General features: G+C 67.8%; 46 protein-coding genes and 2 tRNA genes (1 of these 48 only partly in view). 24 read left to right on the top strand and 24 right to left on the bottom strand.

The features are described 5' to 3' along the window. Positions 1-823: the 3' portion of a M24 family metallopeptidase gene (locus tag V7Z82_RS10875; protein ID WP_334151341.1), read on the top strand. Its footprint begins 293 nt before the window's first position; 823 of the gene's 1,116 nt are visible here — the last part of the coding sequence; its start codon lies beyond the left edge, outside the window; the stop codon is at positions 821-823. Between the two features lie 186 nt (positions 824-1,009). On the opposite strand, the gene V7Z82_RS10870 is transcribed toward V7Z82_RS10875, so the two are convergent. Then, positions 1,010-7,036 carry a GH92 family glycosyl hydrolase gene (locus tag V7Z82_RS10870; protein WP_334151338.1) on the bottom strand — a complete coding sequence of 2,009 codons (6,027 nt, stop codon included), beginning with the start codon at positions 7,034-7,036 and terminating at the stop codon, positions 1,010-1,012. Between the two features lie 192 nt (positions 7,037-7,228). On the opposite strand from V7Z82_RS10870, the gene V7Z82_RS10865 reads away from it, so the two are divergent. Next, positions 7,229-8,239 (top strand): LacI family DNA-binding transcriptional regulator, encoded by a 1,011-nt coding sequence (locus V7Z82_RS10865; protein WP_334151335.1) that lies wholly within the window; start codon positions 7,229-7,231, stop codon positions 8,237-8,239. 24 nt (positions 8,240-8,263) lie between these two features. Here V7Z82_RS10865 and V7Z82_RS10860 read toward each other — a convergent pair whose 3' ends face one another. Then, positions 8,264-9,133, bottom strand: coding sequence for a hypothetical protein (locus tag V7Z82_RS10860; RefSeq protein ID WP_334151331.1), 870 nt, complete (start codon positions 9,131-9,133; stop codon positions 8,264-8,266). Positions 9,134-9,313: 180 nt separating this feature from the next. Here V7Z82_RS10860 and V7Z82_RS10855 point away from each other — a divergent pair, with 180 nt between their 5' ends. Continuing rightward, complete coding sequence (locus V7Z82_RS10855) at positions 9,314-9,883, top strand: helix-turn-helix domain-containing protein (RefSeq protein WP_334151329.1); 570 nt, start codon at positions 9,314-9,316, stop codon at positions 9,881-9,883. A gap of 137 nt (positions 9,884-10,020) precedes the next feature. On the opposite strand, the gene ilvD is transcribed toward V7Z82_RS10855, so the two are convergent. Next, positions 10,021-11,925, bottom strand: coding sequence for a dihydroxy-acid dehydratase (gene ilvD / locus V7Z82_RS10850; RefSeq protein ID WP_334151326.1), 1,905 nt, complete (start codon positions 11,923-11,925; stop codon positions 10,021-10,023). Between the two features lie 77 nt (positions 11,926-12,002). Between ilvD and V7Z82_RS10845 the strand changes: the two genes are divergently transcribed. After that, entirely contained in the window at positions 12,003-12,830 is an 828-nt protein-coding gene (locus tag V7Z82_RS10845) for a helix-turn-helix transcriptional regulator (protein WP_334151323.1), read from the top strand. Positions 12,831-12,840: 10 nt separating this feature from the next. On the opposite strand, the gene V7Z82_RS10840 is transcribed toward V7Z82_RS10845, so the two are convergent. Beyond that, positions 12,841-13,464, bottom strand: a complete 624-nt coding sequence (locus V7Z82_RS10840) for a hypothetical protein (protein ID WP_334151320.1) — start codon at positions 13,462-13,464, stop codon at positions 12,841-12,843. A 90-nt stretch (positions 13,465-13,554) separates the two neighbouring features. Here V7Z82_RS10840 and V7Z82_RS10835 point away from each other — a divergent pair, with 90 nt between their 5' ends. Continuing rightward, complete coding sequence (locus V7Z82_RS10835) at positions 13,555-13,950, top strand: VOC family protein (RefSeq protein WP_334151317.1); 396 nt, start codon at positions 13,555-13,557, stop codon at positions 13,948-13,950. Positions 13,951-14,089: 139 nt separating this feature from the next. Then, positions 14,090-14,869 (top strand): alpha/beta fold hydrolase, encoded by a 780-nt coding sequence (locus V7Z82_RS10830; RefSeq protein WP_334151314.1) that lies wholly within the window; start codon positions 14,090-14,092, stop codon positions 14,867-14,869. A gap of 104 nt (positions 14,870-14,973) precedes the next feature. On the opposite strand, the gene V7Z82_RS10825 is transcribed toward V7Z82_RS10830, so the two are convergent. The 12 genes from V7Z82_RS10825 to dnaA all read right to left on the bottom strand — a co-directional run bounded on the left by V7Z82_RS10825 (position 14,974) and on the right by dnaA (position 28,308). Beyond that, positions 14,974-15,046 (bottom strand) — tRNA-Ala (locus V7Z82_RS10825). Between the two features lie 26 nt (positions 15,047-15,072). Further along, positions 15,073-15,146: transfer RNA gene (locus V7Z82_RS10820), tRNA-Ile, on the bottom strand. A gap of 85 nt (positions 15,147-15,231) precedes the next feature. Continuing rightward, positions 15,232-16,149 carry a DUF4097 family beta strand repeat-containing protein gene (locus V7Z82_RS10815; protein WP_334151312.1) on the bottom strand — a complete coding sequence of 306 codons (918 nt, stop codon included), beginning with the start codon at positions 16,147-16,149 and terminating at the stop codon, positions 15,232-15,234. Continuing rightward, a complete protein-coding gene (locus V7Z82_RS10810) occupies positions 16,146-16,835 on the bottom strand; it encodes a response regulator transcription factor (RefSeq protein WP_334151309.1) in 690 nt (229 codons plus the stop codon). The genes V7Z82_RS10815 and V7Z82_RS10810 overlap by 4 nt, the downstream gene beginning before the upstream one ends. After that, positions 16,823-18,112 carry a sensor histidine kinase gene (locus V7Z82_RS10805; RefSeq protein ID WP_334151307.1) on the bottom strand — a complete coding sequence of 430 codons (1,290 nt, stop codon included), beginning with the start codon at positions 18,110-18,112 and terminating at the stop codon, positions 16,823-16,825. The genes V7Z82_RS10810 and V7Z82_RS10805 overlap by 13 nt, the downstream gene beginning before the upstream one ends. A 167-nt stretch (positions 18,113-18,279) precedes the next feature. After that, positions 18,280-18,684, bottom strand: a complete 405-nt coding sequence (locus V7Z82_RS10800) for a DUF3566 domain-containing protein (RefSeq protein WP_334151304.1) — start codon at positions 18,682-18,684, stop codon at positions 18,280-18,282. Next, on the bottom strand, positions 18,681-21,245 hold the full coding sequence (gyrA, locus tag V7Z82_RS10795) for a DNA gyrase subunit A (RefSeq protein ID WP_334151302.1): 2,565 nt from the start codon (positions 21,243-21,245) through the stop codon (positions 18,681-18,683). The genes V7Z82_RS10800 and gyrA overlap by 4 nt, the downstream gene beginning before the upstream one ends. A 59-nt stretch (positions 21,246-21,304) precedes the next feature. Then, entirely contained in the window at positions 21,305-23,416 is a 2,112-nt protein-coding gene (gene gyrB / locus V7Z82_RS10790; RefSeq protein ID WP_334151298.1) for a DNA topoisomerase (ATP-hydrolyzing) subunit B, read from the bottom strand. 118 nt (positions 23,417-23,534) lie between these two features. Then, the gene (locus V7Z82_RS10785; protein ID WP_334151294.1) at positions 23,535-24,047 is read right to left on the bottom strand and encodes a DUF721 domain-containing protein; all 513 of its coding nucleotides are present in this window, start codon (positions 24,045-24,047) and stop codon (positions 23,535-23,537) included. Beyond that, positions 24,040-25,317, bottom strand: a complete 1,278-nt coding sequence (gene recF / locus V7Z82_RS10780; protein ID WP_334151292.1) for a DNA replication/repair protein RecF — start codon at positions 25,315-25,317, stop codon at positions 24,040-24,042. Before recF ends, V7Z82_RS10785 begins: the two co-directional genes overlap by 8 nt. Positions 25,318-25,375: 58 nt before the next feature. Further along, complete coding sequence (dnaN, locus tag V7Z82_RS10775; protein ID WP_334151289.1) at positions 25,376-26,518, bottom strand: DNA polymerase III subunit beta; 1,143 nt, start codon at positions 26,516-26,518, stop codon at positions 25,376-25,378. Positions 26,519-27,012: 494 nt separating this feature from the next. Then, positions 27,013-28,308 (bottom strand): chromosomal replication initiator protein DnaA, encoded by a 1,296-nt coding sequence (dnaA, locus tag V7Z82_RS10770; RefSeq protein WP_442927613.1) that lies wholly within the window; start codon positions 28,306-28,308, stop codon positions 27,013-27,015. A gap of 441 nt (positions 28,309-28,749) precedes the next feature. On the opposite strand from dnaA, the gene rpmH reads away from it, so the two are divergent. From rpmH to V7Z82_RS10715, 11 genes are all read left to right on the top strand, one after another. Beyond that, the gene (gene rpmH / locus V7Z82_RS10765) at positions 28,750-28,887 is read left to right on the top strand and encodes a 50S ribosomal protein L34 (RefSeq protein WP_045278552.1); all 138 of its coding nucleotides are present in this window, start codon (positions 28,750-28,752) and stop codon (positions 28,885-28,887) included. A gap of 6 nt (positions 28,888-28,893) precedes the next feature. After that, entirely contained in the window at positions 28,894-29,250 is a 357-nt protein-coding gene (gene rnpA / locus V7Z82_RS10760) for a ribonuclease P protein component (RefSeq protein WP_334151281.1), read from the top strand. Next, complete coding sequence (gene yidD / locus V7Z82_RS10755; protein ID WP_334151278.1) at positions 29,247-29,597, top strand: membrane protein insertion efficiency factor YidD; 351 nt, start codon at positions 29,247-29,249, stop codon at positions 29,595-29,597. The genes rnpA and yidD overlap by 4 nt, the downstream gene beginning before the upstream one ends. Before the next feature lie 3 nt (positions 29,598-29,600). Further along, a complete protein-coding gene (gene yidC / locus V7Z82_RS10750) occupies positions 29,601-30,671 on the top strand; it encodes a membrane protein insertase YidC (protein WP_334151276.1) in 1,071 nt (356 codons plus the stop codon). Next, positions 30,668-31,162, top strand: a complete 495-nt coding sequence (locus tag V7Z82_RS10745; RefSeq protein ID WP_334151273.1) for a Jag family protein — start codon at positions 30,668-30,670, stop codon at positions 31,160-31,162. The genes yidC and V7Z82_RS10745 overlap by 4 nt, the downstream gene beginning before the upstream one ends. Positions 31,163-31,195: 33 nt before the next feature. Then, entirely contained in the window at positions 31,196-31,819 is a 624-nt protein-coding gene (rsmG, locus tag V7Z82_RS10740) for a 16S rRNA (guanine(527)-N(7))-methyltransferase RsmG (protein ID WP_334151270.1), read from the top strand. 2,885 nt (positions 31,820-34,704) lie between these two features. Further along, positions 34,705-35,580 (top strand): ParA family protein, encoded by an 876-nt coding sequence (locus tag V7Z82_RS10735; RefSeq protein ID WP_334151267.1) that lies wholly within the window; start codon positions 34,705-34,707, stop codon positions 35,578-35,580. After that, entirely contained in the window at positions 35,580-36,542 is a 963-nt protein-coding gene (locus V7Z82_RS10730) for a ParB/RepB/Spo0J family partition protein (RefSeq protein ID WP_334151264.1), read from the top strand. The genes V7Z82_RS10735 and V7Z82_RS10730 overlap by 1 nt, the downstream gene beginning before the upstream one ends. Positions 36,543-36,624: 82 nt before the next feature. Continuing rightward, positions 36,625-38,073, top strand: coding sequence for a sugar porter family MFS transporter (locus V7Z82_RS10725; RefSeq protein WP_334151262.1), 1,449 nt, complete (start codon positions 36,625-36,627; stop codon positions 38,071-38,073). A gap of 9 nt (positions 38,074-38,082) precedes the next feature. Then, complete coding sequence (locus V7Z82_RS10720; protein WP_334151259.1) at positions 38,083-38,418, top strand: tryptophan synthase subunit alpha; 336 nt, start codon at positions 38,083-38,085, stop codon at positions 38,416-38,418. A 16-nt stretch (positions 38,419-38,434) separates the two neighbouring features. Further along, the gene (locus tag V7Z82_RS10715) at positions 38,435-38,962 is read left to right on the top strand and encodes a GrpB family protein (RefSeq protein ID WP_334151257.1); all 528 of its coding nucleotides are present in this window, start codon (positions 38,435-38,437) and stop codon (positions 38,960-38,962) included. 166 nt (positions 38,963-39,128) lie between these two features. Here V7Z82_RS10715 and trxA read toward each other — a convergent pair whose 3' ends face one another. From trxA to V7Z82_RS10695, 4 genes are all read right to left on the bottom strand, one after another. Continuing rightward, the gene (gene trxA, locus V7Z82_RS10710; RefSeq protein ID WP_045278541.1) at positions 39,129-39,452 is read right to left on the bottom strand and encodes a thioredoxin; all 324 of its coding nucleotides are present in this window, start codon (positions 39,450-39,452) and stop codon (positions 39,129-39,131) included. Between the two features lie 68 nt (positions 39,453-39,520). Further along, positions 39,521-40,495, bottom strand: coding sequence for a thioredoxin-disulfide reductase (gene trxB / locus V7Z82_RS10705; protein WP_334151254.1), 975 nt, complete (start codon positions 40,493-40,495; stop codon positions 39,521-39,523). A 107-nt stretch (positions 40,496-40,602) separates the two neighbouring features. After that, on the bottom strand, positions 40,603-42,219 hold the full coding sequence (gene murJ / locus V7Z82_RS10700) for a murein biosynthesis integral membrane protein MurJ (RefSeq protein ID WP_334151252.1): 1,617 nt from the start codon (positions 42,217-42,219) through the stop codon (positions 40,603-40,605). Further along, positions 42,212-44,383, bottom strand: coding sequence for a DUF6049 family protein (locus tag V7Z82_RS10695; RefSeq protein ID WP_334151250.1), 2,172 nt, complete (start codon positions 44,381-44,383; stop codon positions 42,212-42,214). Before V7Z82_RS10695 ends, murJ begins: the two co-directional genes overlap by 8 nt. A gap of 98 nt (positions 44,384-44,481) precedes the next feature. Here V7Z82_RS10695 and V7Z82_RS10690 point away from each other — a divergent pair, with 98 nt between their 5' ends. The 5 genes from V7Z82_RS10690 (at position 44,482) to V7Z82_RS10670 (ending at position 49,942) form a co-directional block, all read left to right on the top strand. Then, complete coding sequence (locus tag V7Z82_RS10690; protein ID WP_442927611.1) at positions 44,482-45,990, top strand: class I SAM-dependent methyltransferase; 1,509 nt, start codon at positions 44,482-44,484, stop codon at positions 45,988-45,990. A gap of 29 nt (positions 45,991-46,019) precedes the next feature. Then, the gene (locus V7Z82_RS10685; RefSeq protein ID WP_334151245.1) at positions 46,020-47,078 is read left to right on the top strand and encodes an LLM class flavin-dependent oxidoreductase; all 1,059 of its coding nucleotides are present in this window, start codon (positions 46,020-46,022) and stop codon (positions 47,076-47,078) included. Between the two features lie 29 nt (positions 47,079-47,107). After that, the gene (locus V7Z82_RS10680; RefSeq protein WP_334151241.1) at positions 47,108-47,398 is read left to right on the top strand and encodes a hypothetical protein; all 291 of its coding nucleotides are present in this window, start codon (positions 47,108-47,110) and stop codon (positions 47,396-47,398) included. A 27-nt stretch (positions 47,399-47,425) separates the two neighbouring features. Next, positions 47,426-47,911 carry a GNAT family N-acetyltransferase gene (locus tag V7Z82_RS10675; protein WP_334151238.1) on the top strand — a complete coding sequence of 162 codons (486 nt, stop codon included), beginning with the start codon at positions 47,426-47,428 and terminating at the stop codon, positions 47,909-47,911. A gap of 81 nt (positions 47,912-47,992) precedes the next feature. Further along, positions 47,993-49,942, top strand: coding sequence for an MSCRAMM family protein (locus V7Z82_RS10670; protein ID WP_334151236.1), 1,950 nt, complete (start codon positions 47,993-47,995; stop codon positions 49,940-49,942). A gap of 16 nt (positions 49,943-49,958) precedes the next feature. Here the strand turns inward: V7Z82_RS10670 and V7Z82_RS10665 are convergent, their stop codons facing one another. The 3 genes from V7Z82_RS10665 to V7Z82_RS10655 all read right to left on the bottom strand — a co-directional run bounded on the left by V7Z82_RS10665 (position 49,959) and on the right by V7Z82_RS10655 (position 54,835). Next, a complete protein-coding gene (locus V7Z82_RS10665) occupies positions 49,959-50,420 on the bottom strand; it encodes an ASCH domain-containing protein (protein ID WP_334151234.1) in 462 nt (153 codons plus the stop codon). Between the two features lie 22 nt (positions 50,421-50,442). After that, complete coding sequence (locus V7Z82_RS10660; protein ID WP_334151231.1) at positions 50,443-52,200, bottom strand: alkaline phosphatase family protein; 1,758 nt, start codon at positions 52,198-52,200, stop codon at positions 50,443-50,445. Positions 52,201-52,285: 85 nt separating this feature from the next. Next, positions 52,286-54,835, bottom strand: a complete 2,550-nt coding sequence (locus V7Z82_RS10655; RefSeq protein ID WP_334151229.1) for a metallophosphoesterase family protein — start codon at positions 54,833-54,835, stop codon at positions 52,286-52,288. A 147-nt stretch (positions 54,836-54,982) separates the two neighbouring features. Here V7Z82_RS10655 and V7Z82_RS10650 point away from each other — a divergent pair, with 147 nt between their 5' ends. Then, complete coding sequence (locus V7Z82_RS10650; RefSeq protein WP_334151226.1) at positions 54,983-55,273, top strand: hypothetical protein; 291 nt, start codon at positions 54,983-54,985, stop codon at positions 55,271-55,273. 19 nt (positions 55,274-55,292) lie between these two features. On the opposite strand, the gene V7Z82_RS10645 is transcribed toward V7Z82_RS10650, so the two are convergent. Then, entirely contained in the window at positions 55,293-55,898 is a 606-nt protein-coding gene (locus V7Z82_RS10645) for a cyanamide hydratase (protein WP_334151224.1), read from the bottom strand. Between the two features lie 48 nt (positions 55,899-55,946). Here V7Z82_RS10645 and V7Z82_RS10640 point away from each other — a divergent pair, with 48 nt between their 5' ends. Next, entirely contained in the window at positions 55,947-57,374 is a 1,428-nt protein-coding gene (locus V7Z82_RS10640; protein WP_334151222.1) for a CCA tRNA nucleotidyltransferase, read from the top strand. Positions 57,375-57,671: the final 297 nt, after the last annotated feature.

Below are 57,671 nucleotides of genomic sequence, written 5' to 3'. Positions count from 1 at the left end.
CCTGGTCGCCGCTGCCGTCGGCGAGGTCGCTCGCGTCGGCGTCTCCGATGCGCTGCCCGCACTGCACGTGGTGCCGCTCGGCGAGCGCCTCGGCGTGCGGCTCGAGCTCGCCACCCCGGTGCTGCGTGAGAGCCGCATGATCAAGGATGCCGAGGAGATCGTCGAGCTCCGTCGTGCCGGCTCGGCCATCGACGCGGTGCACCGCCGAGTGGCGGAGTGGCTGCGCGCCGGACGGACCGAGCGCGAGGTCGCCGCGGACATCGCCGAGGCCATCGTGGCCGAGGGGCACCGCACTGTCGAGTTCGTGATCGTCGGCTCAGGGCCAAACGGCGCCGATCCGCATCACGAGGTCTCCGACCGGGTGATCGAGCAGGGCGACATCGTCGTGGTCGACATCGGGGGAGCGGTGCCGAGCGGGTACAACTCCGACAGCACCCGCACCTACGTCGTCGGCGAACCCGCACCGGAGGCAGCCGAGCGCATCGCGGTGCTCGTGCGCGCGCAGCAGGCGGCGGTCGATGCCGCTCGGCCAGGCGTCACGGCATCCGAGGTGGATGCCGCGGCTCGCGAGGTCCTGACCGAGGCCGGTCTGGGGGAGGCGTTCCTGCACCGCACCGGACACGGCATCGGCGTCTCGGTGCACGAGGAGCCCTACATCGCGCCGGGCAACGACCTGGTGCTGCGCGAGGGCATGGCCTTCAGTATCGAGCCGGGCATCTACTTCCCCGGCTCCTGGGGTGCACGCATCGAGGACATCGTGGTGCTGACGGCCGATGGCTGCGAGCGTCTGAACCTCGCCCCGCACGCGCTGACCTCCGTCTGACTCGACGCTCCCTGCGGGGACGCTTCGACAAGCTCAGCGACCCAGTCGTGAGTTCCTGCTGCCCCGTTCTGGGTCCCTGCTGCCGATCTGGGTCCCTGAGCCTGTCGAAGGGCCAGAAGGACCGCTGACACGAACCACCCCTCCCGAGCGAGCGGGAGGGGCGGTTCGTGCGGAGGCCTGCGGGGGTCAGGACTCCACGCGGCGCCGGCGGATGACGAGCACACCACCGGCTGCGAGCAGCGCCAGGAACAGCGCGATGAGGGTGAGGGGGATCGCCCCGCCCGTTCCGGCGAGGCCGTCGCCACCGGTACCGGCCGCGGCGGTCACCTGGAGGGCACCCGAGGCACTCAGGCCCGAGTCGGCACCTTCCGCGATCAGCGTGTGCGCGCCGACCGGAGCGGATGCCGGCACCGTCACCGTCGCCTTGAAGGCGCCGGTTCCGTCTGCCGTGATCTCCGCGAGCCGGATGGGGTCGGAGTGGAGCGTGATCGTGACGACCTCGCCTGCCCCGAAACCACGACCCGTGACCTCGAGCGAACCGCCCTGCACCACACTCTTCGCACCGAGCACGAGCTCGGCCTCGAGCACGGGGGTCGCCCGCACGTCGAGCGTGAGCGGTGCCGACTCGGAGCCGCTGTACGCCTCCGGGTCGGATGGCACGAACCGGGCGACGTAGGTGTGCTCGCCCGACGTCGCGATCAGCACCTCGGCCGATGCGCTGCCGGCGGTCACGGTGGCCGAGCCGACCACCGTCTCGCCTTCCACGAACTCGACCGAGCCCGCGGCATCCGCCGGCGTGACCGTCGCGTTCAGTGCGATCGTCTCGCCGGCGACCGGGTCATCCGACCCTGCCGTCAGCGTGACCGAAGTGCTCTTCGGTGCGGTGGTCTCGGGACTGACCCTGAGCGACGCCCTCGCTTCGACGTTCGAGACGTCGCCGAGTGCCACCACGGGGTGATCGCCGTCGACTGCGTCGTCCGGCACGACGATGTCGCCGCGGATCCCGCCGTCGTCGCCGGCCTTCACGACCCTCGGCTCCTCGTCGTCGATGCGGATCGAGACGTTCTCGCCCGGCGCGAAGCCGGTGCCGGTGATCTCGACCGTGTCACCGGGGCGAGCCTGCTCCGGTGCCGCGATCTGCGGGTCGTAGGCGGGCACCGGTGCCTCGACGGTGATCTCGAGCGCGGCATCCGCCGACTGCACACCGTCGTCGGCTGTGATCGTGACCGTGTAGGTGCCGGCCTTCGCGTAGGTGTGGCCCGCGGAGACGGCACCCTCCTTCACGTCGACCATGGCGACAGGGGATCCGTCCCCCCAGTTCACGACCGCAGTCGCGTCTCCAGCGCCGCCGGTGACCGTGGCGAGGGTGGCGTCGAACGCCTGTCCCGCGATCTGGTCGTCGACCGTGCCGGCCTCGACACCCAGGGGCGCAGCCGCCGCGCGGTCGCCGTCGGAGGCGATCGCGAAGATGTGCACGCGTCCGTCGTTCAGCGAACCGGCCTCCTTCGGCATCGTCAACGATTCCAGCACCTTCGGGGCGCCGGTGTCGTCGACATCCAGCGTGATCGGAACCGTGGCGTAGATCGCCGTGTTCTTCACGCTCGACTCGGCACCGGTTCCGGAGAGTCGTCCTTCGGAGATCGTCAGCACGGTGTTGCCCTTGTAGGGGCTGCCGGACGCTCCGACCCAGTCGCCGAGGCTGATCGTCACGGTCTGCGTCGAGCCGTCGGTGAAGTGCAGCACGGCCTGCGAGTCGCGGTTGCTCTCGGTCGCGGTTCCGATGAACGAGAGCTGCGTCGCACCGTCGCCGAGCGAGAACCGCACGGTCTGGCCCTCGCCGGTGATGTTGTCGGGCTGACCAGCCGGGATCGCCGGGAGGTCGTACGTCAGCTCGGATCCGGGGATCGTCAGGGTCTCACCCTGCACGAAGCCGTCGGCGTTGATCTTGTCACGGAAGTAGCCGTGGCCCTGCGAGTCGCAGTTGGCCGCGGTCACCCCGAGGTCGCCGATGCAGACGTTGTTGAATGCGCCGACCAAGGTCTCGTCGCGGAAGACCGTCACGGTTGCCGTGGCCTGGGCCACCGCTCCGCTCGAGTCGCGCACCGTGACGACTGCCGAGTACGTGCCCGGTGCCGCGAAGGTGTGCGGAGCGCTCACCTTCCAGCCGCCCAGATCGTCGCGGCTCAGCTTCACGTCGGTCGCGGGAACTCCGTCGCCGTAGTCGACCGTGACGGTGTAGCCGGCGGCATCCGTCTCGGTCCCGACGATGGTGGCCAGCTGGCCTGCGAACTCGGTGTCGACCTGCACCCGCTGCGGGGCCCCGGCCGAGATCGCGAGTCCGTCGGCGGCGGATGCCGAGGCGAACAGCTCGAGCTCCGACAGCGACAGCGCATCGCTCGACGACGTCAGCGTCAGCTTCACGCTGGTGTACCCGTCGGCTGTGTCGGTCGAGAACGGCCGCGTCTGGGTGTCCCAGGCGAACGACTCGCCGTCGCGGCTGTCGATCTCGGTCCAGGTGGTGCCGTCGATCGAGCCCTCCAGCTTCCAGCTCGACGGGGCATCGCCCTTGGTCGCGCTCGTCAGCGTGTACTGCCCGATCGAGACGGGTCCGGACTGCGAGGTCCACACCAGCTCGGCGGACTTGCCCGCGAACGTCACCTTCGAGTTCATGTTGTCGTCGACCAGCGAGCCGACCGGCGTGCCGTCGGTCGCCGTGAGCGTGCCGCGGCCCGCCTTCGTCGCATCCACCAGTGTGGTCGGCACGTCGAGCTGCTCGCCGAGGTCCTTGGCGCCCCACGTGGAGGCAGTGTCGCTCATCGTGAAGTCGAGCGTTCCACCCGTGCGCACCAGGTCGCCGTCGAAGGTGGTCTCCGAGATCGGCTGGCCGTTGATGCTGACGCCGGCGACGTAGTCCTTGCCCGCGGAAGCACCAGGTGCGTTGATCACGAGATCCTTGCCGCCCATCGAGAGCGTCGCGCTGTCGAACAGCGGCGTGCCGATCGTGTAGTTCCCCGAACCGACCTCGAGCGGGTAGAACCCGAGTGCCGAGAAGACGTACCAGGCCGAGAACTCGCCGTTGTCCTCGTCGCCCGGGTAGCCCTGGCCGATGTCGGAGCCCACGAAGAGGCGGTCCTGGATGTCGCGGATCAGCTCCTGCGCCCCAGAGGGGTCGCCTGCCTCGGCGAGCACATAGGGGATGTGATGCGCGATCTGGTTCGACATGCCGAGCATGCCGAGTCGCACGTCACGCGCCTCCCGAGCCTCGTGGATGCCGGAGTAGTCGGCCTTCTCGCGGACGGTGAGGAACTCGTGCAGCTCGTCGACCAGGCCCTGGCGACCGCCGTACAGCGCGGCGAGTCCATCGACGTCGTGCGGGGCGTGGAACGCGAAGGTCCAGGCGCTCGCCTCGGTGAAGGCACCGCCCCAGGCCTTCTTGTCGAAGTCGGCACCGGCGGTCCAGCTGCCGTCCGCGTTGCGCGAGGTGAACGTGCCGGCTTCGGGGTTGTACATCTCGACGTAGTGCTCGGCACGTGCCTCGAAGTAGGTCGCCTCCTCCTTGAGCTGTGCGACGCGCTCCGCCGGGGTGTTCGGGTCCTCGGACAGCGCCTTCGCCATCTCGGCGATGCCGAAGTCGTTGATGTAGCCCTCGAGACCCCACGATGCGCTCTCGTGCGTCGTCGCCTCGGTGTACCCGAGGAAGATCGACTGCCCGAGGCCCTTGCGGCCGACGGCGTTGGATGCCGGGAGCACGGTGGCGTTCTTGACCGCCGCGTCATAGGCCTCGAGTGCGGTGTCGGTGCTGAGGGATCCTGCGAGGTACGCCTCGGCGAACGCGACGTCGGAGCTGGTGCCGGTCATCAGGTCGGCATAGCCGGGCGACGACCACCGGGCGATCCAGCCGCCGTCTCGCGCCTGCTGCACGAAGCCGTCGACGAGCTCTTCCGTCACCTCGGGGTACAGCATCGAGTACAGCGGCCAGGCCGTGCGATACGTATCCCAGAAGCCGTTGTTCACGTAGATCTTGCCGTCGACGATCTTGGCGTTGGTCTGGGTATCGCTCGCCGATCCGCTCGTGGCCGAGACGGGGCTGGCGTATTTGTAGTCAGGGTCGTCGGTGCTGCCCGTGTTCTCGAACTGCGAGTTCGGGTAGAGGTTCAGGCGGTACAGGCTCGAGTACAGCGTCACCAGCTGCGTGTCGCTCGCGCCCTTGACGTCGTGCACGACGCCGAGTCGGTCATTCCACGCGTCACGGACGGCGGCGTGCGCCTGGTCGAACGAGACGCCCTCGAGCTCGAAGGAGTGATTCTTCTTCGCCTGGTCCTGCGAGATGAACGAGGACGACAGCCGCAGCTCGACCGTGCGGTCGCCGGTGGTGTCGAACGCCGCATAGCGAGCGGTGCTGTTGCGGTCGCCCCGGGTGGTCGCGCCGGATGCGGTCGGCTGACGGTCGAACGTGCCGTACACGAACATGCGGGTGCGGCCGGGCCATCCGGATCCGCCGTCGACCCAGCCGGAGACGGTGTCGCCGGAGATCGTCAGCTTCGAGGAGTTCACGAGCTGGTCGATGAGCACGGAGCTCGCGTCACCGGTGAACTCGAAGCGGTAGATCGCGCCGTGGTCGGTCGCGGTGACCTCGGTGTTGATGCCGTTGTCGAACTCGACGCCGTAGATGTCGGGGCGCGCGGTCTCGTTCTCATGGTGGAACGTGAGCTTGCGGTCGTTCAGCGACGACGTGGGGTTGGCGTTCGCTGCCGGCAGCACCGCGATCTGGTTGCGGTCACCCATCCAGATGCTCGGCTGGTGCGAGAAGCCGATGCCGTTCAGCGCCGGCAGGTTCTGCGCCGTGTTCGCGCGCTGGTACTGGTAGATCGTGCCCACGTTGTCGGCGTTCGTCATCGGGGTGATGAAGTTGAAGCCGTTCGGCCACGCGGTCGCCGGCAGGTTGTTGCCGCGCGAGAAGCCGCCGGTGGAGTTCGTGCCACGACGGGTGTCGACGTACGAGACGAGTCCGTCAGAGGTGTCGAGCGCTTCGGCCGCGCCGATCTCGACATCGTCGAGCCACCCGCTGAAGGCCGTGGCGCCGGTGGGCACCTCGACGCCCTGCACATCGGTGCCCGGGTGGTCGTAGGTGAAGAGGATGTCGTCGACCGTGCGTCCGGCGAACTGGCCGAGGTCGACCGTCACCTTGTTCCACTGGTTGGGCCACAGCACGTTCGCCTGACCCTGCTGGCGCGCGTTGGCGCCGTATCCGTAGGAGTCGACGGCGCCGCTCGCTGCGAGGGTCGTGCCGTCGTCGAAGGTCAGGTCGACCGCGACGAAGGTGGCGGCGTAGGTCTGCTCGCCGTCGAGCACGGGGAAGACGAGGTAGGAGAGCTGGCTGTCGCCCTCGACCGCGATGTCGACGCCGTCGTAGAGCACGCTCGTCGAGGAGGCGGGTCCGGCATCGAGGTGACGGCCGGTGTACTGCAGGGCCTTCGTGCCGGTGAAGCCGACGCCGGTCTTGGCGGTGTCGGAGCTGGTGGGTCCGTTGCCGATCTGCAGCTTCAGGTCGGCGGGCTCCGGCGTCGCACCATCGACGGCGATCGGCTCCCAGCCGGCGAGCTGCACGATGTTCTTGCTCGGGGTCCTGGTGGCGAGCACGTCGAGGCGGTAGGAGGTGTACTCGGCGCTCGGTGTCGCGAGGGTGAAGCTGCGGGTCTCGCCGCGGCCCGAGAAGAGCTCGCCGCTGCGCTCATCGACGGTCACCCAGTCGGTGCCGTTGTTCGAGCCCTGCACCCGGAAGTCCTTGGGGTCGCGATCGGGCTCATCGTTGCCTGACGTCAGCGTGTAGCGCACCATTGGCTGCGGCTGCGCGAGCTGGTACTGCACCCACGCCGTGTTCGTGAAGGCGAGCCACTTCGACGAAGCGTTGCCGTCGGCGACGAAGGCAGCGGCCTCGTTCGGGGTGTTCTCGGCGGATGCCGTCACACCGGTCACACCGGAGAGCACGCTGCCCGGGGCGAACTGGCTGCCGGTGACGTTGACGGCATCACCGGTTCCGGCGAGCACCGGGGCGGTGTCTGCTGCCTCGAACGACGACCCGAAGGTCGTGGTCCCGGGGGCGGCAGTCGCCGACATGGGTGTCAGCATGGCCAGGCTCACGGTCACGGCGACGCCGGCGGCTGCCCACGATCGTCGGGCAGGTCGTGCGTTCCTCGGGCTGGGGACCCTCATGATTGCTCCTCAAACTCCACTGCAGTGTGTCGTTCGTCTGTCGCGGGCATCCTCCGGCACCGCGAGACGATATGACATCGCTGTCATATGCTGAGGACGCTATCACAGAGCGGCGGCGCGGTGGAAGGTGCATCGCGCAGAGCCGGAGCCGACATAATGAGCTATCCATTCCGACGGGGACCGAGGGGACGCATGAATCGACCGGATGACGCCGCGGCACCGCGCCCGACGCTCGCACAGGTCGCCGCGCGTGCCGGCGTGAGCCTGAAGACCGCATCCCGCGCCCTCGGCGGAGAGTCCTACGTGAGCGAGAAGACGCTCGCGAGCGTGCTGGCCGCCGCAGCCGAGCTCGACTATCAGCGCAACGCCGCGGCCAGTCTGCTCGCGAGCGGACGCCTCGCCGACTCCATCGGACTCATCACCGGTGACGTCACGAACCCGTTCTACTCGGCGCTCGCCCAGGCGATCGAAGACGAGATCCGTCCACGCGGCATGCACCTCTCGGTGGCCAACTCCCGCGAGTCCGCCGAGCAGGAACAGCGGATCGCCCGTGACCTCGCCGACCGGCAGACGACCGCGGTGATCACGGTCTCCGCGATGACGGACCACAGCGACTACACGCAGCTGCAGTCCCGCGGCATCCCTGTCGTCTTCGTCGACCGCCCGGCCGTGCATCTCGACGCCGACTCCGTGGTGTTCGACAACCGTGAAGGCGGCCGCCTCGCCGCCACACACCTGATCGAGGCCGGGCACCGCCGCATCGCGTTCATCGGCGACTACGCCTGGTTGCCCACCTATCGAGAGCGCCTCGCCGGAATGGGCGATGTGCTCGACGGGCAGGTCGCCGATTGGCGGGACCTGCTCCGGACCGATGCCCACGATGTCGCATCGTCACGCGCGTGCATGCGCGAGCTGCTGACGCTCGACGATCCGCCGACCGCGATCGTCGCCGGGAACAACCGCATCCTGCTCGGCGTGATGGAAGAGATCGCCGACGGCCCACGGCAGACACCCGCCGTGATCGGCTTCGATGAGCCGGAGTGGGCGCAGGTGCTGGGCGTGAGCGTCGTGACCGGTGACGTCGAGGTGCTCGGACGCCAGGCCGCTCGCCTCGCCGTCGCCCGACTCGGGGACCGGACCCGCCCCACCGAGAGCGTCGTGATCCCGATGCGCCTCATCGCACGGCGGTCGACGGCCGGCTGACCGCTCGTCCCGTGCCGTGCGGGGTCACTTCTGCATCTCTCCGGCCGGTGTGCGATGCGTTTCTGACCCCGCGCCGCCGATCGCCGCGCGCGCGTCGTCGAGCGACACCAGGTCGGCCATCGTCACCACACCGGTGGCGCGGATGGCGCGGACCGCGGCCAGCGCGGTGAGGCGCCCCGTCGCCTCGGACTGACCACGCCCCGATGCGTGTTCACGCTCGCCCGTTCGGCGGTTCTGCGCGACCACGTGCCAGGCGTCGCTGCCGATATGCGGGGCCGACGTCAGCACACCGCGGAGCGTGGGCATCCGTCCGACCAGACCGAGCGCCGCAGTCAGCGGGGCTGAACCGAGCGTGAGGTAGGTACGGATGCCGGCGACGCCGCGTCCGTTCGCCAGCAGCACGTGATCGGGGAAATCGGCGCGCAGGTACGTGCGGATTCGGCGGTCGGGCCCGGCTGCTCGCACGCGCTGCCGGAAGTTCCGCACCGCGGCCCCCTCCGGCGGGTGGTGGAGGTCGACGCCGACGAGGCCGGCGGTCCATGCCACCGCGGCCGGTCCATGCTGCTCGCCGCTGCCGAGCATCACGAAGACGTCGACCTCGTCGGAGGACATGGTGCGCACCGAGGCCGCGAGCATCGTGCTGAGTCCTGGCACGAGACCGGCGCCCAGCACCACGGGGACGGATGCCGCGGAACGCAGCCGCTCCAGATATGACGCGGTCGCGGAGATCTCGACCAGTGGGGCGCCTGCCGTCGCCGTGGCCAGGTCTGCACGCTCGATGCCCGAGGCGTTGATCACGACGTCGTGCTCCGCGGACAGCCGAGTCAGGGTCCCGAAATCACCTCGCAGGTCGATGCGCTGCCCGCCCTGCTCAGACCGACTGGCTGCGGTCACGCTCTGTCCTTCTCGCTCGAGCATGCGCCGGATCGTCGTCCCGACGGCTCCGCTGGCGCCGAGCAGCAGCGCCTTCAACGCGGCTTCCGGTGTGTGGCATCGTGTGCGTTCATGGTTCCATGCTGCCTTCGGCATGCATCCGATCGCCAGCAGTCTTGCAGAATCTGCAAGACTGCATATATGGATGCCGAGCTCGCCGAGACCCTCACAGCGATCGGCCCGAGACTTCGCCGCATCCGCACATCGCGAGGTCTGTCGTTGGGAGAGGTGTCGGCGCGGTCGAGCCTCTCCGTCAGCGCGTTGTCACGTGTGGAGACCGGGCACCGCCGACCGACGCTCGATGTGCTGATCCCCCTCGCGCGCACCTACGAGGTCTCCCTCGACCGCCTCATCGCGGCGCCGGGGACCGGCGACCCCCGCGTCCATCTCGAACCGCAGCGACTCATCGCGGGTGGAGTCGCCGTCCCGCTGACGCGGCATTCCGGGCGCGTGCAGGCATTCAAACACGTCCTCGGGCCCCGCGAACCCAGCCTTGTCACCCACCAGGGGCACGCGTGGATCCACGTGCTCGCCGGACGCCTGCGCCTCATTCTCGGCGCCGGCGAGCATCTGGTCGATCCGGGAGCGACCGTGGAGTTCGACGCCGCGACGCCGCACTGGTTCGGCCCGGCCGATCAGCTCTCGGTCGAGATCCTGCACCTGTTCAGCCCGGACGGCCAGCGCCCGGTCACCCGCGTCCTCTCGGGCTGACCGCCGCTCGTGTCACCTCACGTCGGGAGGAGAACTCGTCGTCGGGAGGACCGATGCCGGTTGAGCCTCCGCCCGAGCGGGAGTTCTCCGCCCGAACGCGCGACCGATCGCGGCGCACAGCCCGATCGCGGCTCCCGTCAGACGAGCGCGGCGGCCTGCCGCTGCTCCTGCTCGCGCAGCGCGCGCTCGACGGCCTCGACATCGCGCACCGCGCCGCGGTCGGCCGAGGTGGCCATGGCGGCGTAGGCACGCAGCGCGAGCGACACAGGACGCGCACGATCCTTCGGCCGGTACCCGCCGGCCTCGAGCAGCCGCGCACGGCGTTCCTCGAGCTCGGAGTCGTCGACCCGCAGCACCATGGAACGCGAGGGGATGTCGATGTCGATGATGTCGCCGTCCTCGACCAGGGCGATCACGCCGCCGCCTGCCGCCTCGGGCGAGACGTGGCCGATCGAGAGCCCTGACGTACCGCCGGAGAAACGGCCGTCGGTGATCAGCGCACACACCTTGCCGAGCCCGCGACCCTTGAGGAACGAGGTCGGGTGCAGCATCTCCTGCATCCCAGGTCCGCCCTTCGGGCCCTCATAGCGGATCACGACGACGTCGCCGGGGAGCACCTTCTTGCCGAGGATCTTCGCCACCGCCTCCTCCTGCGACTCGCAGACGACGGCTGGTCCCGAGAACACCAGGATCGAGGGATCGACACCAGCCGTCTTCACGACCGCACCGTCGACCGCGAGGTTGCCGCGGAGCACGGCGAGTCCGCCGTCGACCGAGTACGCGTGCTCGACGTCGCGGATGCATCCGGTCTCGGCATCCGTGTCGAGTGCCGCCCAGCGTTCCGACTGCGAGAACGCGCTCGACGAGCGCACGCCGCCCGGAGCCGCGTACCAGAGGTCGTGCGCGGCCTCCGTCGCCTTCCCGCCGCGGATGTCCCAGTCATCCAGCCAGCTCGCGAACGACGTGGAGTGGATGGTCGAGACGTGCTCGTCGAGCAGGTTGCCGCGGCGCAGCTCGCCGAGCACGGCGGGGATGCCGCCGGCGCGGTGCACGTCCTCCATGTAGTACATGCGGCCGTATGCCGGGTTCGGCGCGATCTTCGCGAGGCAGGGCACCCGGCGCGAGACGGCGTCGATCTCGTCGAGGCCGAAGCTGATGCCCGCCTCATGTGCTGCGGCGAGCAGGTGCAGGATCGTGTTCGTCGATCCGCCCATCGCGATGTCGAGAGCCATCGCGTTCTCGAACGCCGCGAAGCTCGCGACCTCGCGGGGGAGCACCGATGCGTCGTCCTCGTCGTAGAAGCGCCGGGTGATCTCGACCGCGACCTCGCCGGCACGCTCGTACAGCGCGCGGCGGGCGGTGTGCGTCGCGAGGACCGAGCCGTTGCCCGGCAGCGCGAGACCGAGCGCCTCGACGAGGCAGTTCATCGAGTTCGCGGTGAACATGCCGGAGCACGAGCCGCAGGTCGGGCAGGCGTTCTCCTCGATGCGCTTCATGTCGGCATCCGACACCGTGTCGTTCGCGGCTTCGGAGATCGCATCGACCAGATCGAGCGTGCGCACGGAGCCGTCGACGAGCGTCGCCCGCCCCGCCTCCATCGGACCACCGGAGACGAACACGGTCGGGATGTTCAGGCGCAGCGCCGCCATCAGCATGCCGGGCGTGATCTTGTCGCAGTTCGAGATGCAGACGAGCGCGTCGGCCTGGTGCGCGTTGACCATGTACTCGACCGAGTCGGCGATCAGATCGCGCGAGGGCAGCGAGTACAGCATCCCGCCGTGGCCCATCGCGATGCCGTCGTCGACCGCGATGGTGTTGAACTCGCGGGGGATGCCACCGGCGGCGGAGATCGCGTCGGAGACGATGCGTCCGACGGGCTGCAGGTGCGTGTGGCCGGGGACGAACTCGGTGAAGCTGTTCGCGACGGCGATCATCGGCTTGCCGAAATCAGCGGCGTTGACGCCTGCGGCGCGGAAGAGGGCGCGGGCTCCGGCGGCGTTGCGGCCGTGCGTGACGGTACGGGAGCGAAGGGGGGTGGGCATTCTTCCACCCTGGCCCCGGCTCAGCGGCGAGGGAAGACGGCGCTGACACTAGTAGTGGGAGTACTAGGTTTGTACGCATGGCCAGCGACGAGGAGCAGCGCAGAGAGCTCGGCGCGTTCCTGCGGGCACGGCGCGAGCACCTCGATCGCGCGGCCTTCGGTCTGCCGCCGGCCGGACGTGGGCGCACGGTGGGACTGCGTCGCGAGGAGATCTCGTACCTCTCCGGCGTCAGCGTCACCTGGTACACCTGGCTGGAGCAGGGTCGAGACATCAACCCATCGCGCCAGGTGTTGGATGCCGTGGCCACCGCACTGCATCTGACCCTCGCCGAGCACGACTACCTGCTCACGCTCGCGGGCTTCGCTCCTGCGCGGCCAGGCTCGGTCGCCGCGGTCGAGACGGCCCCTGCCCACGTGCAGCGCTTCCTCGATGCGCTCGAGGATCACCCGGCCTACGCCCTCGCTCCCGATTGGGGTGTCGCCGGCTGGAACCAGGCGTACGAGACGCTGTATCCGAACGTGGCGCAGACGCCGCCGGAACAGCGGAACCTGCTGTGGCTGATCTTCACCGACCCGTCGGTGCGTGCACTGCTCGACGACTGGGATGTGACGAGCCGCCGCTTCCTCGCAGAGTTCCGCGCCGAGGTCGGTCCTCGCCTCGGCGACCCGAGGTACCGCGATCTCGTCGAGCGCCTGATCGAGGCGAGCCCCGACTTCCGGGAGCGGTGGGAGAGCCACGACATCCGTGGGTTCGAGTCGCGCGAGCGCGTGTTCCAGCATCCCGAGCTCGGGCGTCTCGTCTTCGAGCACCACCAGCTGCGTCCATCGGATCAGACCGACATCCAGCTCGTCGTCTACACGCCGGTCGGCGAGACGCGCACGCGCTTCGGCGCCAGAGACCGCTGACGCCGGCCGCTCAGCCCTCCGGCCAGAACGGTCGTGCGCGCTCAGCGAGCTCGAGCATCGCGGTGCCGTCGAGCACGATCCGAGTCTCCTCGATGCCGAGTGCCGGCCACTGGATCACCAGCTCGATCGGCCCCTCCGGCGGCAACGGCCAGAGCCACAGGTGATCGCGGCTCTCGTAGACGCTGCTGCCGCCGCCCCCGCCCTGCTGCCGACGACTGAGCACATGCCCCTCGGGCGCTGCGCTCGCATCGTCACCGCCGCCCGGGAACCCGGAGGGATCAGTCAGCACCTTCTCGCCATCGCCGAGCACGACGCCGAATCGGAATCTCCCCTCGAGCTCGACCGGCCCTCCGAACGTCATGTGCTCCATGAAGGTCGAGCACAGCTCATTCCACCCCCGCAGCGACAGACCGTTCCGGCGCAGCCGCCGGTCGATGCGGAACTCGACACCCTCGCGGTACACCGCGACGGCGCTCAACGCGATCGCGACGTGGTCGGTCGTGGCGAGCAGCTCCGAAACGGGGAGCAGCACCGGCAGCTCATCGTCCGGGGAATCCCACCACCGCGGCGCGGCGTACTCGGTCGGCTCGGCTTCGGCATCCGACATCTCCGGATCCGGCGGGAAGAACGTCATGCTCCTCAGCAGATCACGCGTGCTTCCACTCGCGCAACCGCCACCGGACTGCCCCTGGACACTCGGCGACGATGAGCGCATCCTGAAGGCATGACCGCATTCCAGACCACGCACGCGTTCAGCGGATTCAGCGTCGACTCGATCGATGCAGCCCGCTCCTTCTACGGCGACACCCTCGGCATGGACGTCACGACCAACGCGATGGGTTTCCTCGACATCTCACTGCCCCAGGGCGGGTCGATCCTCGTCTACTCCAAGCCGAACCATGAGCCGGCGAGCTTCACGATCCTGAACTTCCCGGTCGACGACGTCGAGGCCGCGGTCGACGAGCTCAACTCGCGCGGCGTCGTGACCAAGATCTACGACGACCCGGACTCCGGCACCGACGAGAAGGGCATCGCGCACGGTGGCCCCGGACGCGGCCCCGACATCGCGTGGTTCAAGGACCCGGCCGGCAACGTGCTCTCGGTGCTCGCCGCGAACTGACGCTCCGCGCCTCGTGCAGCCGCTGTGCATGAATCTCGGAGATTTGCACGAACGTCGGACGAATCCCGCCGATCCGTCCGAAGAAGGCGCACTTCTCCGAGATTGCGCGAGGCATGTGCGCGGCCGTTAGGGTCGGACCATGGTCGAAGTGATCGGTGACTCGGGTCCGGCTGTGCTTCTGCTCCCCGGTGGGGCCGAGGCGGTGGCGGGGTTCTTCCCCGGACTCGCGGAAGGTCTCATCGAGGATCCCGGATGCCGCATCGTGCTGTTCGACCGCCCGGGCAACGGCGCCTCGGACGAACCGGACGGCTTGCGAGTCGCGGCCGATGCGCTGCACACCGCGGTGGTCGAAGCGGATGCCGGTCCTGTCATCCTCGTCGGGCAGAGCCTCGGCGGTGCAGCGGCGCTGCTGTTCGCGGAGCAGTATCCGGACGACGCCGCCGGCCTGGTGCTCCTGGATCCCACGCCCATCACCGACCCGGCCCTCGCGGCGAAGGTCGCACGCAACGCCAGACTGACAGTCAGACTCTTCGACGTACCGGTCATCGGCGCACTGCTCCGACGCACCCTCAGGCGCAGTGCGGTGAAGTCGGCCGATCGCCACCGGATGACGGATGAGGTGCGAGCGGCGATGCTCACGATCACCGACCTGGACGCAGCGCAGCTCGGCCGAGCCGTCGAGGGCATCGAAGAGCTCTCGCGAGAGCTCGACGTGTCGGGTCTGGCAGGCATCCCCGCGGTCGTCGTCACTGCCGACCGCAAGCCGAAGGACAGGATCCGCCGCGCGCACGCCGATCTCGCCGCGATGCTCGGGGCGCCCCTGGTGAGCTGGCCGAAAGCCGAGCATGCCGTGCACCTCACCCACCCAGCCGAAGTGCTCGAGGAGTGCCGGAAGATCGTGCTGCAGACGACGACCTGAGACCGACCGTGAGTTGTTAACAGGGTTGTTAACACCTGTGGATGACGAGAGAAACAGAAGGGCCCCGCCGAGGCGGGGCCCTTCTGAACTGTCTCAACACAGTGTGGAGCCTAGGAGATTCGAACTCCTGACATCCTGCTTGCAAAGCAGGCGCTCTACCAACTGAGCTAAGGCCCCGTGAGGGATATTTTGAGTTGTGAGTGTGGGGCCACCAGGACTTGAACCTGGGACCTCTTCATTATCAGTGAAGCGCTCTAACCACCTGAGCTATGGCCCCGTCAACCTCCAAGACTTTACCGGAGAATTCCGGAATTACCCAATCGAGCGCGGCGCCCCGGGCGGGTCGCCGCGCTCGACGTGGTTCAGCGACCGGGGCGGACCGTGACGCTCCCAGCGGAGAGCGAGACCTCGATCGTCCGCCGGGCTCCAGCCGACTGCTCGACCTTCGCATCGAGCGAACCTGCACTGATGTCCTGTTCGACCGTGTACGCGACGTCCGGGACGGTCAGGTCGACCGACCCGGCGCTCACATCGATGCTGGTCCGAGTGGGCGCCGTGCCCGTCAGCTCCACCGTCAGATTGCCCGCAGAGACGCCGAGGTCTGCCTCGGTCACGCCGTCGAGCAGCACATCGGCTCGGCCGGCGCTCATGTCGATGCCCAGACTCTCCGCAGCACCCTGCACATCGAGCGCTCCGGCGTTGACATTGACGTCGAGGGCACCGAAGTCGCCATCCACGTCGAGGCTGCCGGCATCCAGCGTGAGGTCGGCGTCGAGCGCCGAGTCGCGCAGGCTCTCCGGCAGCGTGAGCACAGCCGATTCGTCATCGCCGAACCAGCTGCCGAACCACCAGCCGAACCGGAAGTCCGGGCTGTGCACCTGCAGCGTGTCGCCGTCGACCTCGAACGTCCAGTCAGCGCCTCGCCCGTTCGTGACCGAGAGCTGCGCCTCATCGACGTCGCCGAACTCGATGCGCATGTTGCCGGCGTCCACGTCGAGCTCGATGCTGTCGATCCCTGCGACGTCCACTCCCTGCACGGAGTCGCCGCGGTCATCCGTCGACGCGAACAGCGTGCCGGTCGCGGCTGCCGCTGCGGCTCCGCCGGACCCCAGCAGGGCGATCCCGCCGATGACAGCCGTGACGACCATGATCGCGGTGGCACCCGAGGTGCGGCGGGGCGCATCCGCAGGCGCCGGTGCTGCCGGCTGCTGGGGTGCAGCGAGCGGCGGGGGAGTGAGCGGGGTGTGCCCGCCCTGGGTGTCGTCGTTCTCGGTGGTCATCGTGCCACTCCTGTCTGGCCTGCTGGCGGCGTCGTGCCGCCGGTGTTCTCGATGTGGGCCAGTGCGGCGAGCACGCGGCGGTTGCCCGACTCGCCCTGCTCGAAGCCCAGCTTCTGGAAGATCGCGGTGATGTGCTTCTCCACACTCGCCTCGGAGAGGAAGAGGAGCGCGGCGATCGCCTGGTTCGACTTGCCCTCGGCGATCAGCGCGAGGACGGTGCGTTCGCGTTCGGTGAGGCGCAGCATCCGATCATCCCGATTGCGGCGCGTGAGCAGCTGGGCGACGACCTCGGGGTCGAGCACCGTCGCACCCTCCGCGATGCGCTGCACCGAGGCGAGGAACTCGGCCACGTCGGCGACCCGATCCTTGAGCAGGTAGCCGAGCGGGCCGCCCTGTGCCGCGATGAGGTCGGATGCATAGCGCTCCTCGACGTACTGCGAGAGCACGAGGATCGCGAGCGTCGGATGCAGGGATCGCAGTCCGAGTGCGGCGCGGATCCCCTCATCGGTGAATGTCGGGGGCAGCCGCACATCCAGGATGCAGAGCTCGGGGTCGGTGTCGGTGACAGCCTCGGTGAGACCGTTCGTGTCGGGGAGCGCTGCGACCACGGTGTGTCCGGCGTCCTCGAGGAGACGGACGAGGCCCTCGCGCAGCAGGACGGAGTCCTCGCAGATCAGGATGCGCATGGCACGTTCACCTCCAGGCTGGTCGGCCCGCCCTGCGGGCTGTCGAGGCGGAAGGTGCCGCCGGCGGCGAGGATGCGGTTCGCGATGCCGTCGAGTCCCCCACCCGGCTGCACCTGCGCGCCACCCATGCCGTTGTCCTCCACGCGAGCCCAGAGGGTGTTGCCCTCGCGGATCCGGACGCTGACGCGGGCCTCGCTCGCCCTGGAGTGCTTGGCCGCATTGGTCAGCGACTCGGCGATCGAGAAGTAGACGGCGGCCTCGGCCTCTCGACTCGGTCGCTGGGACCCTGAGCCCGTCGACGGGTCCATGCGGACGTCGAGGTGCACGGGGATGTGCGAGCGGCCGGCGAGCGCCGACAGCGCCGCGTCGAGTCCACGGTCGTCGAGCACGGAGGCATGGATGCCCCTGGCGAGCTGCCGCAGCTCGGTGATCGCGGCCTTGGTCGAGGTGTGCGCCTCGGCGATGAGCTCCTTCGCTGCATCCGGATCGTTGTCGATCTTCTGCTGAGCGAGACCGAGCGTCATCCCGACCGAGACCAGCCGCGGCTGGACGCCGTCGTGCAGGTCGCGCTCGATCCGGGTGCGCTCCACGTCTGCTGCACGCACCGCACCCTCACGTTGCGCGGTGGTCGTGCGCACCCGCTCGGTCAACTCGGCCTCACGGCTGCGGACCACGATCGCGAGCGCCAGCACCCGGTGCAGCAGCGCAAGGCCGATCATGCCGACGACGGATGCCGCGATGCCGAGGATGCCGACGAGCGGCGCCCAGGCGACCGGGATACCGCCGCCTCCGAAGGGTCCCATCACGGAACCGGCGGGCGTGAGCGGGGCGAATGAGATCGCGATCGACCAGACCAGGGTCCAGGCGAGTCGCAGCACGATGAAGCCGAGGATCGCGGCGATCGCGAAGTTCGCGAGTGCACGCCACATGCGGCCGTCGATCGCCTGACGTCCGAGCGAGCGGAGCCAGCCGAGGAAGCCGGGCCGATCGCGGGGGCGCCAACGCAGCGGCGCGATCGGCTCGCGGTAGAGGGTGCCGACCCTGGTGACCTCGAACCAGCCGACGCCGAACAGCGCGTACACGAGGCCGACAAGCAGGATCACGCCGACGCCGGCGACGAAGAGGAGTCCGAGCCCGGTGCCGAGCATGCCGGAGAGCGTGGTGAAGATGATGCCGCCGAGGATCCCGACGCCGGCGAGATGCAGGATCGTCAGGAAGATGCGCAGCGGTGGCTTCGCGGCCGTCGCCGGTGGTGGCGTGGCAGTCTGTGTCGTCATGGTTCAAAGGTACGGCTGGGGCCATCGCGCCGACACCGAGGAACCCGGACACCCTGGTTCGGGTTTTCCCTACCGTGGATTCGGGTGTTCCGGGTCCGGGAACGACGAAGGGGCGGATGCCGCAGCATCCACCCCTTCGGGAGATCAGTCCCCGACCGGCAGAACGGTCAGTTCGACATGAAGCCGACGAGCAGACCGCCCGTCACCTTGACGGCGAGGTTGTAGATACCGGCGATCACGGCGCCCAGCACGGTGAACACGATCAGGTTCAGGATCGCGACGACTGCCGCGAAGGCCATGACCTGCGGCAGTCCGATCATCTCGGACAGCGAGATCGCGCCGTCCGAGAAGCTGCGCACGAACTCGTCGGCGGTCGTCATGATGTTCGTCGCCTGCAGCACGAGGAAGATCAGGAAGAACGAGACCATCGTGACCACTGCGAGCGCGACGGCGCCGAGGAACGACAGCTTCACGGCCGACCAGAAGTCGACGTACACGAGGCGCAGGCGGACCTGCTTGCCCCCGGTCTTGCGCGTGGACTTCTTCGCCAGCTTGTCGGCTACCGTGCTCATGCGTCTGCTTCCTCAGGGTTCTCTGTCGTCTCGGAGGCGGCGGCCTCGGGTGCCGTCTCCACCTCAGCCGATTCGTCTTCCTCGCTGAGGCCCCGCTCACCATTGCGGGCGATGGCGAGGATCCGGTCGGCTTCCGTCGTCCGTGCGAACACCACTCCCATGGTGTCGCGACCCTTGGCGGGCACCTCGGCCACGGCAGAGCGTACCACCTTGCCGCTGGACAGAACCACAAGGACCTCGTCGTCCTCAGACACGATCAGACCGCCCGCGAGGGTGCCCCGATCGTCGTTGAGTTTCGCGACCTTGATGCCTGTTCCGCCTCGTCCCTGCACGCGGTACTCCTCGACGGCGGTGCGCTTCGCGTACCCTCCGTCGGTGACCACGAACACGAACTTCCCAGGGGCTGCGACGGATGCCGAGAGGAGGCAGTCCGTGTCGATCTTGAACTTCATGCCCCGCACACCTGCGGTCGCGCGGCCCATGGGGCGAAGCGCCTCATCGGTCGCCTCGAAGCGCACCGACATGCCGCGGCGGCTGATCATGAGGATGTCGTCCGTCGCGTCGACGAGCAGTGCGCTGACCAGCTCGTCCTCGTCGTTCAGGCGGATCGCGATGACACCGCCCTGACGGTTCGTGTCGTAGACGTCGAGGCGGGTCTTCTTGACGAGACCCTCGCGCGTCGCCAGCACGAGATAGTCCGCGACCTTGTAGTCGCGGATGTCGAGCACCTGGGCGATGCTCTCGTCGGGCTGGAGCGCGAGGAGGTTCGCGACGTGCGTGCCCTTCGCATCCCGGCCGGCCTCCGGCACCTCGTAGGTCTTCGCGCGGTAGACGCGGCCCTTGTCGGTGAAGAACAACAGCCAGTGGTGCGTCGTCGTCACGAAGAAGTGCTCGACGATGTCATCCGCACGCAGCTGCGCGCCCTTGATGCCCTTGCCGCCGCGGTGCTGCGAACGGTAGTTGTCGCTGCGCGTGCGCTTGATGTAGCCCTCACGGGTGACGGTGACGACCATCTCCTCTTCGGCGATGAGGTCTTCCATCGAGACGTCGCCGTCGAAGCCGTGCAGGATGTGCGTGCGGCGCTCGTCACCGAAGCGGTCGACGATCGCCGTGAGCTCCTCGCGGATGATGGTGCGCTGGCGGCCCTCGTCGGCGAGGATCGCCTTGTAGTCCGTGATCAGCGCTTCGAGCTCGGCGGCCTGCTCGATGATCTTCTGACGCTCGAGTGCGGCGAGGCGGCGGAGCTGCATCTGCAGGATCGCGTCGGCCTGGATCTCGTCGATCTCGAGGAGGCCCTGCAGTCCCTCGTTCGCTTCCTGCGTGGTCTGCGAACGGCGGATCAGCGCGATGACCTCGTCGAGCGCATCGAGCGCCTTGAGGTAACCGCGCAGGATGTGCATGCGCTTCTCGGCCTCGCGGAGACGGAACTCGGTGCGGCGGACGATCACGTCGATCTGGTGCGCGATCCAGTTCGTGATGAAGCCGTCGATCGCGAGCGTGCGCGGCACGCCGTCGACGATCGCGAGCATGTTCGCGCCGAAGTTCTCCTGCAGCTGCGTGTGCTTGTACAGGTTGTTCAGCACGACCTTGGCCACCGCGTCGCGCTTCAGCACGACGACGAGACGCTGACCCGTGCGGTCCGAGGACTCGTCGCGGATGTCGGCGATGCCGCCGATCTTGCCGTCGCGGACCAGGTCACCGATCTTCACCGCGACGTTGTCGGGGTTGACCTGGTACGGGAGCTCGGTGATCACGAGGCACGTGCGGCCCTGGATCTCCTCGACGTTGACGACAGCGCGCATCGTGATGGAGCCACGACCCGTGCGGTAGGCCTCGTGGATGCCCTTCGTGCCGAGGATCTGCGCGCCGGTCGGGAAGTCGGGACCGGGAACGCGCTGCATCAGCCCGTCGAGGAGCTCCTCGCGCGTGACGTCCGGGTTGTCGAGCGCCCAGAGCGCGGCATCCGACACCTCGCGCAGGTTGTGCGGCGGGATGTTGGTGGCCATGCCGACCGCGATGCCGACGGAACCGTTGACGAGCAGGTTCGGGAAGCGCGCCGGGAGGACCGTCGGCTCCTGGGTCTGACCGTCGTAGTTGTCCTGGAAGTCGACGGTCTCCTCTTCGATGTCCCGCACCATCTCGAGCGCGAGCGGGGCCATCTTCGTCTCGGTGTACCGAGGAGCAGCCGCACCCATGTTGCCGGGCGAGCCGAAGTTGCCCTGGCCGAGCGCGAGCGGGTAGCGCAGCGACCACGGCTGCACGAGACGCACCAGGGCGTCATAGATCGCCGAGTCGCCGTGCGGGTGGTACTGACCCATGACCTCGCCGACCACACGGGCGCACTTCGAGAACGACTTGTCCGGGCGGAACCCGCCGTCGTACATGCCGTAGATCACACGGCGGTGCACCGGCTTCAATCCGTCGCGGACGTCGGGGAGGGCACGGCCCACGATCACGGCCATCGCGTAGTCGAGATAGCTGCGCTGCATCTCGGACTGCAGGTCGACCTGGTCGATCTTGCCGTGCTCGTGTGCCAGCTCGGGGCGTTCTTCGTCAGTCATGTGTCAATCTCTCTGTGTCGCGACCTGTGTCTTCGTCGGCGGGCGCTGTGCCCGGCCGATCAGATGTCCAGGAAGCGCACGTCCTTGGCGTTGCGCTGGATGAAGCTGCGGCGGGACTCGACGTCCTCGCCCATCAGCACACTGAAGATCTCGTCGGCTGCTGCGGCATCCTCGATGGTGATCTGCTGCAGCGTGCGCGTGGCGTGATCCATCGTGGTCTCCCACAGCTCCTTCGGGTTCATCTCACCGAGACCCTTGTAGCGCTGGATGCCGGCATCCTTCGGGATCCGCTTGCCGTTGTCGAGCCCGTGCTTGAGCAGGGCGTCGCGCTCGGCGTCGCTGAACACGTACTCGTGCGCCGAGTTCGACCACTTCAGGCGGTAGAGCGGCGGCATCGCGAGGTACACGAAGCCGGCCTCGATGAGTCCGCGCATGTAGCGGAACAGCAATGTCAGCAGCAGCGTCGTGATGTGCTGGCCATCGACGTCGGCATCCGCCATCAGGACGATCTTGTGATAGCGGGCCTTCTCGATGTCGAAGTCCTCGCCGATGCCGGTGCCGAAGGCCTGGATCATCGCCTGGACCTCGCGGTTGCCGAGCGCCTTGTCGAGACGCGCGCGCTCGACGTTGAGGATCTTGCCGCGGAGCGCGAGGATCGCCTGCGTGTGCGGGTCGCGGCCCTGCACCGCCGAGCCACCTGCCGAGTCACCCTCGACGAGGAAGATCTCGCTGATCGACGGGTCCTTGCTGGTGCAGTCCTTGAGCTTGTCGGGCATCGCCGCCGACTCGAACACACTCTTGCGGCGAGCGGTCTCGCGAGCCTTGCGTGCGGCGAGGCGGGCGGTCGCGGCATCCAGCGCCTTGCGGATGATGTTCTTCGCCTGCGCCGGGTTGCGGTCGAACCAGTCGCCGAGCTGATCGCCGACGACCTTCTGCACGAACGCCTTGGCCTCGGTGTTGCCGAGCTTCGTCTTCGTCTGCCCCTCGAACTGCGGCTCGCCGAGCTTGATCGAGATGACCGCGGTCAGTCCCTCTCGCACATCGTCGCCGGAGAGGTTGTCGTCCTTCTCCTTGAGGATGTTGTTCGCACGCGCGTACTTGTTGACCAGCGTGGTCAGTGCGGCGCGGAAGCCCTCCTCGTGCGTACCACCCTCGTGCGTGTTGATGGTGTTCGCGTAGGTGAAGACATTCTCGGTGTACGAGGTGGTCCACTGCATCGCGACCTCGAGCGAGATCTTGCGTGCGATGTCCTCGGACTCGAACGCGATGATCTCCTCGTTCACGACCTCGGCATGGCGCACCTTGTTCAGGTACTCGACGTAGTCGACGAGTCCGCGCTCATAGAAGAACACGTCGCCCGGCTGCTTGGTCGTCGTGGCGCCGTCTTCCTCGATCTCGTAGGCGGACGCCTCGCGCTCATCGAGGAGCTCGATGCGCAGCCCCTTGTTCAGGAACGCCATCTGCTGGAAGCGGGTGCGCAGCGTGTCGTAGTCGAAGTCGATCGTCTCGGTGAAGATCGACGCGTCCGGCCAGAACGTGATGCTGGTTCCGGTCTCGTCGGTCGCTTCGCCCTTGATGAGCTGCTGCTGCGGAACGCCGCCCTCGGCGAAGCTGTGCCGCCAGACGAAGCCCTTCTGCTTGACCGCGACGTCGAAGCGGGTGGACAGCGCATTCACGACGGACGAGCCGACACCGTGCAGACCGCCCGAGACGGCGTAGGCGCCGCCGCCGAACTTTCCACCGGCGTGCAGGATCGTCAGCACCACCTCGACGGTCGACTTCGACGGGTCGGAGGAGTGCGGGTCGACCGGGATGCCGCGGCCGTTGTCGATGACCTGCACGCCGCCGTCGGCGAGGAGGGTCACGGAGATGGTGTCTGCATAGCCGGCCAGCGCCTCGTCGACGGAGTTGTCGACGATCTCGTAGACCAGGTGGTGCAGGCCGCGAGGGCCCGTCGAGCCGATGTACATACCGGGGCGCTTGCGGACGGCTTCCAGTCCTTCGAGGATCTGGATCGAGTCAGCACCGTACTCACCGGGCTGCTTCACCTTGGGTGAGATCGAGGTGGAACGGACCTCTTCAGCAGGAGTCTCGGTCCCTGAGCCCGTCGAAGGGTCGGGGGTTCCCCCGTTGGTCGATTCAGTCTCGTCAGCAGGGGATTCAGGTGTCATCAGAGGGCATTCTCCACATCGATATCACGAACTTCCATTCTAGCGGGGTTTCGATGCGAAATCCCGCTAGACGGCCGTGTGTGGCCCTCTCAGCCGTCGGAACCCCCTCGATGGTGTCCTACCCGTAGGTATCGCGCGGGCCCCGCCCTGGGACGACTCTGGGACCCCATTTCCAGGAGGGAACGTCCGGTCCGATGAAGCGGAGGTTCTCCACGCCGGCATCCGGATAGCGTCGTCCGATCTCGGTGATGATGGTCGCGCGCATGTACTGGAGGTTCTTCGCCCAGGCCGTCGAGTCGCACTTCACGGTGAGCAGGCCGCGCTCGAGCGAGACCGGCTCGGAGTGCTTCGCAGTGTCGGCGCCCGCGAGATCGGCCCACTGACGGACGAGGTCTTCCCGCGCAAGCGGGACCTGCCAGCCGGCGTCACGGGTGAGCTTGTCGAGCACCGCGCCGAGGGCACCGGGGTCGCGACCCGGTGTGAACGGAGCGTTGTCGTCATCGACCGCGATGCGTCGCTTTCGCTTCCAGTTCTTCGAGCTGGGGTTGAGACCGCGCAGGCGCAGGTAGGTCGCGACGGTCTCCGGGGCATCGGATGCCGCGGCGGCGATGTTCGCCGAGATGTCAGTCATGCGTCGCCTCCTCGTCATCCAGTGTGCCTTGGACCTCAGACACTGTCGCTTCGTCGGTCTGCGAATCCGCCACCGTCTGGGTCCCTGACTCGGCACCCGCCTGGGTCCCTGAGCCTGTCGAAGGGTCCCGCTCATCGCTGATGGTTCCTGCGGTGATCCGCACCACGTGGGCGTGCAGCACCGCGGGAATATCCTCCTCCACCGCCGCCGTGACCACCACCTGCTCGTAACCGGCGGTCAGCGCGGCAAGGCGCTGCCGTCGGTCGGCGTCGAGCTCGGCGAAGACGTCGTCGAGGATGAGCACAGGGTCACCCGCAGGGGACTCGCTGCGCAGCAGCTCTGCCGACGCCAGTCGAAGCGCGAGTGCGATCGACCAGGATTCGCCGTGCGAGGCATAGCCCTTCACCGGCAACGAGCGCACCCGCAGGACCAGGTCGTCGCGGTGCGGTCCGGTGAGCGTGAGTCCACGCTCGAGTTCGTTCGATCGCTTGTCGCGCAGGGCCGCGTGGAACATCTCGGCGATGTCGCCCGACGTCTCGGCAGGAGCATCCACTCCATCTTCCGGATCCGCCCCGCGGACCGAGAGCGCCCAGTCGAGCTGCGGGCTGTGATCCTCGCCGGCGATCGACGCATAGGCCTCCGCGACCGGCTGCTGCAGGTCGGCCGCGAGTCGCTGTCGAGCCGTGATGATCTCGGAGCCGAGTGCGACGAGCTTGTCGTCCCAGACATCCAGCGTGCTGAGTCCCTCGCCCTTGACTCCTCTGGCCCGCGCCGACTTCAGCAGGGCGTTGCGCTGCTTGAGCACTCGGTCGTAGTCGGCCAGCACCGACGACATCCTCGGCGTGCGCTGGATCAGCAGCTGGTCGACGAACCTGCGACGAGCCGACGGATCGCCACGGACGATCTGCAGGTCCTCGGGGGCGAAGAGCACGACGTGCGCGTAGCGGGGGAGTTCGCTCGCCTTCGACGGCGACCCGTTGATGCGTGCTTTGTTCGACCCCTGCTTGTTGAGCTGCACCTCGACGAGCACTCGACGTTCGCCGTGCGCCAGCCGGGCACGGATGATCGCGTACTCCTGACCGTCGCGCACCATCGGAGCATCCGACGAGACCCGGTGCGAACCCAGAGTGGCAAGGAAGACGACGGCCTCTGCGAGATTGGTCTTGCCCTGACCGTTGCGGCCGACGAGCACGTTCGGGCCGCGGTGGAGAGCCAGGTCAGCGGTCGCATAATTGCGGAAATCGACCAGACTCAGGTGTTCCACGATCACGGGTTCACACTACCTTCGGGATCCGACATGCAGCCGAGCCCGGTGAGGACTGGCGAGCTCAGCGCAGGAGCAGGTTGGGCTGCAGCAGGTACTTGAACGAGTCGAGACCTGCCTGGTCGACCGAAGTCTGACTCGTGATCAGCACCGGGCTGAGCTTGTTCGCGTTGTCGCTCGAGGTGAACGTCACGCGGACGAACTCGCTCTTGACCGCGCCGAGAGCCTCGATCAGGTATTGCGGGTTCAGGCCGAGCGTGACCTCTTCGCCGCCGTTGAGGATCGCGTCGACCGACTCCGACGCACGGGCGTGCTCGCTACCGGAGGCATCCATGGTGACGCCGTCGTGCGAGAACGTGAAGCGGAGCGGAGCCGCACGGTCGAGCACCAGCGCCACACGGCGAACGGCCTCGACGAGGTCGGCGGTGTTGACGACCGCGTAGTGATCCGTCTGCTCGGGGAAGAGGCGGCGGACCGGCGGGAAGTTGCCCTTGATCAGCAGCGACGTCACGGTCTTGTTGCCCGAGGTGAATGCGATGATCTCGCGGTCACCTGCACCGGAGAAGGCGATCTGGATCGTGCCGGCGTGACCGAACGTCTTGCCGACCTCGAGCAGGGTGCGGGCCGGGACGAGAGCCGACTGGTCGACTGCCTCGCCATCCCACGGGACATCGCGCAGCGACACACGGTACCGGTCGGTCGCGACCAGGCTCAGGCTCTGGCCCGAGACCTCGAGCTGCACGCCGGTGAGCACCGGGGTCACGTCATCGCGCGATGCAGCGAAGCCGACCTGGGCGATCGCCGTGGCGAAGTCATCGGCCGGGACGACACCCGACGAGCCCGACACCTCGGGGATCGACGGGTATTCCTCGACCGGCATGGCGGCGAGGGTGAAGCGAGCGGAACCGCAGGTCACCGTGATGCCGCCATCGTCTTCCACGGCGATCTCGATCGGCGCGTTCGGCAGACGGTTCGCGATGTCGGAGAGCAGACGACCGTGCACCAGGATCGTGCCGGGGGTCTCGACGGTGGCTTCGATCGTCGTGCGTGCCGAGGCTTCGTAGTCGAATGCCGAGAGGGTGAGCCCGGATCCGTCAGCCTCGATCAGGACTCCGGCGAGAATCGGCTGCGGATTGCGCTGCGGCAGCAGCTTGACGACGAACGAGACAGCCTCGCTGAAGACATCGCGGTTGACCTGAAACCTCACGGGTGCTCCCTTGTCGTCATTCTGAGACGTGATCGTCGTCTTTCCCTGTGCAGGGCTTCCCATGCTAGCCCCACAGTCCTGCTGATCCCTACGCCCGAGACTTTTGGGATTCGGATCCGGATCCATCCACCGTCTGGTGATCGGATCGAGCTTCTTCAGGGTTAACTCCTTAACGGTGTTAACAACTGTTGAAACTGTGGATAAGTCGGTGGAAAGCAGACGCGAGTAGGGAACTACACGGTTGTCAGTTGTGGAAACCCTGAGGAATACGGGGCTGGACGGCATCCGCGGTGATGTCGACTTCGCCGGAGTTATCCACAGGTTTCTGGATTTCCCACACATTCGTCCCGATCCGAGCACCAGTCATCCACAAGTTATCCACATGTGCATAGAGGCATCTATCGGATGGGCTCGGGGCGTGTCGGGACAGCGAAAAGGGGACGCACCATCCGTTTCGGATGCTGCGCCCCCTCCCGATGAGGCCGATCGCCGTCTCAGCGGCGACCCAGCTGCGTGGTGATCTCGGTGACCTGGTTGTAGATCGAGCGACGCTCCTTCATGAGCTCGCTGATCTTCTTGTAGGCGTACATCACCGTCGTGTGGTCGCGGTTGCCGAACAGCTGTCCGATCTTCGGGAGCGAGAGGCTCGTGCGCTCACGGCACAGATACATGGCGATCTGTCGCGACGTGGCGATCTGCTGCGAGCGGCTCGAGCCGTAGAGGTCGTCGACCGTGAGCTTGAAGTATTGAGCGGTCGCCGTGATGATGTCGGTCGGCGAGATGATGTTGTCCTCCGCCGTGTCGACGATGTCCCGCAGCACGGTCTGGGCGAGGGAGATGTCGAGGGCCGAGCGGTTCAGGCTCGCGAAGGCCGAGACGCGGATCAGCGCACCCTCGAGCTCGCGGATGTTCGACGACACCACGGTCGCGATGTACTCGAGCACCTCGTCCGGGATGTGGAGCGCCTCGCTCTGAGCCTTCTTCCGGAGGATCGCGATACGAGTCTCGAGGTCGGGCGCCTGCACGTCCGTGATCAGACCCCACTCGAAGCGGCTGCGCATCCGATCCTCGAAGCCGGTCAGATGCTTCGGTGCGACATCGCTCGTGATCACCACCTGCTTGTTGTGGTCGTGGAGCGTGTTGAAGGTGTGGAAGAAGGCTTCCTGCGTCTCGGCGCGTCCCTGCAGGAACTGGATGTCGTCGATCAGGAGGATGTCGACCTCGCGATAGCGCGCCTGGAATGCGGCACCGCGGTTGTTGGCGATCGAGTTGATGAAGTCGTTCGTGAACTCCTCGCTCGACACGTACCGCACCTTGACCCCCGGATAGAGGGACTGCGCGTAGTCGCCGATCGCGTGCAGAAGGTGCGTCTTGCCGAGCCCGGAGTCGCCGTAGATGAACAGCGGGTTGTATGCCTTCGCCGGCGCCTCGGCCACGGCGACCGCCGCCGCATGCGCGAAGCGGTTGGACTGACCGATCACGAAGTTATCGAAGGTGTACTTCGGGTTGAGACGCGATTCGTGGCGCATCTGCGTCGGCTGCTCCATGGGCGACTCGACGCGCTGCTGCTGGTGCTCCTGACGCGCGAAGTCGCCGTCCTGCCTGCCGAAGTCGCCGATCGAGATCGGTGCGGTCGGCTGTTCGGCGAGCTCATGGTTCACGACCACGCGGAAGGAGGTGACCTCGTCGCCGATATGCGAGAGCGCCTCCATGATCGGCAGGCGAAGGCGCTTGTTGATCTGTGCGGCGGTGAGGTCGTTCGGCACGTCGAGGTACAGCGTCGCAGCCATCACGCCGGCCGGGACGGCAAGGCTCAGGAAGCCCTGGAGCTGCGGAGTGACACGGTCGTCATCGACGAGCAGCTCCTGCACCGTGGTCCAGATCGGAACGTCGGGCTGGGCTGGTGATGACATGACGCTCCGCGCGGGGGTTCGGTGAGGCCCCGTTCGTGCTCCGGCGACCTGTGGATAACTTCGGATGCCACGGTAGTCACCGTGGCCCCGATCAGCAACCTGGCCTTGAAAACACACGCGCGTGTTGTGCGAGGCTGCTGCGCGCAGGTTGTGGATAATGGCTGTGCGGTACTCACCAGAGGCCACGTCACGGCGCGCAGATTTGCTCTGCGCGCCGCCAGGACGTACCCTTACTTGGTTGACTTATGCCATTTTTTTGGCAGTTCCCCATGTCTCCGGTCAGAGTGAATCCGGTGGCAGCATTCTCGGAGTGATTCCATGACTAAGCGCACCTTCCAGCCCAACAACCGTCGCCGCGCCAAGAAGCACGGCTTCCGTGCCCGCATGCGCACGCGTGCAGGCCGCGGCATCCTCGCAGCCCGCCGTGCGAAGGGCCGCACCGAGCTCTCCGCGTAAGCCGCTGTGCTCGCCCGCCCGTATCGACTGACCCGCGGGAGCGACTATCGTCTGGTCGTTCGACGTGGATCGCGTTGTGGCGGGGCGCGCGTCGTCACCTCGATGTGGTCGACGGGTGAGAGCAGAGCCGTACGGTTCGGATTCATCATCAGCAAGCAGGTCGGGAACGCCGTCGTGCGCAACACCGTTCGACGGCGACTGAAAGCCGTCTGCGCGGAGGCGCTGCCACGCGTCCCTGAGGGCACGGATGTCGTCATCCGTGCCCTTCCTGCATCCGCCACAGCGACCTACGCCGAGTTGAGCGCCGATGTGAACAGGTGCCTCGCTCGACTGCAGCGCGCACCGCTCGAGGTGTCGGCATGACTGCCCTGCCGGCGTCGTCGATCGGGACGGCACATCTGCGCGGCACGGACCTCTGGCGGAGCATCCCGCTCCTGCCGCGGAACCTCGTGCTCGGGTTCCTCACCGGGTATCGCAAGGTGATCTCTCCGATGTACGGAGATGTGTGTGCCTACTATCCCTCCTGTTCGGCTTACGCTGTAGGTGCGGTGCAGCAGCACGGCGCTGTGCGGGGAACTGCTCTCTCTGTCTGGCGCATCCTCCGCTGCAATCCCTGGACTCGCGGTGGCGTCGACGACGTACAGCCGCATAAGCACTTCCATCACGACCTGACTGCATCCGGTTTCGTCGTCCCTTCCCGAAAGGACTGAACGGTGGGCCTTGATCTCCTGCTCGCCAGCGTCTCACCGTCGCCGGCCCCGTCTTCCGGTGGATTCGATCTGATCGGAACCATCCTCTGGCCGCTGAAGTGGGTCGTCGAGCTCGTGCTCGTCGCCTGGCACTGGCTGCTCACCACGGTGGGCCTGCCTGCCGCCTCCGGTCTCACCTGGGTGCTGTCGATCGTCGGCCTCGTCATCGTGGTGCGCGCTGCCCTGATCCCGCTGTTCGTGAAGCAGATCAAGAGCCAGCGAAAGATGATGGAAATCGCTCCTGAACTGCGGAAAGTTCAGGAGAAGTATCGCGGCAAGAAGGATCAGCTCTCTCGTGAGGCGATGAGCCGCGAGACCATGGCGCTGTACAAGAAGCACGGCACGACGCCGATGTCGAGCTGTCTGCCGCTGCTCGTGCAGATGCCCATCTTCTTCTCCCTGTTCAGTGTGCTCAGCGACGTGAAGAAGCATGCCGAGGCGGGGATCGGTGGTGTGGGTTTCATGAGCCCTGAGCTCACCAAGGAGTTCTACGACGCCAAGCTGTTCGACGTCGCCTCGCTCCACGAGACTCTCGGCAACGCGGTCGACGCCGGCAACACCACGGCGATCATCATCCTGGTCACGCTCGTCGTGCTCATGATCGGCTCGCAGTTCTTCACCCAGCTGCAGATCATCTCGAAGAACCTGTCGCCTGAGGCCAAGACCGGCCAGGCGTACCAGATGCAGAAGATCATGCTCTACATCCTGCCGCTGGGCTTCATCTTCTCCGGTGTCTTCTTCCCGCTCGGCGTCGTCGTCTACTGGTTCATCTCGAACCTCTGGACCATGGGCCAGCAGTTCCTCGTCATCCGTGAGATGCCGACGCCCGGATCCGAGGCAGCCAAGGCCCGCGAAGAGCGTCTGGCTCGCAAGGGCAAGGCGATCGACTCGTCCGGCAAGATCATCCCGATGGCCGCGTACGAGGCAGAGCAGCAGCGTCTGCTCGCCGAGGCCGAGAAGGCCAAGGCGGAAGCCCCCAAGCGTCAGCAGCCGGTGGGCAAGAAGCGTGCGAAGAAGAAGGGCAGCGCGTCATGACCGACAGCATCACCACCACTAGCGTCGAGCCCACTGTCGCTCAGCTCGAGAACGAGGGCGACGTCGCCGCGGACTACCTCGAAGAACTCCTCGACATCGCGGACATCGATGGCGACCTCAACCTGGATGTACGCCAGGGCCGTGCCTACGTGTCGGTCGAGGCGGAGGACGACGGCCTTGCGCTGCTCTCCGCTCCGGACACCGTGCAGGCACTGCAGGAGCTGACCCGCCTCGCGGTGCAGAACAAGACCGGCGCGTTCTCGCGCCTGATCCTCGACATCGGCGGATCGCGCGATGCTCGTCGTCGTCAGCTGGAGAAGCTGGTGGATGCTGCCGGCGTGAAGCTCGACGAGGGCGCCTCACAGGCTTCGCTGCCCGCAATGTCGAGTTACGAGCGCAAGCTGGTGCACGACATCGCGTCCGAGCGTGGTCTCGTCTCCGAGTCATACGGCGAGGGTGCAGACCGTCACACGGTCCTTCGTCGTCGTTGATGTTTCACGTGAAACATTGCATCGGATGCTGCGATGAGTGACCTCGAGGTCGAGCCCGCTGTTGCAGTGGAGCTCTTCGGGGATCGCATCGAGGTCGCCCGTGCCTTCACGAATGCGCTCGCAGAGCAGGGAGAGGAGCGCGGACTCATCGGTCCGCTCGAACTCCCGCGGCTCTGGAGCCGGCACATTCTGAACAGCGTCATTGCCGCACCGCTGTTCCACGGTTCTGTCGCAGACATCGGTTCCGGGGCGGGACTGCCTGGGCTGGTCCTTGCGATTGCTCGCCCTGACGTGCACTGGACCTTGATCGAACCCATGGAGCGCAGGGTGACCTGGCTCTCCGAACAGGTCGATGCACTGGCGCTCGAGAACGTCGAGATCCTGCGCGCGCGGGCAGAAGACGTCCGTCACCCCACGGGATTCGACGTCGTGACGGCTCGTGCGGTGAGTGCGTTGCGGACGTTGATTCCACTGACGGCACCGCTCGTACGTGATGGCGGTGAGATCACCGTGCTCAAGGGCATGAATGCTGCGAACGAGATCGAAGCCGCGCAGAAGCAGATCAAGAAGTTCAAGCTGACGGACGTGCGCGTCGAGGTGCTCGGTGAGGGAGTTCTCACTGAGACCACCCGAGTGGTGCGGGCGGTTGTTCGATAGCAGGTGTTTCACGTGAAACATCTGGGCGGAGTGGCGCGCTGGCTTGGTTTGCAGGCGATCGGCTTGTCTCACTCGTCGGGAGACCCTCGCGGCGTGCGCTCTGCCGATAGTCGCTCGGAACGCCCATCGCCGTCGCACTCTGACGCGCCACCTCGCTCGCACGCGGTGACGGGCGTACGTGGCGCTGGGCGCCGGCCTCTTCGCTTGAGGATTCGTCGGCGGGGAGAAACCTATGTTTCACGTGAAACATAGGTACGCCTCGGAACGGCGGATGCGATCGCGAGTGATCCCAGTGGCCCTGGCAGCCAGATTCCGGGTGTGACGCGCTCGGGTGATTCTTTCCCTGTGGGGGATCCCTCCCTGTTTCGTATGTTCGGCATCGCAACTGGCCTGAATGACGTGTGGTGGTGGCGGTTCAGTGTGGCGTTCGCGAGCGAACTCCCGGACAGGGCGTACCACGTGTTTCACGTGAAACCCCGTGCGTATACGGCGCGAAGTGACGAGTTCCTGGTCTGGGTGCTGTGGCGAGTGGCCTGGTCGAGAGAGTCCGAACCTCGTTTCGCGCCCGCGCCCAGAGTCACCGCAGTTGGGAGGCATGGTCCCAGAGTGTGGGGCATCCGTGTCCGTTCACGGAGGCAACGCCCCGGAAGCTGCTTCCTGCCGCCCAGCTGCATGAGACTGGCGACGACTGGCGGCACGAGCACATCACGAGAAGCCTCGACACGCTGTTGCTCACTCAGGTCAGTCAAAGCCAATCGGCGATCTTCGCCACGTCAGCCGCTGGACCTGGTGAGGCGTTGCGAGACAGTTCGCAATCATGACGTTTCACGTGAAACGCCTGGCACGTCCCTACCCCGGAGCGCAGACTGGACCGTTCGTCATGGCCTGCTTGCAGCGGAGAGCTGCTCGGCATATCGAGGCTCAAAGACAGGAATGTGCCGGTCCTGTGCTCGTCGGACACTCCAGGAGGTAGCGGGGTTACGGGCCGATGCAGTCTCGGGGACAGTACCGCGGGAGCACGGGTGTGGAATGAGAACGAAAGCGAGGGCCGCCACGTGCATCGGAGCCGGCCCCTCGTCACGGTGTCGAGATTGGTTGACGGCGAACAACTCGCCGACTACTGGCCGATCTGTACGAACTTCGGCCGAAAACGAGGTGTTGCCCAGGGAGGGGAGTGCCACGCGTATGACGTGGAATCGCCCTCGTCTGCGGTTCCATTCACGCCTTGACTGCGTCATCCACCCACTCGGCACCGGCTGATGCGTGCGCTGGTCTCAGGTCCGACGGCCCCTCTGCGTCCGCGTCTTGGCTGCGTCTCGTTGCTGCGTCTCGTGGCTGCGTCGCCTCGGCGATGCGTCTGAGGACCAGCACGGATGGGCACCAAAACAGGACGAGCCGTCTTCGATCGCCCTCCGGGAGGGGAGCGAGCGACGTTTCACGTGAAACATCTCGACATCGCATTCCGCTCGGTGTTCCGTGCAGGCCCAACAATTCGTTGGAGCAGGTACTGATGACTCCATTCACTGCGGATCCGGGCGATGCGCACCTGGCGTCGTCGTCTGGCTTGCGTGCTCGCTGACGACCCCCGGTCTTTACAGAGGCGGAGCCTGGGTAGATATCGGCGAACCTGCGTCGTTTCCTCGTGAACGGGAGTGCCAGAAGTTTCACGTGAAACACGACGGCAGCGTTCCTGGCGCTCCTCGTCTCGACACCGTCAGCGACTCGCTCGGCTGACGGTGCCGTCGTCTCGATCTTCATCGTCGAGACTGCAGTATCCGCGCTAGCGTGACCGGGTTGATCGCGAGCTCGTCACCGGGGTCTGATGCGCTCATTCCGGCCGGCCGGGGGCGGACGCGCCGAGCACGCGCATCTCGACGCGGAGAGGGGAGTGCCACAGGTCGCACACAGATCGACCGCAGATGTCCGTTGCCGTCAGCGGTTCGACCGGCTCAGCGACCCAGGTCGTGGGGAATGCCACGTTGGGGCATTGCCATCGCGAGCGGGACGAACACGGCGATGTCACCTCAGCTCTCGGTCGTCGGCGTCTGGCGTGCTCGATGCACTTTCGCCTGCTCGCGCGCTGACCGAACCGCGCTTCTGCCCCGGTCGGGGAGTGGCAGATGTTTCACGGGAAACAGGTTCGGAATGCGAGCACCAGTCGCTTCGACAGGCTCAGCGACCCACGGTGGCGCGGCCCGGAGGTTGCTCGACGCCAGAGGTGGCACGGCCCGGATGTGGCACGGCCCGGATGTGGCGCGGCCGGGAGGTGGCAGGGCCCGGATGTGGCGCGGCCGGGAGTTGGCGCGGCCGGGAGTTGGCGCGGCCTGGACGTGGCAGGGCCCGGATGTGGCATGGCTCGGAGGTGGTGCGGCTTGGAGGTGGTGCGGCTTGGAGGTGGTGCGGCTTGGAGGTGGTGCGGCCTGGAGGTGGTGCGGCCTGGAGGTGGTGCGGCCGGGATGTGGCGGGGCCGGGATGTGGTGCGGCCGGGAGGTGGCGGGGCCCGGATGTGGCATGGCCCGGATGTGGCATGGCTCGGAGGTGGCGCGGCTCGGATCTGGTGCGGCCTGGAGGTGGCATGGCCCCACGTGCACCTCACAGGGGTGACACCCCTCACCACGCGTTGCCGGGACTCCCCGCACGCAGCCGCGGAGTAAGCGGGACGCTGCGAACAGTGTCCCCCTCTGTCGACCAGCGCACGGCAGCGACACCGAGCAATGCCAGCGGACCCCCACCACACGCCCCGAAAGCAGGACACGAACCATCCCCGAAACGCACGCGAATGAGAGAACGTCCACCCCAGCGATTAGAGTGGAACGCGGCCCCGAAAGGAGTGGATGTTTCACGTGAAACAGTCCGAAAAGGCATCCTCGAACGATTCGTTCGGTATGGATACACCGCTCGCGCGGGAACTCGCAGACCTCTCGGCTCGCCGACGCACGCTGGAATCCACGAAAGTGGAGTTCAGTGGGGATACCCGCGTGCTGACCGTGTCGAATCAGAAGGGTGGCGTGGGGAAGACCACGACCGCCGTGAACACCGCCGCCGCTCTCGCCGGCCTCGGCGCGAAGGTCCTGGTGATCGACCTCGATCCGCAGGGCAACGCATCGACCGCGCTGGGTGTGCCGCACAGTGCGGACACACCGAGCGTCTATGACGTGCTGATCAACGACACCGCCTTGGCGGACATCGTGCAGCAGAGCCCGGAGGATCCGAACCTCCTCTGCGCTCCCAGTACGATTCACCTCGCCGGCGCGGAGATCGAGCTGGTGAGCCAGGTCGCACGTGAGCACCGCCTCCGTCGTGCACTCGAGGAGTACCTCGAAAGCACGCACATCGACTTCGTGATCATCGACTGCCCTCCATCGCTCGGGCTCCTCACGATCAACGCGTTCACCGCGGCATCCGAGGTCTTCATCCCGATTCAGTGCGAGTACTACGCACTCGAGGGACTGAGTCAGCTGCTCGGCAGCATCCAGATGATCCAGAAGCATCTGAACCCCAAGCTGCACCTCTCAACCATCCTGCTGACGATGTTCGATGGGCGCACGCGCCTTGCGCAGCAGGTGGCGGATGAGGTGCGCACCCACTTCCCGACCCAGGTGCTCGAAACCGTCATCCCGCGCTCCGTGCGGGTGTCGGAGGCGCCGAGTTTCGGACAGACCGTGATCGCCTACGATGGGCAATCCGCCGGCGCGATCGCCTACCGCGAAGCAGCTGTCGAGATCGCGTCGCGTGCAGCGGCGCAGAGCAAGGAGAAATGATGGCGAAGCGCACTGGATTGGGCCGTGGAATCGGCGCTCTCATCCCCACCGCGGACCAGTCAGAGCGGCCGGTCGACGTGTTCTTCCCCGGAGCGAGTCTCCGTCCGGCATCCGAGACCACAGCGCCGGAGCCGGCAGCCGATCTCGCCGCTGTCCCCGGCATCCACCTGGTGCACGTCGATCCGAACTCGATCGTGCCGAACCCGCGCCAGCCGCGCACGCACTTCAACCCGGAGGACCTCGCGGAGCTGGTGCACAGCGTCCGGGAGTTCGGCGTGCTGCAGCCTGTCGTCGTCCGCAAGAACGGCGAGGGCGAGTACGAGCTGATCATGGGGGAGCGGCGTACGCGCGCTGCTCGCGAGGCCGGGCTCGAGACGATCCCGGTGATCGTCCGTGAGACCGCTGACGAGGATCTGCTCCGTGACGCGCTGCTCGAGAACCTGCACCGCTCGGAGCTCAACCCGCTGGAAGAGGCATCCGCCTACCAGCAGCTGCTCGAGGACTTCGGGATCACGCAGGAGGAGCTGGCGACCCGTATCGGTCGCTCCCGCCCGCAGATCAGCAACACGATCCGTCTGCTCAAGCTGCCGGTGCCGGTGCAGCAGCGCGTCGCAGCAGGCGTCCTCACGGCGGGCCATGCGCGAGCGATCCTCAGTCTCGACACGCCTGAAGCGATGCAGCGTCTCGCCGACAAGGTCGTGAACGAGGACCTCTCGGTCCGCGCGACGGAAGAGGCGGCGAAGAACCTGCCCGCGGCCGGCGCGAGGACGACGAAGGCGACGCCCGGTGCACGCCGCGCGTATCTCGACGAGGTCGCCGGCAAGCTCGGCGACCGATTGAACACCCGCGTGAAGATCGCTCTGGGTGCTCGCAAAGGCCAGGTCACCATCGATTTCGCGTCGATCCAAGATCTGAACCGCATTCTCGAGGAACTCGGCGAGGAGAGCTACGGTCGGAGCTGATCCTTTCCACGTTCGCGGGTGATCCCCGCGGACCGGACCGACAGGCCTAGACTCGCGTCAGATGATGTCGAGGAGGGGCACAATGTCGCGCACACAGCCTGGTTCACCCATACGAGGTCGCGTCATCGCGGTCAGTATCGCTGCCGCTCTCGGCGGCTTCCTGTTCGGGTTCGACACCGCCGTGATCAACGGCGCAGTGGATGCCCTGGCTGGCAGCCAGTCGGGCTTCGATCTCGGCGTCGGCCTCAAGGGCTTCGCCGTGTCGTCGGCGCTGATCGGCTGCGCTGTCGGTGCGTGGTTCGCCGGTCCGCTGGCCAACCGCTTCGGCCGCATCCCTGTCATGGTCGTCGCGGCCGTGCTCTTCCTCCTCTCCTCGCTCGGATCCGGCTTCTCCTTCGGAGTCGTCGACCTGATCATCTGGCGTGTCGTGGGCGGACTCGGTGTCGGCGCGGCATCCGTCATCGCACCGGCGTACATCGCCGAGGTGTCGCCGGCGCACGTCCGCGGACGGCTGGGGTCGCTGCAGCAGCTCGCGATCGTCACCGGTATCTTCATCGCCCTGCTCTCCGACGCGATGCTCGCGAACGTCGCGGGAGGCGCTGCGGAGCCGCTGTGGGGCCTGGACGCCTGGCGCTGGATGTTCATCGCCGGTGCAGTCCCCTCGATCGTCTACGGCGTCATGTCGCTGCGGCTGCCGGAGTCACCGCGGTACCTCGTGGCGAAGGGGCAGCTCGACAAGGCGACCGAGGTGCTGACGACCGTCACCGGGGCCGTCGATGTGAAGGCGAAGATCGCCGAGATCACCGGCACGCTCAACACTGAGCGCACCGAGTCGCTGCGCGACCTGCGTGGGAACCGGCTCGGACTGAAGCCGATCGTCTGGGTCGGCATCCTGCTCTCGGTCTTCCAGCAGTTCGTCGGCATCAACGTGATCTTCTACTACTCGACGACGCTGTGGCAGTCGGTCGGATTCGGCGAGTCTGAAGCCCTCCTCATCACCGTGATCACCTCCGTCACGAACATCGTGGTGACGATCGTCGCGATCCTCCTCGTCGACAAGGTCGGCCGCCGGATCATGCTCCTGGTCGGCTCTGTCGGCATGACGCTCACGCTGGGGCTGATGGCGCTCGCGTTCTCCTTCGGGACACTGGATGCCGCGGGCGCGGTGACGCTCCCGGATCCGTGGGCCACCGTCGCACTCATCTGCGCGAACGGCTTCGTCGTCTTCTTCGGAGCCACCTGGGGTCCGCTCGTGTGGGTGCTGCTGGGCGAGATGTTCCCGAACTCGATCCGCGCCGGCGCCCTCGCAGTCGCTGCAGCGGCGCAGTGGGTCGCGAACTTCTTCATCTCGACGACGTTCCCCGCCTTCTCGGCGATCGGCCTGCCGTTCGCCTACGGGTTCTACGCGTTCTTCGCGCTGCTCTCGTTCTTCTTCGTGTACTTCAAGGTTGCGGAGACCAAGGGCAAGGAGCTCGAGGATATGCAGGAGGACACCAAGGTCGAGCGCCGACCACGTCGGAGTCGCGCGTAGGCTGGAAGCATGAGCGAGTCCGTCCCCCGTCGCGCCAGCCTCGAAGTGCTGCGAGCAGAAGCGGCTGACGAACTCGCGGTCATCGTGCAGGAGCGCCTCCTCGGTGGTGAAGACCCCTGGGAGTTCATGGAGGAGCTGCCGAGCGTCGATGAGCTCGTCGTGTACCTCCTGCGCGCCGACAACATCACCGCGAACGACGGTGTGCGCCCGAATGAGGCCCGTCACTACCGTGTGCTGCGCCAGATCGCCCTGGAGTACCCCGAGCTCACTCCGGCTGTCTGGGGGCTGCTCGACGAGAAGCAGCGCCACCGACGCTGGGATCCGACCGTCGCCGACGCGTCCTGACCGCGCGCCTCTGACCATGCCTCGGCAGCTCGTGTCGTACGACCCGGCGTGGCCGGGGCGTTTCGCGGAGATCGCTGCGGAGCTGCGTGCGCACGGCGACCCTGACTGGGTGATCGAGCACATCGGCTCCACGGCCGTGCCAGGGATGCGCGCGAAGCCGATCATCGACATCGCGGTGCGGATCGAGAGCGTCGATGACTTCGACGCGCATCGAGGGGCCCTCGAGGCGATCGGCTGGGAGATCGGCAGTGGTGTGCGCAGCCACCCCGTCATGGTGTTCGAGGAGCACGGCATCCGGACCCGCATCGCGCACTTCTTCGCAGCATCCGAGTGGGATGCCGTGAACCAGCGGATCCTTCGAGATTGGCTCCTGGCGCACCCTGAGGATGCCGATCGCTACACGCACGCGAAATGCGACGCTGTGGCCGCCGCTGCGCGTGGGACGTCGACGTACAACGCGGCCAAGGGTCCGGTGATCCAGGAGATCGTCGACCGCGCGCGCCAGGCGCAGGGGCTGCCCCACGTCGACGCCTCCGACAAATGAGCCGTCGGGCGCCCGATCTGCCGACGCGGTCCCGATCCGCTGACAGGGGGCGCGGAGGCATCCGCTGATCGGGGCCGGCTCAGCAGATCGTGACGAGTCCCAGGGACATGCGAACGGGCCGCCGCCTCCCGGAGGAGAGACGACGGCCCGATTCGCGTGGAGGGGATCAGCCGATGAAGTCGGCGAGGTCCTTCTCGAGGGCGAACTTCGGCTTGGCGCCGATGATGGTCGTCTTGACCTCACCGCCGTGGAACACCTTCATCGCCGGGATCGACGTGATCTGGTACTTCATGGCGAGCTCGGGGTTCTCGTCGACGTTGAGCTTGAGGATCGTGATCTTGTCGGGGTTGTCCGACTGGATCTCGTCCAGCACCGGGGCGACCATGCGACACGGGCCGCACCATTCCGCCCAGAAGTCCACCAGCACGGGACCGTCGGCCTGCAGTACGTCCTGCTCCCAGGTCGCCTGGCTCGTAGCCTTTGCACTCATCAGAGTTCTCCTTGATTCGAGGTTCGTCAGCTATAACAGCAGACGAGGGGAAACTGTTCCCACCGCGCTCAGGCGGTGATGACCTCTGCGGCCTCCGCAGCGGGGACCTCGACCGACATGTCCTCCAGGTCGGCGAGGAAGTGCTCTGCGTCGAGGGCCGCGACGGTTCCCGAACCGGCAGCCGTGATGGCCTGACGGTAGTGGGGATCGATCACGTCGCCGGCGGCGAACACACCGGGCACCGAGGTGACGGACGAGCGTCCGTCGACCCAGATCGTGCCCTCGGGGGTCAGCTGCAGCTTCTCGTGCACGAGGTGCGTGCGCGGGTCGTTGCCGATCGCGACGAACAGACCATCGAGCGGGAGGTCGCGCAGCGTGCCGTCGACCGTGGAGCGCAGCTGGACGCCGTTGACGGCGGTCTCACCGAGGATCTCTGCGACCTCGCTGTTCCAGATGAACTCGATCTTCTCGTTCGCGAAGGCGCGCTCCTGCATGATCTTGGAGGCGCGAAGAGAGTCCTTGCGGTGGATGACGTAGACCTTGGACGCGAAGCGGGTGAGGAACGTGGCCTCTTCCATCGCGGAGTCGCCGCCGCCGACGACCGCGATCGTCTTCTCACGGAAGAAGAATCCGTCGCACGTCGCGCACCAGGAGACGCCGTAACCGGAGAGACGCTCTTCGCCGGTGACACCGAGCTTGCGGTACGCCGAGCCGGTCGCGTAGATCAGCGTCTGCGTCTCGTGCACGGTGCCGCTGCCGAGCGTGACCTTCTTGACGGGCCCGGCGAGATCGAGTTCGGTGACGTCGTCGTAGACGACCTCCGTGCCGAACTTCTCAGCCTGCTCCTGGAACTTGGCCATGAGCTCGGGGCCCTGGATGCCATCGGGGAAGCCGGGGTAGTTCTCGACCTCGGTGGTGTTCATCAGCTCGCCGCCGACCTCGACCGAGCTCGCGATGAGCAGCGGCTTGAGGTTCGCTCTGGCTGCGTAGATGGCAGCCGTGAATCCGGCGGGGCCGGAGCCGATGATGATGACCTGACGCATGTGCTCTCCGTCTGTGAAACTGCGGTCGAATGACCTTCGACTGCTTCAACCCATGGTAACCGCGGGGCATTCCCTCACCAGGGTCGCACCGCGGGCTGGGAGTGGGCTCAGCGACCAGGGAGGAACCGACGGATCAGCGTGCCGGCGACCTTGAGCTCAGGAGCCCGCAGGAGCGCGAGGATGCCCAGGTACACGACGACCACGGCGAGGCCGACGATCGCGGTGCCGAGGGCTCCCTGGACTGCGCCTGCCATGGTCCACCCGTCGACGCCGCCGAGGAGGAGGAAGACTCCCCATCCCGCGAAGCCGGCCGGGATGCCGGCGATCGCGAAACGGCCGATCGCGGCCATCCAGGAGCTCACCTGGAGGCCGCCGATCTTGCGGTGCAGCAGCCACGTCGCGACGATCGTCTGCACGATGCTCGCGATCGACTGGCCGAGTGCGACTGCAGCGGCGAGCGAGGTGAGGGGGATGACGCCTGCTTCCCGCAGTCCCAGCGCTGCCAGAGCGGTGCCGACGATCAGCACGCACTGGAAGATCGTGAACCAGAACGGGGTGCGCGTGTCGTCGTAGGCGTAGAACGTGCGCTGCACGATGAACAGGATCGTGAGCGGAAGCAGTCCGAAGAGATAGCCGATCAGCACCAGACCAGCGGCCTGCGCGTCGTCGGCCGAGTCCGTGAAGACGCGAGAGGCGGGGAGCACAGCAGCGGCGACTGCGGCCGTCGCTGCGACCATGAAGAACAGCAGGGTGCGGATGCTGCGGCCGATATCGGCGCGTACCTCGTCGTGTCGTCCTGCGGCCGCATGCGCACTGATCTGCGTGAAGTACGGCGTCCCGATCGAGAGCACGATGACCGAGTAGGGGAGCATGAAGATCAGCCAGGCGTTGGCCGTCACGGTCGCCGACGCGCCGAGCCCGGCGACCTCACTGACGATGAACCCCTGGATGAACCCGGCGGCCAGGCTCGCGAAGGCCATCAGGAACGTCCAGCCGGCGAGCCGCCCGACGTTGCCCAGTCCGACACCGCGCCAACGGAAGTCGGGCTTCAACGCGAGCCCGGTACGCCGCCAGAACACCAGGAGCACCACGGCTTGGAGTGCGATGCCCAGCGTCGCGGTGCCGCCGAGCACCGTGATCATCTGCGGCGTCCAGTCCGAGGCCTGCCGCGAGACGGGTGCGAACAGGGCGCCGAGCGTGAGGAAGCCGGCGATCGACACGAGGTTGTTCACGACAGGGGCCCACGTGAACGGTCCGAAGATCTTCCGTGCGTTGAGCGCCTCGCCGAGCATGGCGTAGAGGCCGTAGAGCAGGATCTGCGGCAGGCACCAGTACGCGAGCGCTGTGGCGAGGGCCAGGGTGGTCTCGTTGGCCTTGCCTGCGGCGAGATGCACGAGCCACGGAGCGGCGGCGGTCGCGATCGCTGTCACGACCACCAGCACGACGGTGCCGAGGGTGAACAGCTTCGAGATGAAGGCGTTGCCGCCATCGGCATCCGCTGTGGCCTTCACGATCTGCGGCACGATGACGGCGGTGAGGATTCCGACCGAGATGAGTGAGAACACGCTGTTCGGCAGCTGGTTCGCGTAGGTGAATGCGTCAGCCGCCTCGGATGCGACGGACCCGACCACCCCGACGAGCACGATGCTGCGCAGGAGCCCCGTGACGCGGGACACGAGGGTGCCCGCACCGATGACCGCGCTCGCGCGGCCGAGGCTACTCACGCCCGTCCTTGCTCTCCGGTGGGAACGGTCTCGACAGCACGGCTTCCTCTTCCTCGGCAAGCGCCGACTGGCTCTCGATCGCTTCACGACGACGCCGTCGCACCGTGCGCACCACGCCGAGCGCGATGAGCAGCACGATCAGGCCGCCGAAGATACCGACGCCGATGCCCTCCCACTCGGCCCGCACGGCGACGCGTACGACCTCGGTGCCGCCGATGGGCACACCGGTCGGGCTGGACAGATTCAGGCGCAGACCGACCTCGCCGCTGCCGACGCGCGCCTCGACCGGCACCTTGATGCGCATGCTGGTGTTCGCCTGCACGACCTGCTCGACGACCGGCTTCACCTCGAGACGGGGGTCGGTGGGCGACACCGACAGCTGGATCGTGACGGGCCACGGCAGATCGTTGCGCACGCCGAACGGCAGATCGGCAGCAGCGGTCAGCAGCTGGATCGTGCTGGACGGTGGGATGCTCACGGCACCGAGCGTCTCCTGCGTCCCCTTCTGGTGCTGCGCGACCACCTTCGCGAAGGAATCCGCCGGGATGCCGACGGCGAGCGTGCGCAGGATGCGGATGCGCTCGAGGCTCAGGAGCAGCTGCGGATCACTGAGGATCGTCGCGAACTGGCCGAGCGTCTGCTCGTCGCCGAGGAGCGTGCCGACCGCGGCCGCATATGCGGGGTCGGCCGCACCCGTGAGGGTCACAGGAGTGGTGGGGAGCCCCCGGAGAGCGGAGAGCGAGAACCCTGGGGTGTCTGCCGTGGAGATCGCATCCCGCAGTGCGGAGGCTGTCCGCGTTTCGTCTCGGTCGAGGCCCACGAGCAGCGGTGCTCCCGGAGCGCTCTGCGCTGCGAGGAAGAGATGGGCGCTGGCCGCAGCGAGCTGGCGCTGTCGCGCTCCAGGCTCGGCTTCGGCTGCGGCGAGGGAGAGAGCGGTGGCGACGGCGTCATCGGAGATGAGCACCTCGGCGTCGCCCGCCGTTGCGCGTGCGGATGCGCCACCGTCGATGACCGATGACGGGAGGATCGTGGTCGCGGCTCCGTCGAGGTACGCGGCGAAGGTCGCGAGGTCAGCCTGGGTGACGTTGCCGCGGGGCCAGAGGATGTCCGGCATCGCACCCTCGATCTCCGACAGCTCGGCGTCGTCGGGGAGCGCAGGGGCAGTGGTCGGGGTCGGCGAGGGCGAGCCGGCCGGCTCATCGCCGGGCGCTGTCGTCGCAGGAGTGTTCGGGAAGTTCGACGGGTTCAGGAAGGTGCCCAGCGTGGTCGGCTGCAACAGCGCCGGGAGCTGCGCCTGCGCCTGCGCCGTGGCATCCGCATCGCCGAACTGCAGGGCGAACCGTTCGTTCGGAAGCTCGTCGAGGCGTTCGAGCCAGTCCGTCGCCTGCGAGGGGGCTGAGGTGCCGAGCACCCGGATCGCAGCCAGGATCGCCGGGTCGATCGCGAGGATCGCAGCCGTGCCGGTCACGCCGTCGAGCTGCGCGGTGAGCGCGCCGTCCTCGGCGGTGAGTGCGGAGAGCTCATCGTTCGTCAGGAGCGTGCCGTTCGCCGGGGTGGCGGTGATCGGCACCACGACAGCGACCTGGGCGGCCTCGCCGGTGGTCACGATGAGCACGCTCGTCGCCGAGGCGTTGCGTGACACCACGTCATCGGACCCGGTCGCACCGGTGGTCGCGCCGGACAGCCCGGCGCGCAGCGGGTATACGCCAGGGGCCAGGTCGGCGAGCAGCTCCGGCGGCACAGAGATCGTCGTGGTTCCGGATGCTCCGGCATCCACCGAATTCGTCGATTCGGTGCCGAGCGCCGCGAAGGTGCCTTCCACCTCCTCGCCGTCGAGCCACGACGCGATCGCCGCATCATCGGCGAGCGGTGTGCGATTCAGCTCGACCAGCACGCGACCTGGCGAGACCTCGGCATCCGTCTCATTCTCGACCGTGACGACCGCTGACGTCGCTGCACCGACGGTGACGTTGCCACGAGCACCCGCAGAGACGTACAGCTCGACCTTGCCCTCACTGTCGTTCGGCGGCTCTGTGGCGGCGAAGGCGGCGGTCGGCGCGAGGATGCCACTGACGCCGAGTGCGATCGCGAAGACGGCGGTCTTGCGTACGAGCCTGCGGAGGCGCGGACGCAAGCCGGTGTCATCGGGGGTGGTCGCGGTCATGAAGGTCTTCCTCGAACGCCAGTGAAAGCGGCTGTCCGTGAGTACTGACCTAGCGATTCTAGGAGGCCCGACAGAGGAGAACGCTGAAGACGCGTAGAGTGACGGCCGTGTCCGACACCCCCGCACCCGTTCCCGAGCCCCTTCGCAGCGCCGCGCTCGCCGCCGATCTCGACGCGGCCGACCTCCGCTCAGAGCCGCTCAGGAGGCTCTGGGGCGAGGAAGCGGACGATGCGCTCGCTCGCGGGATGCGCGAGCCGATCCTGCGAGCGCTGGCCGACGACACCGGTGTGCTCGCGACGCTGGGCCGGCTGTTCGTGCTCGGGATGCCGCAGCCGCGACGTCTCGTGGAGGCCGCCCTGCCGCGTCTCGGCGTCGACGGTCTCGTGGCGCTCGGACTCGCGAGCGCCGACGTGGAGCTCGTCACGCCGACCGCGTTGCTGCGACCCCAGTCGTTCGTCGACGCTGACGGCATCGGCGAGTGGTGGATCGCCAGCGACCTCGACGAGGTGGCGCTCGACGGAGCGCTCCCGGCCGACCACGTGCTCGGTGTGGGTGGGGCCTCGCGCACGCTCGCCGAGATCGTCGTGCCGCTGCAGGTGGAGCGCGCGCTCGACCTCGGCACCGGCTGCGGCATCCAGGCGCTCCTGGTGGCACGACGCGCCGGCTCGGTCGTCGCGACCGACATCTCTGCTCGTGCGCTGGCGTACGCCGAGCTCAATGCGCAGCTCAACGGGGTCTCGAACATCGAGTTCCGGCAGGGGAGCATGTTCGAACCGCTCACGGGTGAGGCGTTCGACCTGATCGTGTCGAATCCGCCATTCGTGATCACCCCGCGGAGCGAGGGCGTTCCCGAGTACGAGTACCGCGACGGTGGACTCGTCGGCGATGCGCTCGTGGAGCAGTTCGTGCGCACGGCGCCGGCGTTCCTCACCCCCGGTGGCATCGCGCAGCTGCTCGGCAACTGGGAGTCCAAGGGCGGCGTCTCCGGACTCGCGCGGTTGGAGGCATGGGTGCCGCGGGAGCTCGACCTCTGGGTGATCGAACGCGAGCAGCTGTCACCGCTCGCCTACGCCGAGTTGTGGATCCGTGACGGCGGCACGACGCCGAGGGACCCGGCCTTCACACCGCTGCTCAGCGCCTGGCTCGACGACTTCGCCACCCGCGAGGTCTCGTCGATCGGGTTCGGGTACGTGCTGCTGCGGCGGGGGAGCGGATCGCCGCTGCGTCGGACCGAGCGGCTGGCGCAGCAGGTCTCCGGGGTCGGTGCGGCGCTGGGCGTCGGCATCCAGGCGCACGACCTGCTCGCCCAGGGAGTGCCGGCGATGCTGCTCACGGCTACCGATGTCACCGAGGCGCGGCACCTGATGCCGGGCAATGACGACCCGAGCGTGATCGAGCTGCGTCAGGGCGGGGGCTTCGCGCGCACCGTGAACGTCGATCCAGCGCTCGCCGCATTCGTCGGGGCCTGCGATGGCGACCTCACGGTCGGGCAGATCGCCGCGGCACTGTCCGACCTGTTCGAGGTGCCGTTCCGTGAGCTCTGGGCCGACCTGGAGCCGCGCATCCGCTCGCTCGTGCTCGACGGCTTCCTCGTCGCGGCGGAATAGCCCACAGCATCCATGCGTTCGAATAGAACATGAAGGCTTTCGGATTCCTCTCGTTCGGGCATTACGGCGATGTGCAGGGCTCGGCGACCCGCACCGCCGGCGACATGCTGAAGCAGACCATCGAGATCGCCGAGGGCGCTGACGAGATCGGCGTGAACGGCGCCTCCGTCCGCGTGCACCACTGGGCGAAGCAGGCTGCGTCTCCGATGCCCCTGCTGTCGGCGATGGCCGCACGCACGAAGCGGATCGAGGTCGGCACCGGCGTGATCGACATGCGGTACGAGAACCCGATGCAGTTCGCCGAGGAGGCCGCTGCGCTCGACTGGATCGCCGACGGCCGGATCGCGCTCGGCGTGAGCCGTGGTTCACCCGAGACCGCGTTGCGCGGCTACGAGGCCTTCGGCTTCCGCGACGAGGAGGACCCCGAGCGTGGCAGCGTGCTGGCGCGCGAGAAGTTCGAGATCTTCCTGCGTGCGATCGACGGCGAGCGGCTGGCGCAGGGCGATCCGCGCATGGTCGGTGAAGGCCGCTACCTCGCGATCGAGCCGCAGTCGCCGACGCTGCGCGACCACATCTGGTGGGGATCCGGCTCGCGCGCCACGGCCGAGGAGACCGGACGCAAGGGGTTGAACATGATGAGCTCGACCCTGATCACCGAGGCCACCGGCGCGCCGTTCGACCAGCTGCAGCGCGAGCAGATCGACCTGTTCCGTGCCGCCTACAAGGAGGCCGGGCACACCGGCAGCCCTCGCGTCTCGGTCAGCCGCAGCGTCTTCCCGCTGATCACCGACATGGACCGCGCCTACTTCGGGCTGCGCAGTGCCGACAGCGGCGACCAGATCGGCGTGATCGACGGCTTCCGTTCCACGTTCGGCAAGACCTACGCGGCCGAGCCCGACGTGCTGATCGAGCAGCTGAAGCAGGACGAGGCCGTGATGGCGGCTGACACCCTGCTGCTCACGATCCCGAACCAGCTCGGGCCGGAGTACAACCTCCACGTGCTGCAGGCGTTCGCCGAGCACGTCGCTCCGGCGCTGGGGTGGAAGCCGAACACCGAGGGGCCAGTGCAGGGCGACCCGATCGCCTGACCGTGCGGCCCATCGGTAGGGTCGAACGCATGGAGAGCGACCGCGACCCCACGGGCGAGGGCTGGACGTACGTCCCCGCATCTGCGGCACCGGATGAGTCCACCTACACCCACGTCGCGGACTTCGCGGTGGACGGTGAGACCTTCTCGGTCCGCAGACGCAACGAAGACGGGTCGAATCACTACGACTGGATCTCTGGGCCCAACGTCGGCTACGGCTTCAGCGTGTCCGGCAGCGCCGAACCCGTCGATCAGGAACGGCACATCGCCGCGATCCGCGGCTTCCTCGCGGCGATCGACCCCGCGACCGGATACCTCTGACCGCGGCGGCGGCAATACGCTCGAACCGTGATCGATCCCCAAGCTCCCGTCGTCAGGACCGCCGGATTCCCCGAGGACACGGATGCCGTGGCATCCCTCGTCCGCGACTACCTGCTGCAGACCGAGGCCGAGAAGGTCGAGCGAGGACTCGCGGATGCGGACGCGCCGCTCGACGATCGGTATGCGCGGGAGATCGCCGACCCGGCCGCGGCCTTCGCTGACAAGCGCACCCTGGTCGCGACGCTCGACGGGACGCCCTGCGGCGTGCTGATCGTCGGAGCAGCGGACGACGAGGGCGACGAGATCACGCGCTTCTGGACCAGCCCCGCCAGTCGTGGGCGCGGTGTCGGCGGCGCGCTCCTGCGTCACGCGATCGCGGATTCGGCGCGTCCGCTGCGACTGTCGGTCTGGGCCTGGCGGGAGCACGCGATCGGCATGTATCTCTCCCTCGGGTTCGCTCCCGTCGAGTCCTGGGATCCCCGTCCCGAGCTCGTCTGCATGCGGCTCGCCTGATCCGGGTCCGGCCGGCGCCGTGGCTGCATCCGCCCGTCACGAAACCTGTTCAGCGACGATATATCGGTATAGCCTGGCCGCATGCGCGCCCCCAAGAGCCTTCTTGTCGGAGCGGTTGCCGTGCTGGCAGCCGTGGCCATCGCAGTGCCGGCCTCGGCGGCGACGACCTCGGACTGGGCCGACTGGCAACCGCTCGTCGGCGCGGGCGGCGCGTACACGACGTCCGTCGACATCGCAGCGCAGCCCGAGCTCAGCGCGACGGTCACGAGCGACTCCCGTGCCGGCCAGGTCGGGGTGATCTCGGGGGCATCCGTCTGGCTCGCGCAGGGGACCGACGTCGGCGCCAAGTACGGCACCAGCCAGGGACAGCCCTACCTGAACCTTCGCCCCAAGGCCGACACGGCCACGAGCCCCTCGACCACCACCTACTCGTTCAACGCGCCGACCCCGACCTCCGGCTGGACCTTCGTCCTCGGCGACATCGACGCCGATTCGGTGCGCATCCAGGCGATCGGCACCGACGGACAGCAGCTGACCGCCGCCGACCTCGGCTTCCGGGGCGGGTTCAACTACTGCGCCCCCGGGATCGCCGGCAAGCCGGGATGCACCGGCGTGGCCACCGACGTCCCGACGTGGAACCCCGCGACCCTCACACTCACCGGCAACGCCGCCGCGGCCGACACGAGCGGTTCGGCGGCCTGGTTCGAGCCGAGCACGCCGATCACCTCGCTCAGCTTCATCTTCACGCGCCGCTCGGGCTTCCCGGTCTACCAGACCTGGTTCGCATCCCTCGCCCGCGACATCACCGGTTCGGTGGTGGACATCGCCGACGGCCCGCTCGACGGCGTGACCCTCGACCTCACCGACGGGAACGGCACGGTCGTCGGCACGACCACCACGGCACCGGACGGCACCTACTCGTTCCCCGGCTTCGTCGCCACCGATGGCTACACGGTGCGCGTCAGCCCGCCGACCGGGAAGATCGCGACCACGGCGACGGTGATCCCCGTGGACCTCACCGACGCGGATGCCGTGGCGGACTTCGAAGTGCGCGACATCATCCCGGTCGCGGTCTCCGGGCAGATCCTCGACGACGACGGCACCCCGGTCCCCGGGGTCACCGTGACGATCGACGGGCAGACCACCACGACCGGTGGCGACGGCCGATATCTGTTCGATCAGGTCGCGGTCGGCACGCACACCGCGACCATCACCGCGCCTCCCGGCTTCACGATCACCAGCGCGCCGCCCGCCTTCACGGTGCCAGACGGCAGCGAGGCGCCGATCGAGAACGTCGACTTCGTACTGGCCGAGAACCCGACGCTCTCCGGCACCGTCACCTCGAACGGCACCGGCGTGCCCGGAGTCACGGTCACGGCGACGAGCCCTGGCGGCACGCTCACCACGGTGACCGACGGCAACGGCGACTACAGCTTCCCGCGGCTTCCATCCGGCGACTACGACATCGCGATCACGACGCCCGACGGCTACGTCGTCGACGGTCCCAGCACCCGCCCGGAGCAGGTCGCCGCCGACGACGTGACCGACGTGGACTTCGCGCTCGCACGGCTCGGCGCGTTCAGCGGCACGGTGACGACCGACGACGGCGGGCCGTTCGGCGGCGTCACGATCGAGGTCACCGGTCCTGGAGGCTCGCAGGAGCTGACCACGGATGCCGACGGCGCGTTCGGCCTCGGCTCCTTGCCGCCTGGAACGTACACGCTCACGGTCGTGCCGCCGGATGACACGACCGTCGTCGGCACCGCGACCAGGACACTGACGATCACGGCCGCCGGTGAGGCGATCGTGGACCTCGACTTCGTCCTCGCTGAGGACGAAGTGGTCCCGACCCCGACCCCCACGCCGACCGACACCGCCACCCCGACGACCGACCCCGGCAACGGTGGAAACCGGCTGCCTGCGACCGGCCTCGGGCCCGAGACCTTCGCGTGGGCGATCGGCGGCGGCGTGGTGCTCGTCCTCGGTGCGACCCTGCTCATCGCCGCTCGACGCCGCTCTCACCGCGACTGAGGAGCGACGAGAACGCTCAGCGCGGGTATCTGAGACGGAAGAGCTCGCAGACGACCGGCATGTCCGGTTCGAATCCGCGAGGACTCTCGGAATGCTCACGCCAGAACCGCTCGTGCACGGTGCGCCAGTGGTCGAGCGTCAGATCTCCCTCGCCCTCGGCGAACGCATGCGCTGCGGACACCGCGTCGAACGACAGGACTCGGACATCCGTCGTCTCGATCAGCGCCCGCGGCGTCCCTTCGCCGTCGAGCAGGATGCTCAGGTCTCCGGGGGCCGGGAGCGGATCGCCGGTCGCCTCGTAGTCCCACAGTAAGGATGCCGTCCCGGTCTTGATCCCGTCGAGGACCAGTGCCAGCAGGTCGTCGGCCTGCGCTCGTGTGGCGCCGAACGCCCAGGCCTCCGGGGTCGTCTCCGGCAGGGTCGGATCCGCTGATCGCAGCCCGAGCCAGAAGGACTCGATGGGTGCGGGCTCGCTCATGATCCCAGCCTAGGTGACTCGGTCAGCTGCCCTTCGGCGGCCCGAACAGCTCCTCGCCGTGCTCGTGCAGCAGGCGATACGCGTCGGCGAACGTCTCGGGCTCCGGCTCGTCCGGGCGACCGTACTTCGCGATCAGCAGCCCGAGCAGGCCACGGGCCGGGGGCGTGAGCGGCTTGTCGTGAGCCGCCTCGCCGGGATGCGGTGCGCCCTGCTCCGGGTTCGGCGGCGTGTAGGCGGGGGTGGTGATCGGCCAGTCGGCCGGATGCCGCGGCTGGTCGAGGTTCACGACGTTGAGGAGCGTGTTCGCGGACTGGTCGCGGTCGTTCAGCGGCTTCAGCCCGTGCAGGCGGGAGAGGGTCGCGGTGACCGAGCCGTGGTGCATCTCGTCGTGGATGATCGAGCCGCGCCGCGTGTAGGCGGAGACGGCGATCGCCGGCACGCGGCATCCGAGCCGGTCGAACGTGAACCCCATCTCGCCGGCACCCGTATCGGGCGTCGGCTTCGTCGCCGAGGGCGGCGGCACGTGGTCATAGCATCCGCCGTGCTCGTCGAACGTGATCAGCAGCAGAGTGTTGACCGCGTTCGATCCCTTCGGCGAGGCGCTGGTGCGCACCGCCTCGTAGATGTCGTGGATGAGGCGGTCGCCGGCACGGACGTCGGAGACAGCACTGTCGAAGATCTCGGTGCCGTCGACGTCGCTCGCGCGCACCGAGCCGAACGGCGGGTGGAAGTCGTTGTGGTCGTAGACCATCCTCGGCTCGATGAACGCGTAGGCCGGGAGTGTGCCGTTCTTCGTGTCGGCGTAGAAGTCCTCCATCGTGCCGAAGTGCTCGGTGCGCCAGTACTTCTCGAGCACGGCCGCGTGCAGCATCCCGGTGAACGAGACGAGCTGCAGCTTGTCGATGTAGACCTTCCAGCCGAGCTTCTTCTCCTCGAGCCGGTTGAACACGGTGGGCGCAGCCGGCGCGTCGAGCCACTTCCGGTATCCGCCGCCGGCCTGGTTCGTCACGAAGCCGTGCGAGGTCGACGCGTGGAAGAAGGAGCGGTTGCAGAACGTCTGCGATGGGACGCCGGCGTACCAGTTGTCGAACACCGCGAACTCCGAGGCGAGCGTCGACAGCACCGGCAGCATCTCGGGTGAGAACGAGCCCATGATCTGCCGCGCCTCGTCGAGCGTCGGTTCGACGCCCTTGCGCAGCCGGCGGAGGTTGACGAAGTAGTCGGTGAGGAAGCCGGCCATGGTCGCCTTCGTGCCTGCTGCTGGAGCATTGAACGGCGCGGACATGCCGTCGACGTAGAGGTCGGCATTCGACTTCGGATCGATCGTGTCGAACAGCTGCGTGTTGACGTGCGGGTACTCCTCGCCCGGATCCGGATCGGGCATGCTCATGATCCTGTCGGTGTCGCCCTGGTGCACGTGCGCCGGGACGACCGTGCCGTCCGGCGCGGTGTTGCTGTGGTCGCCGAACGCGAGACCGTCGAAGGTCTCGCCGCTGGGCAGGGTGTCCTTCGAGTAGAGATAGCCGAGCAGGTTGTCGAAGGAGCGGTTCTCGCCCATCACGACCACGATGTGGTCGAAGCCCGGTTCGCTTCGAGGCGTCAGGGCGGCGAAGGGATCGGGCGCTGCCGCGAATCCGCTGCGGCCGTTCGCGGCCATCCCGGCGCCGATCGCGGCTCCGCCTGCCCCACCGACCACCGCGCCGGCCAGTGCGGCGCCACCCATCTTGAGGAACCCGCGACGGGAGGGAGCTGGGGAGGATGCAGAATCATCGGCGGCCACACCGCGATCCTATGACCGCGCGCGAAGAAAAGGGCGCCGCCGAGGCCGAAGCCCCGACGGCGCCCTCGTGGACGGATGCCGTGGATTACTCGGCGTCCACCGCCGCGCTCTGTCGACGGCGTCGCAGCACGACCAGGCCGAGACCCAGTGCGAGCAGCACGACCGCCGCGATCACGTACGGCGTGCTGTCTGCGCCGGTCGTGGCGAGATCGCCGTCTCCTGCGCCGACCGAGCCGCCGTCGCCGGGGGTGCCGACGCCGCCGCTCGAGGCCGCGGTGACGGTGAGCGAGGCGGTGACCTCGGTTCCGTCAGCGCGGATCACCGCGAGGGTGTGCGTGCCCGCCGGGGTGGCCGCCGGGATCGTCAGGGTGCGGCTGAACGCGCCGTTCGCGTCGGTCCTGACCGTGCCGAGGTCGACCGGGTCGGACCGGAGCTCGAACCGCAGCTCGGCCTCGGCCGCGAAGCCGGAGCCCGCGACGGTCACCGTGCCGCCAGCCGTGACGGAAGCCGCGCCCAGCTCGATCTCGGCCGGAACCTCGGGCTCAGGGGTGACCGGGGGCGTGACGCCGGCCTCGGTGACCCACTTCTCACCGGCATCCGACTTCGTCACCGTGAAGGTGTCGTAGACGGCGCCGACGGGAAGGTCGGTCGTCGCGCCCGGCTGCTTCTCCGCGAGGTAGGAGCGGTACACGAGCTGGTTCTTCGAGACGTCGATCACCTGGTAGGTCGTGACGCCCTGACCGCGGAGCACCTGGGTGGCGCCGTTGTTCGTCCAGACGTTCTTCTCGGGCGTCTCGAGGTCGTAGTGCTTCGCACCCGAGTTCGACACGACGTAGACCGGGCCGGTCGTGAGGCCGGGGGTCTCGGTGGCATCCGTGTTCACGTAGCCGCGGGCGTAGGTGTGGTCGTGCCCCATGAGCACCAGGTCGATGTCGTTGCGCTGGAAGACGGGCAGCCACTCGGCGCGCAGCACCGGCTCGTCGCGACCCTCGGATGCCGAGAAGACCGGCTGGTGGAACGTGACGACGTTCCACTTCGACGGGCTGTTCTGCAGCAGGAGGTCGAGCCATGCGCCCTGGAAGCGGGTCCACAGCACGCCGATCTGGCTCGACGGGCACTCCGCACCGGTGCAGGACGGGAGTCCGGCCGGGGTGAGGAAGGTCGTGTCGCGGGTGGCGTTCAGCGTGATGAAGCGCACGCCCTGGTAGTCGGTGTAGTACGCCGTCTCGGCGGCGAACGAACTCCAGTGGTCGAAGAACACGCGGTACTGCTGCGCGACCTCGGAGTCGCCCTTCGCGAGGTTCGCGAGCTCGCCGATCGAGCTGGTCGACGGGTTGTTGTGGGGGTACTCGAACGCGGCCTTCCACGCCGTGAGCAGCTTGTCGCCGGAGTACTCGTGGTTGCCGGGAGCGGCCATCACGTTGGTCCGGACGGCGGAGTCCTCCATGCCCTTGAACCAGTTGAGCCACTCGTTCTCGTTGCTCGAGGTGTTGATCAGGTCGCCGGCGTGCACGGATCCGATCGAGCGGGGTGCGTTCGCCTCAGCCTGCTTCACGACGCTCGGCCACGTGGTGTCCAGGCCGATCTGCGCGTCGCCGTAGTAGATGAACTGGAAGTCGGTGGCCTTCGGGTCGGCGGTGCGGAACTCGAACCAGTCGCTCCAGCTGCCGGGCAGGCCGACGCGGTAGCGGTACGCGGTGGCCGGCGTGAGGTTCGTGACCGTGGCCGAGAAGTGCTTGTTCGGGTTGCCGTTCACGACACCGGCGTCGTAGGCGTCGACGGTGCGCGTGTCGCCGCCGGCCGCCGGGGCGATCTCGACCTGGCCGATCGTGTGCGAGGCGTCGCCGGCGAGCCACGAGAACGACTGCGAGACCGCGGGCTGCTCGGTCGGGGTGAGGATGACACGGGTCGGCGCCGCGACGACCGGGGTGCCGGGGTCTGCGGCCTTGACCAGCGTGAGCGACGACATGTCGAAGTAGATGTCGGAGCTGGACTCACGGTCCTGGAACAGCGACACGGCGATCGTGTTCGTGCCGTCGTGCAGCACCTCGCCCTCGGCGCTGAAGGTGCTCGTGAGCGGGTCGCCGTTGGAGTCGCCGGCGTACTCGACGTTCGTCGTGTCGGTGATGCGGCCGTCGACGTAGCGGGCGACCTCTGCGCCGTTGATCCAGACGATGATCGCGTCGTCGTAGGTGATCGTGCTCTGCAGCGCGGCGACCTGCTCGGCCACGCCGGCCTCGATCTCGAACGTCGTGCGGAAGAAGTAGGTGGGGACGGTCGGCGCCTTGGTGCCGTCGAGGTAGTGGTTGAGCAGCGTCTTCGGCGTCTGCGGGCCGACGGCGCCGAGCTTGCCGTTCTTCGCGCCGAACGACCCGGGGGCGGTCTTCCAGGCGGTGTCGTCGTAGGCCGGCAGCGTCCAGTCCCGCAGCGCAGCGGGCTGCGGCGAGGGGTCGGATCCGTCGTCGAGGTAGTGCCAGGCCGTGTCGCCGGTGATCAGCGAGTCGGTGGGCACGTCCGGTGAATCGGATGCGGCGATCGCCGTGGGCGCGACGATGGCACCGCCGAGCACTGCGAGGAGCGCGACGGACGTGAGTCCGTGACGCCGCCACCGCACCGCAGAGGTGGGGGAGGTCATGTGAGTCCTTTTGGGTGGGGTTCCGTGCTCAGCCGCACGGGGCCCCTTCAGCCCATCGAAGCCGCATGACCGGGCGCTGACGACAGGGCAACCGGGAGATGAACGGATGCCGCGGCATCCGCCATCACGCCTCGCTACCCTGGGGGCATGAGCTACGCCGGAGACTCGATCGACGCACGCGTCCAGGCCGTCGAAGCGCACTTCCGCGCGAGGCAGACCAGGCTGTTCCTCGGATTCGCACTCGTCGAGGGACCGGTGCTGCTGATCCTCGCGGTCGCGATCTACGGCTTCGGGGTGATCGACCCCGACATCGGCATCTGGTTGCTCGTCGCAGTCGCGCTGGTCGGCGGGTTCCTGATGAGTACGCTGCTGGTGCGTCAGATGCAGGCACGAACGCAGGCCGTCGCCCAGGCCAGGGGCGAGAATCCGCTGTTCTGAAACGGACCAGGATCGTGGGTCAGACCAGCCGCTCGAGCGGGTGGTTCGCCAGCTTGCCGACGACGCCACCGGTGACGAGCCGGTGCGCCGAGGTGTGCGGCTTGCGCGCCGCCTGATCGACGACGCCGTCGCCGAACTCGGTCGCGAGCTGCAGACGCGGATACTCGGTCAGCACCTCGTGGACGAAGGCCGCCGGGAGGACATCAGCCCGCGCGCCCGAGATGTCGAGCGCGGTGCCGATCTCGAGCAGGTAGCCCTCGACGTCCATCGCTGGATCGACGGAGGGCCAGTTGTGCCGGATGATCACGTCGAGCGCACGCCGGCTGCGATCCGTGTCCCACCCTGCGCCCGTCGCGAGAGCCATGGCGACGTGGCCGCCCGCCTCTTCGTACGACAGGGTGACGTTGTCGAATTCGGGCACGATGCCGATGTCGTGCAGCATCGCAGACACGTACAGGAGCTCGTGATCGATCTCGCGCCGGTCCTCGACGGCGGCGAAGGCCTCAGCCCACAGCCACGACCGCATCACGTGGTTCTGCATCGACTCGGAGTGGTACTGCGCAGCCAGTGCGCGGGCTGCGCTCGCCGCGGGCGTGGTGGGCGGGGTGAATGTGCTCAGCTGCATGATGGGGCTCAGACTACCTCCGCGACCCCGCCCGGTACGCTGGAACCCATGCTCAATATGGCTGACGGCCTCGCTCGTCTCGGTGCGCTCGCTGAGCATCCGGTCGTCCGCACGCTCGCGACGGCCTTCGCGGATGCCGGCTTCGATCTCGCAGTCGTCGGCGGCCCGGTGCGTGACGCGCTGCTCGGTCGCCCGACCCACGACCTCGACTTCACGACGAACGCGTCACCCGACGAGATCCTGACGATCGTCAAGCCGATCTCGACCGCCCAGTGGGACATCGGCCGCGCCTTCGGCACCATCGGGGCACGCGTGCAGCGCGAACAGGTCGAGATCACGACCTACCGCGCAGACAGCTACGACGGTGTGACGCGCAAGCCGACCGTCGAGTTCGGCGACTCGATCGAGGGCGACCTCGTGCGCCGCGACTTCACCGTCAACTCGATGGCGCTGCAGGTGCCGTCGGTGAAGCTCGTCGATCCGACCGGTGGTGTCGAGGATCTGGTCGCCGGCATCCTGCGCACGCCGGCCGACCCGCGCATCTCGTTCGGTGACGACCCGCTGCGGATGCTGCGTGCCGCGCGCTTCAGCGCACAGCTCGGCTTCCGCGTCGATGACCCCACGGCCGCCGCGATCACCGAACTGCGCGAGACGCTGAAGATCGTCAGCCCCGAGCGCATCCAGTCCGAGCTCGTGCGCCTGATGCAGACCGACGACCCGGTGCGCGGTGTGCGCGTGCTGGTCGAGACCGGGCTGATCGAGGAGTTCCTGCCTGAGGTGAGCGCGCTGCGCCTCGAGGTGGACGAGCACCACCACCACAAGGACGTCTACGAGCACTCCCTGACGGTGCTGAGCCAGGCGATCGCCCTGGAGCATGCCCGCCATCCCGGTGCCGAGCCTGATGTGGCGCTGCGCCTGGCCTCGCTGCTGCACGACATCGGCAAGCCCCGCACCCGCAAGCTCGAGGACGGTGGCGCCGTGACGTTCCATCACCACGACGTGGTCGGGTCGCGGATGGCGCGCAAGCGCCTGCAGTCGCTGCGCTTCGACACCGCCACGACGGATGCCGTCGCCACGCTGATCGAGCTGCATCTGCGGTTCTTCGGCTACGCCGAGGGTGCCTGGACGGATTCGGCGGTCCGCCGCTATGTGCGCGATGCCGGTGATCTGCTGGAGCGCCTGCACATCCTCACCCGGGCCGACGTGACCACGCGCAACAAGCGCAAGGCCGGACGCCTGGCCGCCGCCTACGACGACATCGAGTCGCGGATCGCGGCGCTGCGCGAGCAGGAGGAGCTCGACTCCATGCGCCCGGAGATCGACGGCAACCGCATCCAGCAGATCCTCGGCATCTCGCCCGGGCGCGAGGTCGGCGAGGCGTACAAGTTCCTGCTCGAGCTGCGGCTCGACGAGGGCGTGCTCGGCCCGGAGGTCGCCGAGCAGCGCCTGCGCGAGTGGTGGGCCGCGCGGGCCTGAGTCCCGAGAGGCTGGGTCAGCGCAGCGTCTGGACCACGATCTCGACGTGGTCGGACACGAGTTCGAAGTCCTCCGCGTTGCAGGTCATGAGCTTCGCGCCGATCGCGTACGCGTGGCCGGCGAGCATGATGTCCTTGCTGCGCGCGTGGGCGGCCTCCGTACGGCGACGCGGGCTGCGAGCCGGGCGTAGCCCTTCGCCGCAGCCGCATCGAACGGCAGCCACTCGGCGCCGAGATTCGCTTCGATCCAGGCCAGCCGCGTCGTGCGTTCGCGGCGGTGCTCGTCCGGGCCATCCCC

This window comes from Microbacterium sp., assembly GCF_036823965.1.
Classification (GTDB): domain Bacteria; phylum Actinomycetota; class Actinomycetes; order Actinomycetales; family Microbacteriaceae; genus Microbacterium.
This window is presented reverse-complemented; position numbering and strand designations above follow the sequence as displayed.

Bases quoted from the DNA above. Each gene is read 5' to 3' on its own strand.
- V7Z82_RS10735 (WP_334151267.1), top strand. From the start codon at position 34,705: ATGGATACACCGCTCGCGCGGGAACTCGCAGACCTCTCGGCTCGCCGA.
- V7Z82_RS10670 (WP_334151236.1), top strand. From the start codon at position 47,993: ATGCGCGCCCCCAAGAGCCTTCTTGTCGGAGCGGTTGCCGTGCTGGCA.
- V7Z82_RS10655 (WP_334151229.1), bottom strand. From the start codon at position 54,835: ATGACCTCCCCCACCTCTGCGGTGCGGTGGCGGCGTCACGGACTCACG.
- V7Z82_RS10680 (WP_334151241.1), top strand. From the start codon at position 47,108: ATGGAGAGCGACCGCGACCCCACGGGCGAGGGCTGGACGTACGTCCCC.
- V7Z82_RS10665 (WP_334151234.1), bottom strand. From the start codon at position 50,420: ATGAGCGAGCCCGCACCCATCGAGTCCTTCTGGCTCGGGCTGCGATCA.
- V7Z82_RS10650 (WP_334151226.1), top strand. From the start codon at position 54,983: ATGAGCTACGCCGGAGACTCGATCGACGCACGCGTCCAGGCCGTCGAA.
- V7Z82_RS10865 (WP_334151335.1), top strand. From the start codon at position 7,229: ATGAATCGACCGGATGACGCCGCGGCACCGCGCCCGACGCTCGCACAG.
- V7Z82_RS10645 (WP_334151224.1), bottom strand. From the start codon at position 55,898: ATGCAGCTGAGCACATTCACCCCGCCCACCACGCCCGCGGCGAGCGCA.
- V7Z82_RS10725 (WP_334151262.1), top strand. From the start codon at position 36,625: ATGTCGCGCACACAGCCTGGTTCACCCATACGAGGTCGCGTCATCGCG.
- V7Z82_RS10715 (WP_334151257.1), top strand. From the start codon at position 38,435: ATGCCTCGGCAGCTCGTGTCGTACGACCCGGCGTGGCCGGGGCGTTTC.
- trxA (WP_045278541.1), bottom strand. From the start codon at position 39,452: ATGAGTGCAAAGGCTACGAGCCAGGCGACCTGGGAGCAGGACGTACTG.
- V7Z82_RS10745 (WP_334151273.1), top strand. From the start codon at position 30,668: ATGACCGACAGCATCACCACCACTAGCGTCGAGCCCACTGTCGCTCAG.
- V7Z82_RS10805 (WP_334151307.1), bottom strand. From the start codon at position 18,112: ATGACGACACAGACTGCCACGCCACCACCGGCGACGGCCGCGAAGCCA.
- ilvD (WP_334151326.1), bottom strand. From the start codon at position 11,925: ATGCCCACCCCCCTTCGCTCCCGTACCGTCACGCACGGCCGCAACGCC.
- V7Z82_RS10785 (WP_334151294.1), bottom strand. From the start codon at position 24,047: ATGACTGACATCTCGGCGAACATCGCCGCCGCGGCATCCGATGCCCCG.
- V7Z82_RS10730 (WP_334151264.1), top strand. From the start codon at position 35,580: ATGGCGAAGCGCACTGGATTGGGCCGTGGAATCGGCGCTCTCATCCCC.
- V7Z82_RS10830 (WP_334151314.1), top strand. From the start codon at position 14,090: ATGGTCGAAGTGATCGGTGACTCGGGTCCGGCTGTGCTTCTGCTCCCC.
- V7Z82_RS10855 (WP_334151329.1), top strand. From the start codon at position 9,314: ATGGATGCCGAGCTCGCCGAGACCCTCACAGCGATCGGCCCGAGACTT.
- V7Z82_RS10695 (WP_334151250.1), bottom strand. From the start codon at position 44,383: ATGACCGCGACCACCCCCGATGACACCGGCTTGCGTCCGCGCCTCCGC.
- gyrB (WP_334151298.1), bottom strand. From the start codon at position 23,416: ATGACACCTGAATCCCCTGCTGACGAGACTGAATCGACCAACGGGGGA.
- V7Z82_RS10845 (WP_334151323.1), top strand. From the start codon at position 12,003: ATGGCCAGCGACGAGGAGCAGCGCAGAGAGCTCGGCGCGTTCCTGCGG.
- rsmG (WP_334151270.1), top strand. From the start codon at position 31,196: ATGAGTGACCTCGAGGTCGAGCCCGCTGTTGCAGTGGAGCTCTTCGGG.
- V7Z82_RS10870 (WP_334151338.1), bottom strand. From the start codon at position 7,036: ATGAGGGTCCCCAGCCCGAGGAACGCACGACCTGCCCGACGATCGTGG.
- dnaA (WP_442927613.1), bottom strand. From the start codon at position 28,308: ATGGCTGCGACGCTGTACCTCGACGTGCCGAACGACCTCACCGCCGCA.
- gyrA (WP_334151302.1), bottom strand. From the start codon at position 21,245: ATGACTGACGAAGAACGCCCCGAGCTGGCACACGAGCACGGCAAGATC.
- V7Z82_RS10840 (WP_334151320.1), bottom strand. From the start codon at position 13,464: ATGACGTTCTTCCCGCCGGATCCGGAGATGTCGGATGCCGAAGCCGAG.
- V7Z82_RS10815 (WP_334151312.1), bottom strand. From the start codon at position 16,149: ATGACCACCGAGAACGACGACACCCAGGGCGGGCACACCCCGCTCACT.
- trxB (WP_334151254.1), bottom strand. From the start codon at position 40,495: ATGCGTCAGGTCATCATCATCGGCTCCGGCCCCGCCGGATTCACGGCT.
- yidD (WP_334151278.1), top strand. From the start codon at position 29,247: ATGACTGCCCTGCCGGCGTCGTCGATCGGGACGGCACATCTGCGCGGC.
- V7Z82_RS10835 (WP_334151317.1), top strand. From the start codon at position 13,555: ATGACCGCATTCCAGACCACGCACGCGTTCAGCGGATTCAGCGTCGAC.
- V7Z82_RS10810 (WP_334151309.1), bottom strand. From the start codon at position 16,835: ATGCGCATCCTGATCTGCGAGGACTCCGTCCTGCTGCGCGAGGGCCTC.
- V7Z82_RS10640 (WP_334151222.1), top strand. From the start codon at position 55,947: ATGCTCAATATGGCTGACGGCCTCGCTCGTCTCGGTGCGCTCGCTGAG.
- rpmH (WP_045278552.1), top strand. From the start codon at position 28,750: ATGACTAAGCGCACCTTCCAGCCCAACAACCGTCGCCGCGCCAAGAAG.
- V7Z82_RS10720 (WP_334151259.1), top strand. From the start codon at position 38,083: ATGAGCGAGTCCGTCCCCCGTCGCGCCAGCCTCGAAGTGCTGCGAGCA.
- V7Z82_RS10800 (WP_334151304.1), bottom strand. From the start codon at position 18,684: ATGAGCACGGTAGCCGACAAGCTGGCGAAGAAGTCCACGCGCAAGACC.
- V7Z82_RS10685 (WP_334151245.1), top strand. From the start codon at position 46,020: ATGAAGGCTTTCGGATTCCTCTCGTTCGGGCATTACGGCGATGTGCAG.